Origin of the sequence: Robertmurraya beringensis (genome assembly GCF_042433785.1) — a bacterium.
Lineage (GTDB): Bacteria > Bacillota > Bacilli > Bacillales > Cytobacillaceae > Robertmurraya_A > Robertmurraya_A beringensis.
The window spans coordinates 1-52,401 of record NZ_JBHLUU010000111.1; the positions used below are offsets into that span (position 1 = coordinate 1).

General features: G+C 33.9%; 50 protein-coding genes and 1 pseudogene. 29 read left to right on the forward strand and 22 right to left on the reverse strand.

Features of this window, described 5'->3' with window-relative positions; all coding sequences use genetic code 11:
* Positions 1 to 90: 90 nt before the first annotated feature.
* The 6 genes and pseudogenes from ACFFHF_RS16205 to ACFFHF_RS16230 all read left to right on the forward strand — a co-directional run bounded on the left by ACFFHF_RS16205 (position 91) and on the right by ACFFHF_RS16230 (position 7,503).
* On the forward strand, positions 91 to 1,059 hold the full coding sequence (locus tag ACFFHF_RS16205; protein WP_160549274.1) for a hypothetical protein: 969 nt from the start codon (positions 91 to 93) through the stop codon (positions 1,057 to 1,059).
* A complete protein-coding gene (locus ACFFHF_RS16210; RefSeq protein WP_377058600.1) occupies positions 1,059 to 1,496 on the forward strand; it encodes a ubiquitin-activating E1 family protein in 438 nt (145 codons plus the stop codon). The genes ACFFHF_RS16205 and ACFFHF_RS16210 overlap by 1 nt, the downstream gene beginning before the upstream one ends.
* A 708-nt stretch (positions 1,497 to 2,204) precedes the next feature.
* A complete protein-coding gene (ltrA, locus tag ACFFHF_RS16215) occupies positions 2,205 to 4,148 on the forward strand; it encodes a group II intron reverse transcriptase/maturase (protein ID WP_377058601.1) in 1,944 nt (647 codons plus the stop codon).
* Between the two features lie 124 nt (positions 4,149 to 4,272).
* Complete coding sequence (locus tag ACFFHF_RS16220; protein WP_377058602.1) at positions 4,273 to 4,725, forward strand: hypothetical protein; 453 nt, start codon at positions 4,273 to 4,275, stop codon at positions 4,723 to 4,725.
* Between the two features lie 784 nt (positions 4,726 to 5,509).
* Positions 5,510 to 6,931: an IS110 family transposase gene (locus ACFFHF_RS16225; protein WP_377058616.1), complete on the forward strand. Its 1,422-nt coding sequence runs from the start codon at positions 5,510 to 5,512 to the stop codon at positions 6,929 to 6,931.
* A gap of 85 nt (positions 6,932 to 7,016) precedes the next feature.
* Positions 7,017 to 7,503, forward strand: a pseudogene (locus ACFFHF_RS16230) (GNAT family N-acetyltransferase).
* A 240-nt stretch (positions 7,504 to 7,743) separates the two neighbouring features.
* Here the strand turns inward: ACFFHF_RS16230 and ACFFHF_RS16235 are convergent.
* The 3 genes from ACFFHF_RS16235 to ACFFHF_RS16245 all read right to left on the reverse strand — a co-directional run bounded on the left by ACFFHF_RS16235 (position 7,744) and on the right by ACFFHF_RS16245 (position 10,316).
* The gene (locus ACFFHF_RS16235) at positions 7,744 to 8,748 is read right to left on the reverse strand and encodes an aldo/keto reductase (protein ID WP_160549272.1); all 1,005 of its coding nucleotides are present in this window, start codon (positions 8,746 to 8,748) and stop codon (positions 7,744 to 7,746) included.
* Between the two features lie 266 nt (positions 8,749 to 9,014).
* A complete protein-coding gene (locus ACFFHF_RS16240) occupies positions 9,015 to 9,374 on the reverse strand; it encodes a nuclear transport factor 2 family protein (RefSeq protein ID WP_160549270.1) in 360 nt (119 codons plus the stop codon).
* Between the two features lie 90 nt (positions 9,375 to 9,464).
* Positions 9,465 to 10,316, reverse strand: coding sequence for an aldo/keto reductase (locus ACFFHF_RS16245; protein ID WP_377058603.1), 852 nt, complete (start codon positions 10,314 to 10,316; stop codon positions 9,465 to 9,467).
* A 207-nt stretch (positions 10,317 to 10,523) separates the two neighbouring features.
* Here ACFFHF_RS16245 and ACFFHF_RS16250 point away from each other — a divergent pair, with 207 nt between their 5' ends.
* A complete protein-coding gene (locus tag ACFFHF_RS16250; protein ID WP_160549267.1) occupies positions 10,524 to 11,441 on the forward strand; it encodes an AraC family transcriptional regulator in 918 nt (305 codons plus the stop codon).
* A gap of 177 nt (positions 11,442 to 11,618) precedes the next feature.
* Here the strand turns inward: ACFFHF_RS16250 and ACFFHF_RS16255 are convergent, their stop codons facing one another.
* The 7 genes from ACFFHF_RS16255 to ACFFHF_RS16285 form a co-directional block, all read right to left on the reverse strand.
* Positions 11,619 to 12,212, reverse strand: coding sequence for a histidine phosphatase family protein (locus ACFFHF_RS16255; protein ID WP_160549265.1), 594 nt, complete (start codon positions 12,210 to 12,212; stop codon positions 11,619 to 11,621).
* A 434-nt stretch (positions 12,213 to 12,646) separates the two neighbouring features.
* Positions 12,647 to 13,090 (reverse strand): hypothetical protein, encoded by a 444-nt coding sequence (locus ACFFHF_RS16260; protein ID WP_377058604.1) that lies wholly within the window; start codon positions 13,088 to 13,090, stop codon positions 12,647 to 12,649.
* Between the two features lie 534 nt (positions 13,091 to 13,624).
* Positions 13,625 to 14,920 carry an IS110 family RNA-guided transposase gene (locus tag ACFFHF_RS16265; RefSeq protein WP_377058605.1) on the reverse strand — a complete coding sequence of 432 codons (1,296 nt, stop codon included), beginning with the start codon at positions 14,918 to 14,920 and terminating at the stop codon, positions 13,625 to 13,627.
* A gap of 165 nt (positions 14,921 to 15,085) precedes the next feature.
* Positions 15,086 to 15,475, reverse strand: coding sequence for a hypothetical protein (locus tag ACFFHF_RS16270; RefSeq protein WP_160549261.1), 390 nt, complete (start codon positions 15,473 to 15,475; stop codon positions 15,086 to 15,088).
* A 125-nt stretch (positions 15,476 to 15,600) separates the two neighbouring features.
* On the reverse strand, positions 15,601 to 16,440 hold the full coding sequence (locus tag ACFFHF_RS16275; RefSeq protein WP_160549259.1) for a tyrosine-type recombinase/integrase: 840 nt from the start codon (positions 16,438 to 16,440) through the stop codon (positions 15,601 to 15,603).
* A 220-nt stretch (positions 16,441 to 16,660) separates the two neighbouring features.
* Positions 16,661 to 17,344 carry an HAD family hydrolase gene (locus ACFFHF_RS16280; RefSeq protein ID WP_160549284.1) on the reverse strand — a complete coding sequence of 228 codons (684 nt, stop codon included), beginning with the start codon at positions 17,342 to 17,344 and terminating at the stop codon, positions 16,661 to 16,663.
* Between the two features lie 143 nt (positions 17,345 to 17,487).
* A complete protein-coding gene (locus ACFFHF_RS16285; protein WP_377058606.1) occupies positions 17,488 to 17,889 on the reverse strand; it encodes a hypothetical protein in 402 nt (133 codons plus the stop codon).
* A 384-nt stretch (positions 17,890 to 18,273) separates the two neighbouring features.
* Here ACFFHF_RS16285 and ACFFHF_RS16290 point away from each other — a divergent pair, with 384 nt between their 5' ends.
* Positions 18,274 to 18,474, forward strand: a complete 201-nt coding sequence (locus ACFFHF_RS16290; protein ID WP_160549955.1) for a hypothetical protein — start codon at positions 18,274 to 18,276, stop codon at positions 18,472 to 18,474.
* Positions 18,475 to 18,791: 317 nt separating this feature from the next.
* Here ACFFHF_RS16290 and ACFFHF_RS16295 read toward each other — a convergent pair whose 3' ends face one another.
* The 8 genes from ACFFHF_RS16295 to ACFFHF_RS16330 all read right to left on the reverse strand — a co-directional run bounded on the left by ACFFHF_RS16295 (position 18,792) and on the right by ACFFHF_RS16330 (position 26,448).
* On the reverse strand, positions 18,792 to 19,340 hold the full coding sequence (locus ACFFHF_RS16295) for a hypothetical protein (RefSeq protein WP_377058607.1): 549 nt from the start codon (positions 19,338 to 19,340) through the stop codon (positions 18,792 to 18,794).
* Between the two features lie 173 nt (positions 19,341 to 19,513).
* The gene (locus ACFFHF_RS16300; RefSeq protein WP_160549886.1) at positions 19,514 to 20,362 is read right to left on the reverse strand and encodes a hypothetical protein; all 849 of its coding nucleotides are present in this window, start codon (positions 20,360 to 20,362) and stop codon (positions 19,514 to 19,516) included.
* A 1-nt stretch (position 20,363) separates the two neighbouring features.
* A complete protein-coding gene (locus ACFFHF_RS16305) occupies positions 20,364 to 21,059 on the reverse strand; it encodes a hypothetical protein (protein ID WP_377058608.1) in 696 nt (231 codons plus the stop codon).
* Positions 21,056 to 21,637, reverse strand: coding sequence for a hypothetical protein (locus ACFFHF_RS16310; RefSeq protein WP_377058609.1), 582 nt, complete (start codon positions 21,635 to 21,637; stop codon positions 21,056 to 21,058). Before ACFFHF_RS16310 ends, ACFFHF_RS16305 begins: the two co-directional genes overlap by 4 nt.
* 146 nt (positions 21,638 to 21,783) lie before the next feature.
* A complete protein-coding gene (locus ACFFHF_RS16315) occupies positions 21,784 to 22,638 on the reverse strand; it encodes a tyrosine-type recombinase/integrase (protein WP_160549884.1) in 855 nt (284 codons plus the stop codon).
* A 130-nt stretch (positions 22,639 to 22,768) separates the two neighbouring features.
* Positions 22,769 to 23,299, reverse strand: coding sequence for a hypothetical protein (locus tag ACFFHF_RS16320; protein WP_160549883.1), 531 nt, complete (start codon positions 23,297 to 23,299; stop codon positions 22,769 to 22,771).
* Between the two features lie 568 nt (positions 23,300 to 23,867).
* Positions 23,868 to 24,797 (reverse strand): hypothetical protein, encoded by a 930-nt coding sequence (locus ACFFHF_RS16325; RefSeq protein ID WP_160549696.1) that lies wholly within the window; start codon positions 24,795 to 24,797, stop codon positions 23,868 to 23,870.
* 856 nt (positions 24,798 to 25,653) lie between these two features.
* A complete protein-coding gene (locus tag ACFFHF_RS16330; RefSeq protein ID WP_160549695.1) occupies positions 25,654 to 26,448 on the reverse strand; it encodes a hypothetical protein in 795 nt (264 codons plus the stop codon).
* Between the two features lie 199 nt (positions 26,449 to 26,647).
* Here ACFFHF_RS16330 and ACFFHF_RS16335 point away from each other — a divergent pair, with 199 nt between their 5' ends.
* Positions 26,648 to 27,523 carry a hypothetical protein gene (locus ACFFHF_RS16335; RefSeq protein WP_160549694.1) on the forward strand — a complete coding sequence of 292 codons (876 nt, stop codon included), beginning with the start codon at positions 26,648 to 26,650 and terminating at the stop codon, positions 27,521 to 27,523.
* 80 nt (positions 27,524 to 27,603) lie between these two features.
* On the opposite strand, the gene ACFFHF_RS16340 is transcribed toward ACFFHF_RS16335, so the two are convergent.
* Together ACFFHF_RS16340 and ACFFHF_RS16345 are read right to left on the reverse strand one after the other, a co-directional pair.
* Complete coding sequence (locus ACFFHF_RS16340) at positions 27,604 to 28,965, reverse strand: FtsZ/tubulin family protein (protein WP_160549693.1); 1,362 nt, start codon at positions 28,963 to 28,965, stop codon at positions 27,604 to 27,606.
* Entirely contained in the window at positions 28,962 to 29,303 is a 342-nt protein-coding gene (locus ACFFHF_RS16345; protein WP_377058611.1) for a hypothetical protein, read from the reverse strand. Before ACFFHF_RS16345 ends, ACFFHF_RS16340 begins: the two co-directional genes overlap by 4 nt.
* Positions 29,304 to 30,299: 996 nt before the next feature.
* On the opposite strand from ACFFHF_RS16345, the gene ACFFHF_RS16350 reads away from it, so the two are divergent.
* The 5 genes from ACFFHF_RS16350 to ACFFHF_RS16370 all read left to right on the forward strand — a co-directional run bounded on the left by ACFFHF_RS16350 (position 30,300) and on the right by ACFFHF_RS16370 (position 35,727).
* Positions 30,300 to 31,634 carry a replication-relaxation family protein gene (locus ACFFHF_RS16350; protein ID WP_160549692.1) on the forward strand — a complete coding sequence of 445 codons (1,335 nt, stop codon included), beginning with the start codon at positions 30,300 to 30,302 and terminating at the stop codon, positions 31,632 to 31,634.
* Entirely contained in the window at positions 31,624 to 34,347 is a 2,724-nt protein-coding gene (locus ACFFHF_RS16355; protein ID WP_160549691.1) for a type IV secretory system conjugative DNA transfer family protein, read from the forward strand. The genes ACFFHF_RS16350 and ACFFHF_RS16355 overlap by 11 nt, the downstream gene beginning before the upstream one ends.
* 16 nt (positions 34,348 to 34,363) lie before the next feature.
* Positions 34,364 to 34,567: a hypothetical protein gene (locus tag ACFFHF_RS16360; RefSeq protein WP_160549690.1), complete on the forward strand. Its 204-nt coding sequence runs from the start codon at positions 34,364 to 34,366 to the stop codon at positions 34,565 to 34,567.
* 111 nt (positions 34,568 to 34,678) lie between these two features.
* A complete protein-coding gene (locus ACFFHF_RS16365) occupies positions 34,679 to 35,326 on the forward strand; it encodes a hypothetical protein (protein ID WP_160549689.1) in 648 nt (215 codons plus the stop codon).
* A 29-nt stretch (positions 35,327 to 35,355) separates the two neighbouring features.
* Positions 35,356 to 35,727, forward strand: coding sequence for a hypothetical protein (locus tag ACFFHF_RS16370; RefSeq protein ID WP_160549688.1), 372 nt, complete (start codon positions 35,356 to 35,358; stop codon positions 35,725 to 35,727).
* Between the two features lie 62 nt (positions 35,728 to 35,789).
* Here the strand turns inward: ACFFHF_RS16370 and ACFFHF_RS16375 are convergent, their stop codons facing one another.
* A complete protein-coding gene (locus ACFFHF_RS16375; protein ID WP_160549687.1) occupies positions 35,790 to 35,993 on the reverse strand; it encodes an alpha/beta-type small acid-soluble spore protein in 204 nt (67 codons plus the stop codon).
* Positions 35,994 to 36,259: 266 nt separating this feature from the next.
* Between ACFFHF_RS16375 and ACFFHF_RS16380 the strand changes: the two genes are divergently transcribed.
* The 5 genes from ACFFHF_RS16380 (at position 36,260) to ACFFHF_RS16400 (ending at position 39,808) form a co-directional block, all read left to right on the forward strand.
* A complete protein-coding gene (locus ACFFHF_RS16380) occupies positions 36,260 to 36,694 on the forward strand; it encodes a restriction endonuclease (protein ID WP_160549898.1) in 435 nt (144 codons plus the stop codon).
* Positions 36,695 to 36,699: 5 nt separating this feature from the next.
* Positions 36,700 to 37,359 (forward strand): helix-turn-helix domain-containing protein, encoded by a 660-nt coding sequence (locus ACFFHF_RS16385; protein ID WP_160549897.1) that lies wholly within the window; start codon positions 36,700 to 36,702, stop codon positions 37,357 to 37,359.
* A gap of 344 nt (positions 37,360 to 37,703) precedes the next feature.
* Positions 37,704 to 38,567 carry a S1 RNA-binding domain-containing protein gene (locus ACFFHF_RS16390; protein ID WP_160549896.1) on the forward strand — a complete coding sequence of 288 codons (864 nt, stop codon included), beginning with the start codon at positions 37,704 to 37,706 and terminating at the stop codon, positions 38,565 to 38,567.
* On the forward strand, positions 38,567 to 39,523 hold the full coding sequence (locus tag ACFFHF_RS16395) for a replication-relaxation family protein (RefSeq protein ID WP_160549895.1): 957 nt from the start codon (positions 38,567 to 38,569) through the stop codon (positions 39,521 to 39,523). The genes ACFFHF_RS16390 and ACFFHF_RS16395 overlap by 1 nt, the downstream gene beginning before the upstream one ends.
* A gap of 12 nt (positions 39,524 to 39,535) precedes the next feature.
* On the forward strand, positions 39,536 to 39,808 hold the full coding sequence (locus ACFFHF_RS16400; RefSeq protein WP_160549894.1) for an HD domain-containing protein: 273 nt from the start codon (positions 39,536 to 39,538) through the stop codon (positions 39,806 to 39,808).
* Positions 39,809 to 40,647: 839 nt separating this feature from the next.
* Here ACFFHF_RS16400 and ACFFHF_RS16405 read toward each other — a convergent pair.
* Positions 40,648 to 41,658: a S66 family peptidase gene (locus tag ACFFHF_RS16405; protein WP_160549707.1), complete on the reverse strand. Its 1,011-nt coding sequence runs from the start codon at positions 41,656 to 41,658 to the stop codon at positions 40,648 to 40,650.
* A 127-nt stretch (positions 41,659 to 41,785) separates the two neighbouring features.
* On the opposite strand from ACFFHF_RS16405, the gene ACFFHF_RS16410 reads away from it, so the two are divergent.
* The 10 genes from ACFFHF_RS16410 (at position 41,786) to ACFFHF_RS16455 (ending at position 52,381) form a co-directional block, all read left to right on the forward strand.
* Entirely contained in the window at positions 41,786 to 42,814 is a 1,029-nt protein-coding gene (locus ACFFHF_RS16410; RefSeq protein ID WP_377058612.1) for an asparagine synthetase A, read from the forward strand.
* Between the two features lie 11 nt (positions 42,815 to 42,825).
* Positions 42,826 to 44,034, forward strand: coding sequence for an ATP-grasp domain-containing protein (locus tag ACFFHF_RS16415; RefSeq protein ID WP_160549709.1), 1,209 nt, complete (start codon positions 42,826 to 42,828; stop codon positions 44,032 to 44,034).
* Positions 44,024 to 44,908 (forward strand): class I SAM-dependent methyltransferase, encoded by an 885-nt coding sequence (locus ACFFHF_RS16420; protein ID WP_160549710.1) that lies wholly within the window; start codon positions 44,024 to 44,026, stop codon positions 44,906 to 44,908. Before ACFFHF_RS16415 ends, ACFFHF_RS16420 begins: the two co-directional genes overlap by 11 nt.
* Positions 44,898 to 45,932: a phosphotransferase gene (locus tag ACFFHF_RS16425; RefSeq protein WP_377058613.1), complete on the forward strand. Its 1,035-nt coding sequence runs from the start codon at positions 44,898 to 44,900 to the stop codon at positions 45,930 to 45,932. Before ACFFHF_RS16420 ends, ACFFHF_RS16425 begins: the two co-directional genes overlap by 11 nt.
* Complete coding sequence (locus tag ACFFHF_RS16430) at positions 45,929 to 46,651, forward strand: P-loop NTPase (protein WP_160549712.1); 723 nt, start codon at positions 45,929 to 45,931, stop codon at positions 46,649 to 46,651. Before ACFFHF_RS16425 ends, ACFFHF_RS16430 begins: the two co-directional genes overlap by 4 nt.
* An 18-nt stretch (positions 46,652 to 46,669) precedes the next feature.
* Positions 46,670 to 47,974 carry a hypothetical protein gene (locus ACFFHF_RS16435; protein ID WP_377058614.1) on the forward strand — a complete coding sequence of 435 codons (1,305 nt, stop codon included), beginning with the start codon at positions 46,670 to 46,672 and terminating at the stop codon, positions 47,972 to 47,974.
* A 17-nt stretch (positions 47,975 to 47,991) separates the two neighbouring features.
* Positions 47,992 to 48,408, forward strand: coding sequence for an NUDIX hydrolase (locus ACFFHF_RS16440; protein ID WP_160549714.1), 417 nt, complete (start codon positions 47,992 to 47,994; stop codon positions 48,406 to 48,408).
* Between the two features lies 1 nt (position 48,409).
* Positions 48,410 to 49,654, forward strand: a complete 1,245-nt coding sequence (locus tag ACFFHF_RS16445; RefSeq protein WP_160549715.1) for an ATP-grasp domain-containing protein — start codon at positions 48,410 to 48,412, stop codon at positions 49,652 to 49,654.
* Between the two features lie 96 nt (positions 49,655 to 49,750).
* Positions 49,751 to 50,983, forward strand: coding sequence for an MFS transporter (locus tag ACFFHF_RS16450; RefSeq protein ID WP_160549716.1), 1,233 nt, complete (start codon positions 49,751 to 49,753; stop codon positions 50,981 to 50,983).
* A 522-nt stretch (positions 50,984 to 51,505) separates the two neighbouring features.
* Positions 51,506 to 52,381 (forward strand): hypothetical protein, encoded by an 876-nt coding sequence (locus ACFFHF_RS16455; RefSeq protein ID WP_377058615.1) that lies wholly within the window; start codon positions 51,506 to 51,508, stop codon positions 52,379 to 52,381.
* The last annotated feature ends 20 nt before the right edge of the window (positions 52,382 to 52,401 follow it).

Below are 52,401 nucleotides of genomic sequence, written 5' to 3' on the forward strand. Positions count from 1 at the left end.
AGAAGCGATATAAGGTTAATGGTTAACTGAAATTAGATGGGACGCCGTATGCGGTGAAAGTCGCACGTACGGTGTTAACCGGGGGAAAAGTTGGAGATAACATCAAATACTTACCTATCGGAACTGTTTGATATTGTTGACGAGGTAGCAGAACAGCAAAAACGTGAAAGAGAAGAGCGCGAAAGAAAAGCGGAAGAACTCAGAAAGAAGGTAGAATTAGCGAAACAAGCTAAAACTGAAAACTCTTCTGATACTACTGCTTCTAAACCTGAGCCAGAAAAATTCGATGTAAATGAAAATACGGTTATTCGTCATTATGGTGAATCAATCGAAATTACATCGTACTTTACAACAGAGGAACTCGCTGAAGGTCTCTTAGTGAAGAAACAAAATGGTGAAGAAGAGCGCAAACCACTTGATGGAGAATTGCTACGTAAGCGTATGGAGAAAGATTTTCCGGAAATGGTGAAAGAGCATACGGAAGTCGTTTTCTTAAAATCTAAGAATCTCGTAATTATTACGCAGAAAGCAAAGAAAAAAGGATCATATTGTATGGAGGAATCGTTGTCTTATGGCAGCGGTTCTTCTTTTTCTTCTTTTCCCTTCCCTAGAATTCCTTTTACTGTATTAAGAGATTTCATTGCAGTAGCGAGATTTTACGGAGAGCAAGAGTTAGAGGTCCATGCGGATGTGTATTTACAAAATGGTGAGTATTTCTTAGACTTCCCCCAACAATATGTAAATAAATATTGGGTGCAAGTAATTGAAAGCTCATTCGATATCGTCTCTAGAGTTGAGGATGCAGTAAAGGTGCTTGAAATTCATTCACATCATAAAATGCAACCAACTCCCTCTTCACAGGATGATCAGTCCGAGAGAGTACCAGGACGATTTTATGCCATTATTGGAAATACGCATAGGTTCCTTCCTGATATCACGACAAGAAAGTTTATTTCGGATGAATATGGTTATAGAAACCTATCCCCTGAAGTAATCTTTGAGAATCCGTTTCATAATATTCCAGCATTTAATGATAATGCGATTGAGGTGTGTGTATAATGACTATAAATATATTACAAGCAGCTAAGCAAAATTGGTATGATTATAAGGAATTATTCCCATTTATCGTGCAAATTGGCACAGGTGGGACAGGAGGTTATCTAGTACAGCATATCGCGCAACTGTTAGGTACGTCCAAGCAGAGAGCGGGTTATGTCATTGCAGATCCGGACGTACTTGAAGCTAAGAACTTAGGTAATCAATTGTTTTTAGAAAATGAAGTAGGTCTAAAAAAAGCGGATGTGCTAGCAAGTCGTTATTCGGCTGCATATGGTCTTGATATTGGTTCATATAGTGATTCCTTTATAGAGGATGCCAAAATGCTCAGAAAATTGTTTTCTACAGAGTATATGGACACGAATATCAATCATAGTACCACGCTAATATTGCCTATTGTCATCGGATGTGTCGATAATAATTGTGTGACTCGTTCTTAACTGAAAAGGTTAAGCACATATCTCTTAAGGTATGGAGAACTGTAATATCAAGAAGTGGAATGAAGGAGTAACGCCCTGAAACGCTTCCTCTAATACTCCGACGTGCGATCTATTAGTCACAATAGAATGGTGCGAAGCTCGGTGAAGTCGGCAGAGAGTAACCCTAAGAACTCAATTGAGGAAACAGGAAAGTTGTTTGGAGGCAAACAATGTTACCTATATGCCGGGAGTCCATAAAATACCCATGGTGAGAATGTCTACTTCCAAAAGAAGTAAACTGACGAAACCCCGAATGTACGTGTCTAAATATCGATATGGCAGAAATGTCATACCTACCTAAGTTGTAGGGCTTGTGAGGTAAAGTAAGATTAGTTGTTATGAAATACCTTATTTCGTTAAAGGCGAAATCCAGCAAGCAGGCACAAAGGGAAACCTAAAGGTATATGCAAGGATAGATATTATGGAACGAGGAAAGCTGGATGCGTGGAGATGTGACTATCGTTGAAACGTACATAATGGAAAAGTGACTTCACTATAACATTATGGTATCTAGTGAGAGCGGTGGCACCAACCGAAGATGTTCTTACCCAAAAAGAGAAGAACTAGGGATAGCCACTAGTCAAACCTACTGTTAGCTAACGAGAATACATTAGTCTATGGAGTTTTATCGAGGTTCGAGTAAGACTAAAAGAGGTGAAAATACGCATTATGAGTAACCGACTTGATAACAAACCAGAGACAAAAACCAAGTCTAATGTAATTAAGAAAAAGCAAAAGCTGAGAAACAATGAGTATTATGGTACTCAGGAATTGTTCGATGAATTATTTAGTCTGAGTAGTAAAGGTAGGAACTTCAAAAACCTTTATAATTTAATAGTTTCAGAGGAAAACATCAAACTTGCCTACCGTAACATCAAGAAAAACAAAGGCAGTAAAACCAGAGGAACCAATGATACGACAATTAAGGAATTAGCTGAAACAAGAACTGATGAATTTGTTAGTTTTATTCAAAGGTCGCTTGAGAATTATCAGCCACAGCCTGTTAGGCGAGTAATGATTCCTAAACCCAATGGCAAAGAAAGACCTCTTGGGATTCCAACACTGGAAGATAGAATAATTCAACAGTGTTTTAAACAAGTTCTAGAACCTATATGCGAAGCAAAGTTTCATCCCTTCAATTATGGCTTCAGACCCAACAGGAGCGCCAAGCATGCCATTGTTAGGGCAATGTCTATCATGAATCTACAAAAATTGCATTATGTTGTAGATATCGATATAAAAGGCTTCTTTGATAACGTGGACCATGCCAAACTATTAAAACAACTGTGGACTATTGGCATAAGAGATAAAAAGGTTATTTCAATCATCTCTAAAATTCTTAAGAGTGAAGTTCAAGGTGAAGGAGTTCAAACAAAAGGTACACCACAAGGCGGAATCCTCTCCCCTCTTCTCTCTAATGTTGTACTAAATGAGCTTGACCACTGGATCAACTCTCAATGGTTAGACTTCCCTACAAGGAAGGACTATACGAAGATTGACCCACGAAATGGTAAAATCATAAATTCTCATAAGTACCGAGCGTTAAGAGATAGCAGTAACCTAAAGGAATTAGCATATGTGAGATATGCTGACGATTTCAAGATATTCTGCAAAGATTATGAATCGGCAGTTAAAATTTACATTGCTACTAAGAAATGGCTCAAAGCAAGGTCAAACCTGGACATAAGCAACGAGAAATCAAAGATAACCAATGTAAGAAAGAACTATACTGAGTTTCTAGGTTTCAAATTCAAAATGACTAGGAAAAATGCTAGGAAAACAAACTTAGTAGTCAAATCTCACATATCTGATAAAGCAAAGACTAAGATTCTTGCGATCTATAAAGCGGGTATTATAAGAATTACTAAGAACCCTAATGCTGATGAAGTTAGACGGCTTAATGCTCAAATACTGGGATATCATAATTACTATGACATAGCTACTTTGGTTAATGAAGATTTTGCTGATATTCACTTTAAAACTAGGACCTTCCTATACAATCGTTTACACAGGTTATCTAGTAAAAATGCTAGAATAAACCAAATAAAAAACGATATAGAAAGACCAAAAGATTATCTTCAAAGATATAAACATTATAGTTTTAAAGAGTTTTCTATTATGGGTAAACCAATCTATCCGATTGCAGGAATTAAACACCAATCATATAAGGCATTTAATTCTGATGTATGCAATTATACGGAAAAAGGTAGGCAAATAATCCATATGAATCAGCAATTAGTTAGCCCAGATATAGTCATATACTTAATGAACCACCCAATAATTAACGCTTCAGTCGAATTAAATGATAATCGAATCTCCTTGTATATTGCACAAAAAGGCATGTGTGGAATAACCAAACAAACCCTTAGCATACTTGATATGGAAGTGCACCATATACTACCCAAAGAACAAGGTGGAGCTGACAACTACAGTAATTTAATACTTGTAACCAGGGCAGCTCATAAACTTATTCACGCAACACAAAAGGATACAATTAATCATTATATCAGCATTATCGGCAAACTCAGCAAAGCTCAAATTAACAAGCTAAATAAGCTTAGGAATATTGCAGGAAATGAACCAATCAGTTTCGAGTGTAGTGAATACTTATAAAACTTAACTAATGGTAAATGTATTCTGCTAACAGTGACGTTTGATTGCACGCCGTATGAGGGGAAACTCTCACGTACGGTGTAGACCAGGGGAAAAGCCAGAGAAAACATCAAAGGCTTACCTATTGGTATACACTCGTAAGATCATGTATGAATTCTTTAAATCTACTAGATGTATATATATCGATAGTGGCAATGAAAGTGTAACAGTTCCTTCCGATTGGAGAACACGTCCAAAAACGAAATGGACTGAGGATGAACTAAACGCATATAAAGAAAGTGGATGGAGTGGCCAAGTCGTTACAGGAGTAAACTTGAATCTTTTCAAGCAAGAATGTGTAGCAGAGGCATTTCCAGACGTTTTAGAGGATGATGATGAGGTAAGACCAAGTGAGTTATCGTGTACCGAGCTATCAGCTTCTGACCCTCAAAGATTAATAGTTAATAAGTTTGCTGCGTTAGCAATTACAAATATATTAACGCAAATCGTTGAGGAACGAACAATTAGTAGCCATATCACGTTTTATCATGCAAAGCGCGGGTACATGCGATCCACTGATGTACTAAAAGCAGAATAGTTATATAGAATATACTTTGAAGCTGAGGAAAAAAAGTGCTTTACCATAGAACAAAAAGGATAGATGACCAGGATTAAAACCTGTATTCATCTATCCTTTTTTTATAACCAATAACCTGATTTAGTAAACCAAAATATGGATTGTTGTTAAACTAAAGCCCTCGTTAGTTTCCGTAATCTTTTTATTAAAAACATAAATAATTTAATAAACTACATGCTAACGCGTAAGGCTTTTAAATTTGTAATCTGAAAGATATAATAATTATTATCAATGTACCCTTGACTTAAATGTGAGATCTCTTTAGAGAGAAACTTTGCCGTTAGTTTGGGGACATTGTTTTTTTATGCGTAAATATCATGTAAAATATACATGTGCAGTGACCTTTTATGGTGATACCGACCTTAACTGGCTTGGGGCTAGTTTCCTAGACCTCTTATATAGATGTGAGGCACTCCATGCAAATAATATGGCACTGCACATTTTCAGTTATAACTAACCTTCCTGTCATTCGACAGGATTTTTTCTTTTTTCAGGAGGAAATTATAACTAATTGTCGTATCTTTATATTTAATAGACTATATAGAGATGACTTAAAATATAAATATAAGATATTAAAGCAGTTGAAACTCTACCCGTATTTGGAGCTAGTTAAAAATAGACTCTTTTGTTAAATATGAGATTTTATATCTGGCGATATAATCCTGACATGCTACATTGGGCATTAAGCTCTAACGGAAACTTGGATAGTCAGATATACCATACTGCTTTTTTAGGAGGAGAAATGATGAAAGAAACCATTACTCCATTTAGTTATGGAAATGAAGATAAAATCCATGAAGAAACTAATCCACGTAAGTTTTACCAGTTCTATGTTGGCATTGATATTGGTGCTAGTTTTCATGTTGCCTCTTGTATTAAGTTTGATGCCTTTCTAGATCCTAAAGGCACTGCTTGGAAACGTACGAAAACCTTAAAATTCAACTCAGACAGTTCAGGTATAGGTGAGTTTTTGGCTGCCCTTAAACAGATAGAGTTGCAGTTTGAACTTGCCCAAAAGGACTTTTTAATCCTCCTAGAACCTACTGGTGGACATTATTCTTATCTAGTTCAACAGGTGTTATTAAACGAAGGATATGATTTATATCAAGTGGAAAATAAGGCTGTGGGAGAATTCCGTAAGAATAATCTCGGCATTACTGAAAAGACAGACTCAATGGATGCAAAAGTAATGTCTTATATGGGGTGGCATAAACAATTACACCCTCATATGCAAGGAGTTACGCTATTGAGGCCACAAACTGTTTTACAGTCCCTTTTTAGAACGGTCATGAGAGACCGTTGGTATCTAAATGTCCAACTTACCCGAAGAAAAAACCAAGTACAACAACTATTAAAAGTTACCCATCCAGATTTAGGTAAAGCCTTCAAGAGCCTGGGTTCTACTTCAGTAATGAAGTTGGTTCTAGACTATCCAACTGGTTTACATATGAAAGAGTCTTCTGAGGAAGAATTATATAAGGCCATCTCAAAATCTGGAGCTAAAAAGGTGGCGAAACAAGCTGCTAAAACCCTTGCTGAAATAATGCCTAACACTGTAGCTGTACCAGTTGAACACCTTGTTGGTAGGCAGACATGGGTTATTGAGGAAGCCTTACGGCTTGAAGAAAGTATCAAACTAATAGATAAGGAGATCCATAATCTTTTATGGGGAGTACCTGAAAAAGGTGTTTTACCCCATCCTTATACGGAGATTCTTTTATCTCTCCCCTTTGTTAGTGAGAATATCGCTTGTACATTAATTGGTGTAATAGGTGATATTGAGAGATTTAATACATACAAAGAATTCAAGAAATACTTAGGTGCTTCAGCTGAAAATAAGCAATCTGGCACGTCAGTTAGTGGAACTAGACAAACATACAGTGGAGTCCGAGATGCACGTCGAGTCCTCTATCAAATAGCCTTTATTGTGATTGCAAGTGGTAAGCATAACCCTACTGTATTTAAGGCCTATTATGACCGCAAGGTTGAGGAAGGAATGAGTAAAAAGAAAGCACTTGGTCACCTATGTGGAAAGCTTGCTAACTTAATTTACTCCCTTCTAAAAAATAACCAGAAATATGATCCTGTAATTCATGCAGCTGCAATAGGTGTAAAGTTGGAGGACCTTAATGCAAAAGTTAATGAAGAACCCCTACTATTAAACTAAAGAGACAGTTAAGTGGAAGAACATTTGTAGAAGTAGTCATGGTATAATATCCAAAAAAAAGTAAATTATACAAGGAGAGGATATTATGGAGTTTTCTGTACGAAAGATGCAAGAGAAGGATATAAAGCAAGTGCAAGATGTGGCAAAAACAACATGGAATTCTACTTATGAAGGGATAATCCCTTTAGATATTCAAATGAAATTTTTGAGTGCTGCTTACAATGACGAAAGAATGCAACAACGTATGGAACGCTCACTTCTTTTAGTAGGTGAAATCGCTGAAAGAATTGTTGGTTTTGCTAATTTTTCTACAGTTAATAAAGATGGAAAAGTTGGTTTAGGTGCTATCTTATATATATCCTAAATATCAAGGTAAAGGAATAGGTTCAGCGTTGTTAGAACATGGTATACAAGAATTAGACGGAGTGAAAGAAATTTTCGTGGATGTTGAAAAAGATAATAAACTAGGAAGAAGTTTCTATAAAGCAAAAGGGTTTGAAGTTGTAAGAGAGTTTGATGATGATTTCGATGGACATATACTTAAAACAGTAGAAATGGTGTTACATGTGTAGGAATTATTAAAGTGGGGATTTTCTAGAATATGTAATACCTTTTCCTAAGCCTTTTAAAAAACATAAAATCCCCTACTTTTTGTTTTAAAGATGGGGATTTTTCTTTGAGTGACGGATCTTTGAATTCCTCTAAGCACTACACTACATTTAAGTACAGCCCATCACAAAGTTAAACCCTAATCTCCTGCTTATTTAGGAAATTAGGGTTTTGCCTTTGAAAGCTATTGCTTTGAAACTCTATTACTTAGAATCCAAAGCACCAACAACACGATGAGGAACGTAAGGCTCTTCCAAATATCCAACTTCTTCAGAGGTTAACATAACCGATAGAGCGCCTACTGAATCTTCTAGATGAGAAATTTTTGTAGCACCTATAATAGGAGCTGTGACTGGCTCTTTCTGTAGCAGCCAAGCAAGTGCAACTTGGGATCTTGGCACGCCATGTTTTTCAGCTAATTCTGCCACCCTTTCCACAACAAAACGGTCGTTATGTTCTGTTAATCCGTACTTAGATTTTTGAGTTGCATCTGTTTCAGAACGGAGTGTGTCCTCTGACCAATTACGGGTTAATCTCCCCGATGCTAGAGGACTGTAAGGAATAACGCCAATTTTTTCTTCCTTACATAATGGCAGCATCTCCCGTTCCTCCTCACGGTATATGAGGTTAAGGTGATTTTGCATCGAAACGAAACGAGTCCACCCATTCTTCTCGGCTACATGGTTCGCCTTCAAAAACTGCCATGCATACATGGCTGATGCACCTATATATCTTACCTTACCTGCCTTCACTAGATCATGGAGTGCTTCCATCGTCTCTTCAATTGGTGTGTTGTAATCCCATCGATGAATTTGGTACAAATCAACATAATCGGTTCCAAGGCGTTTAAGACTCTTATCTATTTCACTCATAATATGTTTTCGGGATAATCCTTTGCTGTTTGGACCCTTGCTGTTTAAATCTTTGCCTAATGGGAAATAAACCTTTGTTGCAATGACCACTTCATCCCGATTGGAAAAATCTTTAAGGGCACGTCCAAGAAATTCTTCACTCGTTCCATCAGAGTATACGTTCGCTGTATCAAAAAAATTGATTCCTAACTCAAGTGCGTTTTTAATAACTGTACGACTACTATCTTCATCAATTACCCAAGGATGCATCCATCGTTCCTTTACTCCAAATCCCATACAACCAAGGCAAAGTCTTGATACATCTAACCCCGTGTTACCAAGTTTTGTATATTTCATTTGCGATTCCTCACTTTTCCAAATGTTTTTAACATATCATTTTAGTATAAAAATATACCTGATTCTTACAATTGTTAAATGAGACTCTGTGTAGTAATGTACATAACTATTCAAATTGACAGTTTTAACATAAACTTATTACCCCTTTTATGAAGGTTATAAATTATCTAAAGGTAATACCCATAGTGTTTAACTGATTCCGCATGTCCTTTGTGTAATTCTATCTTATAAATCTACTACTAAAAAACGTCCCAAGCATCTGTTATTTAATAATTTATTCTTGTATAAGACAATGAAGCTAATTTAAATGTATCTCCATTTTTAGTATATACCTCCGTAACCACAAAAGGATTGGTTACTTCATTCCCATAAACTAGAGCTGTCATTTTCAATTTATTTAATAAAACCACTGTTGATTCCATTTCATGAATAGTACTTTCTTGAAAATCAATTTCTTTATAAACAATTCCTCCTTTTTTTATAATATCTATTTCACCATCACGTGAAAGCGTAACTCCCATATGAACAAACCTGGCATCTTGATGAATTAAATCAACTAATACATCTTCCTTTACATTTTGAATGGCATCCCAAATTTTATTGGATACTTCTAATATTTTTTCCATTATTCTCTTCTCCAGTTATCAATAGTAGTTTTTAAATAACACCTGAATTACTTTCTGTTAATTGATACTACGGTACTTCGAATAAGTGAATTAAATATCAAGTTTACGGGTACCGATCCATTGCACCATGGCGGGATCCCTATGTGAAAAGAATAAGCTTTCTTTCGTATCTAATGTAGCGATTTGGTCCATATCCTCTTGGCTTAATTCAAAATCAAAGATATTAAAATTTTCGACGATTCTCTCCTTACGAACGGACTTTGGAATCGAAACAACTCCTCTTTGGGTCAACCAACGTAAAGCTACCTGGGCCACAGACTTATTGTACTTTTCAGCAATAGATACCAAGATTTCGTTCTGGAACAAGTTATTTTTTCCTTCAGCAAATGGTCCCCAAGACTGAATCTGAACGTTGTTTTCTTTCATAAAGTTATGACTTTCAATTTGTTGATTGAAAACATGTGTTTCGACCTGATTTACGGCAGGAACAACTTCATTATGAATGATTAAATCAATCAGACGGTCTGAATGGAAGTTACTTACTCCAATAGCTTTGACCTTACCTTCCCGATACAATTCTTCCATAGCTCGCCAAGAACCGTGCACATCACCGAAAGGTTGATGAATTAAATACAAGTCTAAATAATCCAACTGTAGTCTTTCTAATGATCTTGAGAATGCTTCCTTTGTGCTCTCATAACCAGCATCCTGAACCCATAACTTTGTTGTAATGAACAATTCTTCTCTTGGTACACCACTACGCTTGATTGCTCTACCGACTGCTTCTTCATTAAGGTAGGAAGCAGCAGTATCAATTAGACGATAACCTGCCATAATAGCGTCATAAACAGCTTGTTCACATTCATTTTGATCTTGAATTTGAAAAACACCAAATCCAAGTATTGGCATCTCAACACCGTTGTTTAATATTACTTTTTGCATGTGAAATCCTCCAATTTTTAAAATTTCAAGGGCTAAACCCTAGAATATTTAGAAGTAGTAAAACTAATATTCATTATAAGTAAATTTTCAAAAAACCTATTACCTATTCGTGTTCAATGTTTGCCTAATCCTCTTTAGGTGCATTTACAGAACCATATTTTTCAAATTATAATGTACATACGAATCACAGGGAGAAGGGGAGAATTTATGCAAGAGAAAACATTAGCTCAGCAAGCAGAACTAGCCAGAGCCATCGAGCGCCATACAGGTACCAACGGTGTTCACCAAACTGCTATTCCTTCGTTGTCTTTTGTTCGACGTTCTATTGATAAAGATCGCAACTATGGGGTTTATAAGCGATCTCTTTGTATTACGGCTCAAGGTGTGAAAGAAGTATCGGTAGGAATGGAGGAATTTAGATACGGTCCTGGAGATTATCTTGTTGCATCTGTCGACTTGCCAGCAACAAGCCAAATCATTGAAACATCACCTGAAAGTCCTTATCTAGGTTTCATACTAGAACTTACTACAAATGAAATCTTGGAAGTTTTAGGTGATGCAAACTTTTCATCTGTTTTAGAAGAGGGCTCAGGGCGAGGCATGTTTGTCAGCAGACTAAATCTTTCTTTGTTCGATGCTGTAGTGAGATTAGTTCGACTACTAGATACCCCCGAAGATATTCCGACACTTGCTCCTTTGTTCACAAAAGAAGTTATTTATAAAGTTCTTAAAGGGGAGCATGGAGATACACTAAGGAAACTTGTAGTAAAAGGTAACAGTGCCTATCAAATTAAAAATGCCATTGAACTAATTAAGACCAACTATGATAAGCCGATTAAGGTTGAAGTGCTTGCAGAAACTGCAAATATGAGTGTTTCTTCGTTCCATAGATATTTTAAAGAAGTAACTGCAATGAGCCCTATTCAATTTCAAAAACAATTAAAACTGCAGGAAGCTCGTCGTCTGTTATTTTCGGAGTCCACGGATGCGACTACTGTGGCATACCGTGTAGGCTATGAAAGTCCATCGCAATTCAGTCGTGAATATTCACGTATGTTTGGTTTTCCACCTATTGAAGATATGAAGCGTCTTAGAGAGAAACATGAACAGAGGCTAAATGCTTAAAACACAGGCCTCGATTTAAAGCTAATAACTATAAAGAAATGTCGATTTTGCATTTATGGAGGTCGGCTTTTTTCTTGTGAGGGATTGTTACTTACTGCTCCCATTTGTTAAATAAACAAAAAAGCATCCCTTCAAAAAGGAACGCCTCGTTTTTTAGTTCTTTGCTTTAGAAAACTATTAAACTGGAATTACTTCGCTTAAATTGCTAAAATCATGATTTATAATTTCTACTAATTTAAATTCTTCATTCTCGTATTCAAATTTCAGAATGCAACAGTTTCCTATTCGCGCTTGTTGTGTAATGGAACTATTATGCTCCCAAACCCTCATGAAGTTTCTACAAGCCGCCCCATGTGATACGGCCAGAACTACTTCATTGTCCTCTTCCATGATTTTTTGACACGTTGCAGCTATTCTTTCTTGCAACTCTTTTTGATCTTCACCACCATATTTTACAAAGAAATCACCATAAGGCAGTGGCGGGTTTAAATCTTCACTTTCCCCTTCAAACGTTCCAAAATTCCATTCCTTTAATCCTTTTAATCTTGTATAAGGCAGATCCGTCACTATTTCTAATGTGTCACTTGCTCTTTCTGATGTCGAACAATAGGCATGGTCAAAGACAATATGATTCTCTTTAAAATACTTTGCAGCTGTCTCTGCTTGTTTGATTCCTAGTTCTGTAAGTGGTGAATCACACCAACCTTGAACTTTTCTTCTTTTATTAAATAATGTTTGTCCATGTCTCATGAGATATAACGTCTTTTTCATTTGTATCCCCCTCATTGACTCTTAATAAAGTATTTAAAAAATAAGATTACTGGTATCAAGGTGTTTCTCATAAATAATCACTAGAAGATTCCCCTTAAAGTTATATATCAATTTGATAGTTAATGCTTTTCGTTGAATATGAAAACTTAGGGTATCTTTATCATAATACAAATGGGTAAGCTTCCGTTATCACAATCATCTCATATCCTTGCCTAATCCTATAAATCAAATAATACAGATTACTCTTCGAGTATCTTCGTTTTGATAAATAAGTTACCAATGTATTGTTGTTTTGCATAAATGAATCTCTTTATCACCTAACTATTTTCTATGGACCTGTGAAAGTATGCACTTAAATAAACCTGCCCCTTTAGCTCAATAAGGAGGTTAAACAATATTGCATTATTAATCTATTTAGGAAAAACGAACATTTTTTATTGACCGTATTTTTTATTCCATTCACCGATCCAATCTTCTAGATTATTGTCTTGTACTTCTTCGGCTGTTTTACCATCAAGTGAATAACCCCAACCACCCATCCCATCATCTGCTGGATAGGAAGTACCTCCAATTACATCACCATTAAAAATGAATACCCTAGCCTCCACCTTAGTGCCATAAATCTTGTTTAAAGGATGATTTTTTACAATAAAAATTTCCTGGATGATATCTTTCCCAATATATTGATCTGGTTGAACTGTTTGGATAGCCCATATAGAGATATGTGGCATATCAACAAGTTCTTCTCTTGTAAATGAATAAACATGGCTTCCTTTGTAAGATTTTATTGAATAACCCTTTTTAAGAAGATATTGCTTTGCTAATTCATCATTTGAGCCCTTTTCAAGGTTTGGTTCGCAACCAGCGAGTAGTAGCAACAGAATAAGACAGATTATTTTTTTAATACCTATCCCTCCGTATTATATTTACACTTTATTCCAATAAGAAAAGTATTCTGCATTTTCACTTTAATTCCTTCTTCAACTAAACTCCCTCAATAAACAAAGTGAAAACTCACGTTTTCTCCAGTATTCTCAGTATTTTATAGAATGTTATTTTAGAGTTTTTGCTCGCTACTATGGTTGGATTTATCTCGTAAGGATAATTTTGGGCTGTTGAAGCAAAAAAGACTGATGGCTCATTAGCCACACACTTACAAAAAATGGTGGATGAGTCAAAATATGATCGCACTGGTGGATGTCCACATTTCTCATGGAGGTCAACCCTCCCATGCCTCACAGAGTCTTCGCTCTCAAATTCCTTCGTCCAACCTTTCCACGAGGTGGATGTCAGTCATGCTGCCCCACAGGGTCCTTGCCCGAAGTTTAGTTGCTTTGCTGACTAATCCGTGCTTCAAATGTACGAGACTTATAACTCCTAAAACTCTTTTCTACTCTACTGTTCCTATTGAATTAAGCGGCTTTTTCAACTTCTATGTTTGCTCTCATATGAGGGATATCCTGTAACATTCGCTCTTCACTAAACTCAAATTGTTTCTTACCAATGGCAAAAAATATGCGTATTAACTTATTGCATAGGGCTATCAGAGACTGCATTTTCTTTAGTGGATTATCGGGGCGCTGCGTGTAATAGGAGTGCAGCGCTTTAAAGGCCGAATTTTTCGCGACCATAATCATACAAACCCTGAAGAGGAGAGCCCTCAGCTTCTTCCTACCTCGTTTTGTGATTTTTGTTTGCCCTTTATGCTTGCCAGAGGTGTTCTCCTTCAAGCTCAATCCAGCTAACTTTATGATTTGTCTGGGGTGATTATAGTCTTGAAGATTTCCAACTTCCGCAAAGAAGCCGGCAACCGTATCTCTCCCTACTCCCTTAATAGCTAACATTTGTTGAACGCCAGGGATTTGTTCAATTAGGTTATCAATCTTATTATCAAGTTCTACGAACTTCTCTTGTATCAATTCATATTTATCAAGCAGAGTCGCTAGTTCTAATTTGGCCATATTAGAACCTTGGCACAGTCCGATGGACTCTCTAGCTGCTTGTTTTAACTCTAGTATTTTGTTTAGTCCTACACTTCGACTAACTGCTTTTCGTAAATGATCCAATAAGTACTGATCCGTGAAATGAATTAGTTCATGCGGTAAGGCTCCTAGCCTTAAAAATTGCAAGGCTGCTTTCCCTTCCCAACTCTTAAAGACGGTTAAAAACTCAGGAAAATAGCGATCTAGCCAGTTATGAATCTGACCTTGTACTGTTTGAAGGTCGTCAGTTAAGAGATCACGTATTTTTTTCGCCACACGGAGTTCTGCATAAACACCTTGTGGAATCGTTGGTTCAGCATATCTCCCGTCCTTGACCAGCTGTGCGATTACTTTAGCGTCTTTCACATCATTCTTAGTCGGTGAGTTGTCGTCGAGTTCCTTACTTCTCTTCACATGTAAAGGGTTCACTGCGACAAATTTTATATAATTTTCTTTCAGTATATGAGCTAGGTTTAGCCAATAGTGTCCGGTAGGTTCCATACCTACTATCACTTTTTCCATGTGTTGTTCTAGCTTTAATTGATTGATCCAATTGAGAAACAGTTGAAATCCTTGCTTGGTATTATCAAAATAACAAGGGGAACCAAACTCCATTCCTCTAAAGTCCTGTGCACGTGCGACATGCTTGAACTTGGCAATATCAACACCTATAATAAGAGTCTGAGATGTTATTTGAGCAATTTTTTCATTTTGGTTATAATTCATTTTAAGACCTCCTGGTTAATTGAGTTCGTCCTTTTTGCTAGCCGGCTTTGGACTCTCTCATTCTACCAAGAGGTTATTTTTTTGTTCAAACCTCATTTTCATTCATTACAGGAATGCTGCCCCTTTAGTCGAAAAAGGAAAAGCAATCGTTTGATGAATTGCTTCTTAGTCTAGTTTCAACTTAATTTCCTCAGTATGATTATTCCATTCTACAATTACGTCTATATCCGATTCTTTAATCACTTTAGCATTGCTTGGATTCGCTTCCTGTGAATTTTCAAGAATCCCGTTCTTATCTAAGGATGCACCGGTCCCACCAAAGCCACCTGCGTTTGTATCAACCTTATAGGTTATTTCACCAACAGATTTTACATCCTTCCCCTTGTATTGAAGGGTAAATTCCTGCTCTTCAAAATCGTTTGCTTGAGTAACCTTTAATTTTGCCGACCAATTTTCTGATTCACCAGTAAAAGTGAAAATCTTTGAAGTGCTACAAGCTGATAATATAAATAAAACCAGTACCGATACTATAGAAAAAGTGCGAATACGAGCCATAGAGGTAACTCCCTTCGTAAAACGTTTCTCTTACAAATAATACGCTCTTAAAGGTCTAAAGTTTCACTCTTATTGAATAAACCTGCCCCTTTAGCACAATAAAAAGTGCTGTATCTAATCAGCACTTAAAAGAATTTCTTATATAGCTCACGTCTCAAATGCCCACTTAGATAAGCATATACTCTTGTAGTCTCGCTCTTTTCGTGTCCCATTAAATTCTGTATAACCTCTAATGGTGCTCCATTATTTATAAGTGTTGTGGCATAACTATGTCGTAATTGATGTGGATGAATACTCTTTTTAATTCCTGCTCTTTTAGAGATCTGTTTTATGACATATCTCATTTGAGCAATACTCATTCGATGTGGTGCTCGGATCGTGACAAATAACGCCTGTTGTTCATCTGTTCGTTGTTCTAAGTACCTCTTTAACCAAATACTACACCGAGTATTAAAATACACTTCTCTTTCTTTTTTCCCTTTTCCGAATACAATGACAGACTGCTCAGAAAAGTTGATTGAATTTCTATCTAAGTTTACAACTTCCCCTATTCGACAACCAGTTGAATACATAAACTCAAATAATGCTTTCTCTAAAGTAGAATCACTAGCTTCACGCAATAACTCGATTTCTTCCTCTGTTAAAAACTTAGGAATTCTACTTTCAGGCTTTGGTTCTTTAATTGTAGACACTGGATTTGTAGAGACATACTTCTCCTCTTGAGCCCATTTAAACAATGATTTTATAAATCTAATTCGATGGCAAAGACTAGATGCCTTCAAATCAGCAGCTACTTCTCCAAGATATAGTTTAATAGATTCAGTCGTAATATCATTGATCTGCATATCGCCAAGATATCTAATCAATAAAGATAACTGAACACTATACACCTTCAATGTTTGAGTAGAATAACCCTGAATTTGTTTATCTGCTTTATATAGATTCCAGGCTTCGGATACAAGCATTTTGAACAACTCCCCGATCGTTCTTTTACTACAGTATTCACCTCAAAACTATTAAATATACTAGATTTATAGTTTTTATTAAGTTATTTCCCCCTTTAGCTTAAGTGTATTTATTCACATATTTTTTGGTTTTCAATTTCATCTATTAGAGTAATGCTGTTCCTTTTTTGTAGAGAAGAAAGAGCGTCCTCTATTCGAAAGAATCGCCCTGTTAATTTATTTAATAATATTCAACTTTGTTTTTGTTTAATTTCTCTACCACTAACGGTAGCTCTGCTAAATCATTAACAATAAAATCTGCTTCAACATTGTCCCATTGATAATCTTCTTTCCATATCCCTTTCATCCCAACAAGTTGTGAAGCCTTTACATCATTTTCAGGATGATCTCCAACAAAGATGCTTTGATTAGGAGTTACATTAAGTTTATCTATTGCCCGTTTAAATATTACTGGGTCAGGTTTTTTTATTCCTTCCCATTCGGAAACTAATATAACATCAAAATACTTCTCAATTCCTAACGCTTTAATATTATCCATTTGAAACTGTCCATACCCATTTGTAATCATACCTAAAAGAAGGTGGCTACTCTTTAATTGTTCCAGTGTTTGAGTTAAATTAGCAAAGGGAACACAGCAATACTTAAACTCATTAATGTAATCTTTCAATAACCATTCCCAATCTATATCTGAAATCATAAATTCTTTAGTCAGCTGTTGATATACTTTATCTTTCCAAACATACCCATGCTTATCGAGTTCAATAAATCTTGTTATGTACTCCTCTTTTGGAATATGCTTTAGCCACTTATTTAGTCGCTCATACTGATTGTCAATGAACTTATTCACTGACTCATCTCGATTGAGCAATGTTCCATCTAAATCAAATAAAACAGCTTTAATCATTTCCCTAACTCCCTTCAAGTAGTTTATATATCCTATTTCTCTATCATCAATGTGAATCACTTCTTCCACAAAACTGCCCCGTTAGTTAGTTTGGTTATATATTAAAAAAGTGCATTAGTCCGTTTGGAATAATACACTAGTCGTTAAGATAATTGTTTTTTTGTATTCTTTATTACAAAGAGTATAGTTAAGATAGGTATTAATATTACTAAAACTATTACAGAACTAAACAAGTACTTATCCGTTTGCTCAGAATCTTCTTCGGTCATATCTCCAAAGGTATACTTTTCTTCCCTATCTGCCTTTATATAAATCCCATTCACATCTTGAATAGCAATAGCTTCCTTTGTGTTAATACCTTCTATAGAATAATATCTTGTGCCTTTCTTAAAAACATTTGAAAAGTTTCCTGGATACTGTTCCATATCTGAATACTTTGTTACCTCTCCAATTTCATTACCAACTTCAGTTACATACTGCTCGCTTACTACATATACATAGCCATTCCAAACAACAAATGGGTGTACCCACTTAGTTGCCACCACTTTTTTGAAAACAAATTAATAAAAAGCATAATAGTTAATATAAATATGGATATTTTCTTTATGATTATTCCCCCTTACTACAATAGACGGATTTTCCTCTAAATGGTTACTTTTTTATTCAACTAACCTGCCCGTTTGTTCAATAAGGATGTTTACGAAGGTCGATTAGTGTTAATAGAAGTTTTGCGAAGATATTAATAAAAACAGAAAACGTCTCAACCCAGTGTTACCAACGGTTTGAGACGTTTTATATTCCATCGACAATTAGCGTTAAAAGGTTACATGCGATCCACTGATGTACAAAAAGCAGAATAGTTATATACAATATAATTTGAAGCTGAGGAAAAAAATGGTTTACCATAGAATAAAAAGGATGGGACATTAATGTTAGATAAGATTAAATCATTACCTGTTAAATTAGCATTTTCGATAGGTTTAACTTTAATACTAGCTAGTGGATTATTGTTATTCTTGTTTTCATCTTTGTTCTCTATTGACACTTGGATAATTATGATTGTTCAAGGTGTTATTTTTGCTGTAGCTATGCTATTTATTTTAAGTGCTGCTGACAAAAGACATTCGTGATCAATAAGAAAGCATTCCTAAGCTAAAAAGGGTAGCATCCATAAAGGTAAATAAGCTTCAAGCTTGTGAAGAATTACAATATTGTGGCTTACTAAAAAAAGCAGAATAGGATTTTAATATGTTTTGGAGGTTAAGTTGATGATTGAAGCGATAAGTAATTTCTTCAGTGCAATCGCAACTGCTTTATTCGGAAAAATAACCAATTAATAATAAAACAAAACCGTTCCTTTATTATAATAAAAAGGAGCGGTTTTTTTGTATTTAGACCAATATAAAAAGAATGAACTAATATTTTCTCCAGTTCCTACTTCTAAGTATTAATCGCTCTCCTTAACTCCACCAGAAAGTAAATTATACTTGATTTTTTTCTTGAAAATTAACTCCTTCCCCACATATACTTTACAATTTAAGTTAATGAGACCACCCAACTTAACCTTCACTACCTGAGTTTGATTGTGTACCCCAATCGTACCTGTTAACGTTTGAGAGAGGGAGAAATAACTGGACAAACCATTTCTTTTTTTCTCTGAAACTAAGTCGCCATTTATGAACAATTGTTCATGATTATAGCGGTTTACTATTTGTATCTCATTATTTTGATAAGTTAAATTCCAAGTTTTCTCGAAGTCTTTCTTTGCACTTTCTATAAATTCTTCCCATGTTTCATAATCCTGCTGTTTAGGTTTCTTATCATCCTTGTTCTTACTTTTCTTAAGTCCACTAACAATCCATTCAATTAAGAAAATAAAGGTAAATAAACTAATTAACATAACATAAAAATTATCAAATATAGTACCTTTTGTAACCTTACCGTAAGAAAAACCGATTATAAAAAATACAATTAAATATAAAATAAATTTATACAATAAATTCACTCTCCCAGCTTAAAACTAAACCATTTAGGTTAATTATACCATTGAATAAATTCCTATTATTACATATTTTTTACAGATATAAATCATATAAAAACCGCTCCGATGTAAAGAAGCGGTAAATACAAGGGTTCCTTTAACTTGCAGTTGATACCTTAATAAAGCTCTTAATTAAATTGATAATAATCCTGGACACTTGAAGCGGTAATTATAATGTTTTCTCTTTCAGTTTCGTTAATAACCATTAATCTAACAGCTAAACTATTAATTAACGACTCTTGACTCACCGATGAAATACTGTTCTTAATACTAATATTTAAGTAAAAACTTGTGTGCCCTTCTTCATTGCTCATTCGAAGTACGGTTACTTCCCCTAGCTTATCTAAGGCTCGGTAATCGGAATTAATGATTTCCCATACTTCACTGTTATCATTGATAGCAACCAATGACAAGTAACTTTGAGGATCAATGAATGCTACATCATCTATGTTAGCTAGAATACCTTTATATTGAGGGACGTAAGGTTCAATCCCCCTCTTATTAGCCTCGTCTTTAAATGCCCATTTCAGGCCCGTACAAGCCGTATTTACGGATATATCCATGAGTAGAGGGTAAACCCCTTCATACTCTAAAACCATCCATCTAGTAAGCTCCTTTAACGAATCACTACTAACCACTTCTTCAATACTGTTGCTTGTAACTGTTCTTAACATATCAGGTAATTGTTGAGCGATCATCCCTTCTGCTTGACGGAAAAAATCATCATCAAAATTCGAATCCCCGTTTAAAACTTCCAGCCCCATAAAATAACCGTTAGTAATTTGAGATTTAACACTAGCAAAGAGCATTTCTTCTACTCTTCCATGGTCGGAATCCTTCACGAATGGCAACAACTTAGATTTATAATATTCAAATACCGTTGCAACCTCTTGATTAAATTCCTGATTGTTTTGATAGTGTGCTTTTAGCTTTTGTTGCATGTATTCGTACAAATTGTTTTCTGCAGTGGTAGACATATCATTGCACCTCTTCTTGTTCAGTAATAGTTTCTTGATTTTCTTGTGTCAGGTCAGAACCTAAAATATAAGGTGGAGCTGGACCATCATCTTCAAATTTCCAAACCCCATTTTCTTTTTTAATAATTGTCATGAAATATTCTTCGCCATTGGTAGTTATAACTTTTCGATAAAAATTCCCTTCTCGTTTCATACGATCAAACGCTACATTGGTTAAAGTATAGGAATCACCAGTTAAGTTCTGTTGCTTAAAGGAATCTTGAATACTTGTAAAGATCGCTATAGCATCTTTCTCACTAGGTAACTCTTCTTTTACCCTTTCACTTCCGTGTTGTACAAGGAAGTTATAGTATGTTTTTAGATCAATTTGTGAAATATAAAAGTTATATAGAATTTGAGAAGTATATTTAGAAAACTCTACAGGGTCCTCATATGTATCCTTTGTTTCTACTTCAACGGAAGACACTTCTTCAAGTACGTCTAAATCATTTTCTTGTATTACTTCATCTAAAGGCTTTTCCATATCTTTGTAGATTTCGTATTTTTCTTCTTCACTTAATTTTTCAGCAGCTTCTTTCTTAGCTTTTTCCGCTTTTACTTGTTCCACCCTTTTGGCTTCTTCATCAAAGCTAGGATTACTACAGGCTACAAGTATCATTGATGCGGATAGCAATGCCGGAATGATAGGGAATTTCATGCTTTCACTCCTTCCATGATTTTTTTCTTTTCCTTTTCTGTTAAAAAATTAATCAATTCCGCGCTATGAATAGCAGGTAGGTCATTAATACATTCAATTATAAAGGTTGGAATATTGGTGATTTTAATCTGGTTAGCTCCTGGAATGACAGGAACATTTAAATGCTTCTCTATGCAATAAGCGAGGGTTTTATTGTGTTCCTTTTCAACGTTTGTAGGAATTGAAATGGTTTCAAGTTTTCGTTCACCAAAAAGGTTGATGCACATAATGATGGATTTTAGTGTAAGAAGATTAGGATCTAATATGAAACTAAAAACTTTTTTATCATCTTTATACCATTGGTATTTAATTGCTTCTAATACCATATGGGTGTGCAGTGTGATTTGTCCCCTCTTTGAGTTAATATCAATAAAATCACTTAAACGCTCATTCTTGATTACTTCTAACAGATACATAGACTTCTTTCTGTCAAAAGGAACTGATAGATTACTATTCGAACCAAAATCAAACTCCCCTTCTCCAATCAGCAAGGCTATTGCCAAGTCGTAAAGGTTTTTTGTCGTCTTCTTTTCTTCCACTTCCACGTCTCCTTTTATACAAAAAAAGAAGTACCAAAGAATACCTACGCACCTCAATTGGTGATAGGTAAATCTTGGGTACTTCCCATTAGTTTATGTTGTTGTGACAATTATACAATAATCGTAAATTTCTATACAAGCATTTTTTACATAGCTTTTCCTTCTAACAGGTGTTTTAAACTATTAGAAACCGTGCTTTCCTCTATCCCTAGTTCCTTAGCAATCATCTGAACGGAGTGACCATTGGTATAAAGGTGGTATGCTAATGATCTCCTAATAGCAACCAGCGTTAATAGTGGCGTACCTTCTGGTAGATAATCGCGAGATATGATTCTGAGATGGTTAAGAATGGACATCACCTGTATAGGTATTCCGATTTCTTCCCCTCGTGGTTTTGTTACGAATACATACTCACTCCCATTAAATAAAGCTTCGTTAAAGTACTCCTGAAAGTAAGATGAGGTTTCTGAATCTAGGGTGATCTCACGATTCTTAATAGCAATTCGTATATTATCACAATTGCCTGACTCAAAAACATCACTCTTCTTAAAGCGGAAGTCCGAGGTTTTAAGTCCCTTAAGGGCAAGTATGTATATTGCCTTTCTAACAACTGGATAACTTGGATCAGAAAGTACATTTTTAAGTAAACCCGTCAATTGCTCATATGTAACATCTAATACCGGATGTTCTTTCGTTACGAAGCGTTTAATCTTCACTGTTGGGTCTATTGGTAAAGGAACCTGTTCACTTTCCCAAAAGTAATTGAACATAGTTTTTAATATAGCTAGTTCTTTATTTACAGTAGAAATGGTTTTATCCTTTTCTAATTGCTCTTCTAAGTAATTTTGTATATCAGAAGCGGAGATTTGAAAAGGCTCTTTACCCATTGGGTATGTCTTCTTAATATAAGAAAAAAACTGTGCTACTACCCGATCATAACTTTTTACTGTTTCCTCACTATATCCTTTATTTTCTATAAATGTGATAAAACCATAAGGCATCTCAAATCCCCTCCCCACTACCATTATACCTAATTATTCGATTGTATGTTCGTAACTGTCAACTATACTAATAACAGGTTGGCATGATGACTGGGAATTATATTAGCAGCCGCTGATTAATAATTTACTTTCATTTCTTAGGAATAATAAAATATCCGTCCCCTGATGTAAGTTCAGCAAGATATGACTCCCCAATATCATAAACTTCAACAGTGGAATTTACATATGAATTGATCATATCCCAAGACCTTTCCAAACTATTTGCCTCAGGTACAAACTTTGTCCTTAGAGTCTTGGTGATTATTCCGAAATTCTTCTCGCGATTTTTAAAAGAATAGTTCCATTTATAACTCCTTTGTGGGAATGGTTCATCATGAAAGACAATATCGAAAATGAACTGTCTTTCCGTTGGTAATACGATGTTAGCATAAAAAACGGAACTTTCTCCGTTACCAACAATTTCACCAGTGATTTCCGATTTCTGGTATCCCACTAAATCAGTATAACCTTTAACTACCTTTCGATAAAAGATTACACCTTTTTTATTTGTATTGAATTTGATGCCTTCTTCTAATTTTCTCCCGCCTGCTTTTAGTTTTTCTATGTACAAGTGATTTCTTTTATATTTGCTTTTTTCACTACTGAAAATTCCCATTACCATTGGATTGCCTCCGAGTAATATTTATTATGTAAAAAATATTCTATCATTAATTACAAAAGTATATAAGAGTTAATAAGACAACCATAACTACCAATAAAGAAAACTTAAATAAATGAATTTTTTCAAGTTCTTTTCTTGATTATTTATTATTCTATTTTTAAAATCACCTTAACTACCTTACTATTTAATCATTAATATATTTAGAGTACAGATATACCCTAAAAATTATTGACTATAAAAGCAATTAAAAACGGTTTGTAAGATGGATTTAGACCTAGAGACTAGGATATCTCCCTTTTAAATATAACTAATTCTAACTAAATTCAACTAAAAAAGCCCCATCCATTGGACAGAGCTTTGTGTTTAATTAAATATTAGTTAAGTATGGTGATAACGATCGCTAGTAGTAGAGCAGCACCAGAAGCTACAACTACAGCATTATCTATTCTTTTCATAGTCTTTTCTTTGAAATAAAGGAACATTTGCTCCACCCCGATCACTCTTTATTTTAATCTAGTATAAAACAAGTGTTCGGAATAATCAATCTTTTTCAACTGTCGCTAAGAATTTATTGTTTGGTACCTAGTATCTCTTCTATTCGTCTTGTAACAAATTCACTTCTGTTGCCTGTGATTCTTTTCATAAGTCCTTGTTTTTCCCATTCAGCCTCAGCTTGTTGACGAGCTCGTAAATTCTCAGCTAAATGATTTATCTGTTTCTCACTCTCTAGAATACGAGAAAGCTCAGTTTCATCTTGTTCCACTTTTTCGCTGAATTTTTGTGCTGCCTCTTCTGTTTTATCAATTCTTTCCTTTAATTTTTCGTTTTCTTTCGTTAAATTCTCGATTAGTAATTGTTGCTCTTCCAGTTGGCTTGCAAGAGAGCTTTCCCCTTCTAATAATCGGTTTTCAGAATTCAACAAAGATTGTAGGGCCTTTTTTAACTGAGGTCGATCATCTTCCCCCTTTTCAACTAGTAAGTTAAGGAGCATTTCATTCATAACCTCTAATTTTTGTAATCGTTCTTCTAAATCGTTATCAAAATCAGTAGATGGCAAATTAGAATCATTACTTGTTTGATTAACGACATTTTTAGGGTTTCCTGTAATCCCTACTTCTGCTTTCAACCCATTAAGACGAAATTCATCTTTTAATAGTAGAACCATTTTTAGTTTTAATAGCGATAAGTAATTAAGACGCACATATTTATTTGATGGTGCATCACCAGGGATAATATATTCCTTTAGATTCTCAATGTAATAATTTAAAGAACTTGGTGGTATTTTCTTATCTCCCCCAATAACTTTCCCAGCTTCCGAAACTGAATACCATCTATGTAGATCCTTGCCCAATTCATTTAGGAAATCTTCTCTCATTAATTCCCTTCGTAACGGTTCTCTCTCAACAATCAGCTGGTATAAACTATCGAACTCTAATTCACTTTGAACCTTAAGGATAAAATCCGATTCATTAGCAATTATCTTCATTTCATTACTCATAATTCCACCCTCCAATCTGTACGAAGTTGCACGAAACGAATCCAAATGAATTTTTTCGTTAAATTCTATAAACCGTTCACAACTTTCGTAAAAAATAATAGCAAAAATTGCGGATATTTGCACTAACTAACTAAAACCAACTAAAATATTTATAGAACGAAGTTTCACGAAATGTAACTTAGTTAAAAATAAAGTTTATTCAAGATTATCGAAAACGAACGAAAATGTATTTAGTTACACTTAGTTTATCATTCCAAAATAAACGAATTTTTTCGTAACCTCTGAATAACCTTGCGAAATTCAACGAATTTTTTCGTTTCATCCAAAAAGCTTGCTAATTCCAACGAATTTATTGGTTATACAAAAAACACACCATTGAAAATCAACCAAATAATTAGTAGATTTATTATCGCTCTTTAGAATCATTAGGACAGAATAAATTTCAAAATGTGAATTGAAAAATAGATAACTTTAATCCTGGGAATTGTGTGAAGACGTCAACTTTGTCTCAATATTATGAACCTTAATTGTGGTCCTTAATTATGTACCATAAAGGAAAGGGAGAATAAAAGCCTTGATGTATCAACGTTTTTATGTGTACCGCAATTGAGGTACACATTTTTTCGGACCACATTAGAGTTGTAGTTAAGTACTTTGTTAATTTGGACTAACAATGTGTAGGAGGATATGCCGTGCGTGGAAAGATAAGAGAAGGGATGCTACGTAGCAAACAGATAAGTTATTAACCAAGAAATACTAATATTAACGAAAATAAACTAACTTAAACTAAAAAGAGTTAGCCAAATTTGGTTAACTCTAGTTTTATTAATGGTGGTATCTGTTACTTTTTCACAAATTACAACGACTTAAACTCTGCAGCGATTATAAATACACTTCTTTTAAATCCACCGAATTCCGTATCAGCAGTAATATATTGGCCGTTTTTTAACGGAATCTTTAAACTGTTATTAATACCAAAATCTTCGTTAATGGAAACTTCAAATTTTAATGATTCTATCCCAGAATGTAATCTAGAGTCTGCAATTTGTTTCCATTGTTGATCATGATCATACCAAGTTAAATCATCAGGTATAAAAGGTTCACGAGTAGGGGAGTAGGTACTATTCCAACTTTTTCTTGAACTATTGTTCGTATTCCTACTAGTATTTCCTTCGGCCATATTATTGTATGACACATTGGCGCGCTGTTTATATTCTTCATCTGTAACATTGGTTACCTCAATCTTTGTTGCACCTAATGAGCGGAGAAAGTACTCAGCTTCGTATATCTTATGGTTGATCATTTCTTCATGAAAATGATTTATATCGTAATATCTTCTAGTATCTATTGGATTACAAACATACACCTTGCCGATTTGTGGAAATCCATCACCAGGGAAGAGTGCTGAGTGTGTTTGCCTAATTTCAATTTCCAACGCTATATCTTTAATGTTTTTCTTATCGAATAGACTTTTTACCTTTAAAGCGGTATTCATAAGCTTATATGCTGTATTATTTTCTAGTGTGCGCCTTGCTGCTAAGATACTAGCTTCTAATTCTTTACTTATTCTTTCATGATCTGGTATGTTTTTAATGATTTTAATAATCTTACGCTTCTCGAAGTTATAATCTAGTAAATCTTTTAATTCCATGTTCTCCTCCAAATTATTTAATTAAGAACAGTATATAATAAATTTTTACTATTTTTACTTAGTATCGTTAAATTTATAGTCAGCTTTTATTACAATACTGCTTTAACTAATTTCATCTATGGATTCTATTCATTTATAATAAAAAGTAAAATAAATGGTTGTCATTTTGGAAAACAATATGACACATGAGGTGCTCCTTGTGGTATTTGTTAAAAAACACGGTTTAAGTAAAACTAAAGAATATAAAGTTTGGAAAACGATGAGGCTTAAATGTTATGGTAGCAATCTAGAAAACCGGTATAAAGGTCTAAATTTATGGATTTGTGATGAATGGAGAGAAGACCCTGAAGCTTTTGTGAGTTGGGCCAAGCAAAATGGATACCAGAAGGGATTAGAATTAGTTAGAAAAGATAAGAATGATGGGTTTTATCCCGAAAATTGTGTTTTTCTCGAAAAGAAAGAAACATGTAAAACACATGGTATGAGATGGTCCAGACTATATAACATATGGACCCAGATGCATCAAAGATGTACCAATCCAAACCTTGAACACTTTGATAGATATGGTGGGAGAGGAATCACTGTTTGTGATGAATGGAGTAAGTTTGAAGCCTTTAAAGAATGGTCAATGAGTAATGGATATAAGGATGATTTATCGATAGATAGAATAGATGTTAATGGTAATTACGAGCCGATAAATTGCAGATGGAGTACGGAAACTGAACAACAAAGAAACAAAAGAACAAATCGTTTTATAAAAATCAATGGCGAATCGAAGACCGTTGCAGAATGGGCTGAGATTAGTGGTATGCCCTATAAAAGGCTACAAAGGCGAATTGATACCGGTTGTGAAGAAGAAAACTTGTTATCGCCAATTGGATACCAACACCAGGAAAATCTTCTTGAAATAGAAGGGGTTAGAAAGACTATAAATGCGTGGGCTAAAGAAGCTGGATTACCTTTCTCAACCATTAAAAGAAGATATGATAAAGGTATAAGAGGGATGGATTTACTAAAGAAAGGAAGAGTACAAAAAATAGACGAGTATCAACTAACTTTAGATTTTCTTGATTAAAAATCGGTTTATAAACAATATAGTCTTAAAATAAGAGAGGTACACCACAACAAAATGTGATGTACCTCTGTTTTTAGATATTAAAAATCTAAGTCTAAATCATTTAAGTCTGCTGGTTTCACTTTTTTCTTTTCATTAGTATCAGAATCCCCGAAATCTAGATCATCTAAAGTTACTTTCTTTCTAGCTTTTAGGCTTGAACCTGAACTAAAGAAATCGTCAAACTCGTCTAAACCTAGGCTTGAAGCAGCTTGCTTCTTAGCTTCTTCCTGTTCTTTTTCAATTTGTTCCCATTGAGCTAATTCTTCTCTTAATTGTTGAATTCTCGTTGACGGAGTAGGATATACAGCAAGTCCATATAGAGTTAAGTTTTCTAACTTAGAGTTCTTTGCGATTGCATGGTTAACCTTTGTTGTAAGTAAATCCGACGTATAACGATACACATCATCAGCAATTTTAGGAGAAATATTTTTTGTAGATGGATATAATACCGCCACAGCTCCTGCTAATGCGTGTTTAGCATTGTATGAAGCTAATACTTCATTGTTCTTGAACAACTCATTTATAACCGATTCAATGTTATCATCACTGTTTAAATCTTTGTTTTTAGAGATAGACAACCAACCAGCAGTAGAAAGAGTTGTAAGTAATTCTGTTTTATCATAAACAGAGCGACCTTCTAATAATGGGAGAGAAGAAACTTCTGCTAAGGCACTTGCGATTACCATGTTGCTGTACGATTTCGCATCAATTTCAGTACCACCATAAGTTTTTAAAGGATTGTTAGCGTAGTAATCCTTCATCTTTTCGTTATCGATTACGATAGCCGTACCCATTTTGTTATCGTTCATGAATTGTTGGATGACGCTAATACCTGCTAGAGCATTCTTTCTAAATGCTGAACCTTTTTCATCTGAAGATGGAAGTGAGCAAATAACACCTAATGGTATCTTTCCACCTGGGAGGGCTCTATGGCTTCTTACTTGTGAAAGTAAACTTAACGCTACTTTTAGTGCTCCGTTACCCGTACCACCACCTAAACTAACTGTTACCCATACGAATTCCGCATCTTGAACAGCATCATCTAGGGCAACCTTCTTGTAAAGATCAACATTTTCCTTAGCAATTTCAAATCCTAATTGAGCATTCTTATCTGTTCCTTCCAATTCTGGGAAGTCTTTGCTTGATGTAACAATACGTCGTTCTTCTGGAATTAAGTTCTTATGTTCTTCCATGTCAGACTTTGAAGAGTTTAATAGAAAGGTTGGAAAACCAAAGCGTGATAATTCAGCAGCAATTCTACCGCCACCTTGTCCAAGACCAACGATTGCTTGAGATGGGAAACGACTAATTTCTGATTTTACTTCCTCAGATAATAAGTGAGGTGAAAGTAAAGCTTTAATTGCACCTAGTTTTTCGTTTTCTGTAAATGCTTTGATCATTTTATTGACTCCTTTTTATCTTGTTTTAGGATTTCAAGTAATTGTAAACCGCGTACAGTTACGTAGTATGGAGTTGCTGTACCATCTTCTCTTTTTTCTATAAAACCTTGAACTTCTAAAGTAAGAAAAGCTGCATCATAACGCTTCCTCATATTATGAAAGTTTTCCATTCTAGTTTTCACTAATCCACGGTGTTCTTTATTATGATTTAATACTTCTCGGAATACGTTTAATGTAAAGTTGTCTAATTTCTTTCTTAGAAACCTAATAACGTCCTCGTCATATAGGAGTTGATCTAAGTCTTTGTATTTGACGTTTTCCAATACTTCCTTGTCCAAATTAGCACCACCTTATGTACCCTAAAGATTCACTATTGTGTTCCTTAAAGGTAATTATAGCAATAAATGGCTATAAATCAACTAATTCATGAAAATATTACTAATTTAATTTATATCATTCTATTCTTGTGTTATATTGTGTTCCTCAATTGAGGTACACAATGAATTTACTATAAAACTATCTTATTTTCCCTAAAGTTCACCTTTTGAATGTCTCATAAGGGTAAAAATCTAACAAAACGAATTGGTGCCCCATGCAACTGAATCAGATCATAATTATCTAAAATATACTTAATCGAGTTTCGTTGGATATACTTAGTTCAATTTGAAAAGGCTTAGTAATGTTACCTCTCACCAACCAAAACTCAACATGATTAAGTGGAAAAGTGGAAAAGTGACCGGAATCTAGGAGCATTTTTTAGTGTGGTGGGGGAGGTGAGAAGGGGGAAAGTATTAAATAATTACCTGAAATTTTAAATCAGTCAGCCTTTGTTTTATACAAAAAATCATGCATATTTTTGTCGTGAAAAAGACTAAATAAAAACCATATTTATTTGTTCATTTTAGGAGCCCCATTTGTGTAGTTCCATTTGTGTGAAAATCGCACAAATGAGAGCTCACAAATGACTTGTGTAGTTTAAACCTTTGCTATCAAGGGGTTAACTAGATTTTAGAACGCTGAGTTTCACTCGTGTAACGATGTCCAATTTTACTGTTTTGGAGGGTGAAAATGTTCCATTTCTGGACATTGTTTTTCGTACCCTAAATTAATTCCCCTTACCATTTCCCTCACCTATATTTTCTTGAAATGTACACTAATAAATCGCTCATATATCGTATATTTATTCATAATGTTTTGGTTGAATGAACACTCCTGAAATGATATACTCTGAAAGAAAATGATACTTAAAGGGAGGCCCCCTGTGATGATGAAGCTACTTCTTATTGTGGCTTTGTTTGAGCAGGGGGCTTTTTGTGTTTAAAGGAGGGTAATGTTTGGAAGATAAAAAAAGAATCTATCTCTTTAATGGACAAAGAGTATGGATTACTAATAAGGACCTCAACCTTCTATTGTTAATTTGGAAGCATAGGGTTTTGAGTTTAGGTCAAGTCCAGTTTTACCTTCGTAGTAGATATCAAGATAGTCAAAATTCTATTTATCAGAAATTGATTAAATGGAATCACATGAAAATAGTTACTACTGAAGGTTATACCGAGGGCAAGAATCTTCCGTACAAGTGTGTTCGAATTGCTAAAAATGGAATGGAGATTTTGAAAAAGGAAGGAGTCAAACTCGATAGCGATTATAATTATAAAACCTTGAAGATTCCTAAACATGCTACAGCTGACCATTTCTTTGGTACACGGGAAGTAATCGTCAGGTTTAATTTACTTGCTGCCGAACATGATTTTCATAAGTTTGTATCCGTTCATCCAATTGAATTACCGTATAACGATATAAACGAAGTGAAGACATTTGAGCAACATGTAACACCTGGGGCAAAGTTAACTCCAATGGTTACACCTGATTGGATACTCATTAGTGACCATGCAATTCTGAATATCGAGTCTGATACGGGTTCCGAGTATTCGGATGTGATCGTGGAGAAAGTTAAAAAATACGTGGATTATGTAACACAAGGATTACATAGTAAAGACCATCATGTTCTGATTGTTCCACCAGATTCATATGACGATGACATTCTTACTTATGTAAAGCCTCCACCAAAAGATCGAAGCAAACGATTAGGTACGCTTAAAGATTACATTATTAGAGCAAGTGCTCACATCATTCCTAATCTACATTTCCATGTTGTTTCCTCTAGTCGTTCGGGAATAGTCGCTTATAACATTCTGTCAGGACAGTACCGTAATAGAACGGAAGAACTCTCTAAAGTATTAGGTGGTTTCCGTGACAATCCGAATCTATGTGAAGCAGTAGAAGAAATAAACCCTAGTACCATCTATGGCCCAAGCGTAGAGGAAGCTCTATATGCGGATCAGCATTTATTAATCACAGGGAAAGATGGAATCTCTATACTGGTACTCGTCAAGTTAATGGAAGAGGGAAGTGTTAAGTCATTAGATGAATTAGAGTTGTTAAACTATCTAGTGAAAAATGATCGCCTTGAAAAGAAGGTAGATAAAATCCTAGCAGTCTATCTGACAGATAATGAACTTCAACATGATGCGTTAGGTGAAAGATGGGATTTACAACATGTTTTATTTACGTCCATTCAACAACTAAATAAAAACGGAAAGAGCGGAGCAATTTTCTATCGTTCTGTTAAACCGTTAAAGAAAAGTAGGTGTACTCTCTATGAAGGATAAGCTTCTTCCAAAGTTACCGCTTATAACGGTAACAGTTTTAGGAACACTGTCCGTATTTTTAACCATTCGGGCGATGTTCAACTATCTCTTTTTAATGGTAGGACAATTCCTTGGCTCCATTCCTATGTTCATTCTTTTTGGGGACCCAACAGAACCAGGGAGGATTGGGTATTGGTTGTCAGCTGCTATTTTAATTGTCGGCTGGTTAGTAAGTACAAAGTTTAAGAAGTTCAAGACTCCAAAGTGGAGAATCGCATGGTTCCTTAACATGGCATTGGGAATGTTGTTTTATTTTCTATGGATGGTCTCCGCTCCTGTATATAACTCACTATTACCGTATCTAGGGAATAGAATTACCAATATGGACGTGAGTAACATTTGGTTAGCGGTAGCAGTAGGAGATACACAAACCTTGCTACTAACTGTCATGTTTATACCTACAGTTGTTACACTCGTAAGTATGATGTGGTTAGCAGGTCAGTACTCACAGTACTCAAAGGATTTAAACGAAGCCTTTTGGGATTTTGAATTTAAGAATGCTCATTTACAGAAGTTATTTAAACTTGAGAAAAAAGAGCATTGGCCGGATGTGGTTCTAGGACCATCTTCTGATACAAAAGAATTAATTGTACAACCTGGTCGCGACCGAACACTAAATAATATAATCATAGGTTCGATTGGAACAGGTAAAACCGCAGCGCTTGTATTACCTATCATTAATCAAGATTTACATTGGATGACCCGCTTTATCAATGACTATCCAAATCTATATAAACGAGAAGATTATGATAGTGAAGAAGTGAAGGGGATGTACCTTAACGGAATTAGTGTTATCGAGCCCTCTAATGATCTATGTCAAAAAGCGTTTCAATTGGTAAAGGCTCATGGTATCCCAGAAGAGTCAGTATTCTATATTGATCCGACCAATCCAAATACACCTAGTATTAATCCTATGCAGGGTCCTGTTGACAAAGTGGCAGAAGCCTTTGCGATGGTGGTTGAAGGGTTAGCGGAAGATAGTGGTGGTGGTTCGGACTTCTTTAAACAAAGTGAACGAAATCATTTAAAGCATTATATCTATCTATTAAAGCTTCATGATCCAGAGCAAGAAGTAACGTTTGATATGTTATTGAAGATGTATGATAACTCCAACTTAGTAAGAAACATGCACGTGAAATTAAAGAAACGTATCCCTAAACAAATAGATGAAATTCAAGATAGGGATGAACGCAACCATTGGGCCATTGTAAAACAGATTGATGAATGGTTTGACAACAACCTTCTCCCTCGAACAGAAAGGGGAGGAAGCGGTAGTATACCTAAACTGATTGCCGAAGGGGAATATAGAGGTCAGCAAGAATTTTATGATGCAAAAGCGGAATACGTTCAAGGTCTCCGAAACATCTTGAATGACATTGGGGCCAACCCATTGATTCGTAGAGTTCTATTCGGAAAGTCTGATTTTGATTTTGATCGCCACCTTTCTTCCGGAGGAGTGCTCTTAGTCAACACTGCTAAGGGGGAGATGGCAGGTCTATCTAACATTCTAGGAAAGTTAGTATTACTTAGCTTGCAGAATGCTGTTTTCAGAAGGAAGCCAAACACCTCAACGTTTCACCATATAATCTGTGACGAATTTCCCGACTACATTTACGCCCCATTCCGGGAATTCCCAGCACAATCTCGTAAATATAAAACGGTTATTACGGTGGTTGCCCAAACCATTGCCCAGCTGGCTGATAAATATGGAGAAACCTATATGCATACTTTACTAGGAACGCTTCGTCATAAAATGGTATATGGCGATATTCCTGACTTTGATGCTCAATTATTCTCTAAAATCTTTGGGGAAGAGGAGAAGTTTGAAGAGGGGATCCAAGAGCAAGCGGTTAGTCCGCTCCAAGAAAAGCCTATGTTACGTATGGGGAATACTTACTCTAAGAAGAAGGAAGCGATCTTGTCTCCTGACGGTATTATCTTCCAAAAGCCATTCCAATGTGCGGTTAAGATTGTATCTGAGAACAAACCTATGAAAGTAGTACAAATTGATGCTAACTTTGTACCGAAAGATGAATTTCAGGATGCTGTTGTTTCCGTTAATGAAGAGGCCGCTTTGGTTTGGTTAGAGAATCGTAAAGGTATTGTTGTTCAAGAGGAAAGTGAATTGCTAGAGGAATTCCAGGTACTAGATGAGGAAGAAGAAATTGAAAAAGGTGAAGAAAAAGAACCGTTACTGGTCTTCCCAGTCAAAGAGCAACCTGTTGATTTCCATTCTATGTATGAGAGCAAAGAATCTCATATAGTAGTAGAAGACGAAAAACCATCTAGTCGAGTGATTGTTCCAGAAACTGCAACAATTAATGATACTTCTACCCCTTCTGTAGAGAGTAAACCTGTTACCATAGAGGAAGAAACCATAAAGGTAACGGAGGAAGATAAGCCTTCTGAAGTTAAAATAGAAGGTAAAAAACCAAAGATCTCTAATTTAGAAAGAAGAAGAGCGGAGGTATCTGCCCTCGGTAAGCAACAAAAACAACTAGAAGACGAACTATTAAACTCATTAAAGGATATTCAACCGATTGAAGAGGAAGAGGTTGAGACAGAAAAAGAGGAAAAAGAGATCATTCAAGAAGTTAAGAAAGAAGTTGCTGCTTCGGTGGAGCCTGTTAAAGATGAAAAGGGCGGTCCTATCAGATTTACATTTAAAGACTAGAAAGGGTGAACTACTGGTGAAAATCCAACCACGAAAAGGGGTAAATACGAAAAAAATTAAAGTAAAACTTTATCTAGCTGGCAACCAATTTGCCGCAACAGCAAAAGATGATTACTTCTTTGTAGATAAATGCTACGCTGATACACCTGAGTTGGCTAAAGAAATAGCATTAGAAAAATTATTTAATTTATATAATATGGAGATTCGTAGTATTATTTAAGGCTCGTCTATAAGACGGGCTTTTTTATTCTCAATACTTTCCAATTTAGTAGTACAATAGAGGTATCAGAAATAGAAAGCATAATAAATAAAAGGGGAAATAGGTGTAAGGATGATATTTCAAAACGCATTCACTGAATTGGACAGTTATTTGAAACAAAACTTAAATACAGTTACTTGTGATGAATTATTTAAACTGAAGAAGGATTTCTATGGAATGTTTGATTCTTTAAGTAATAATACCGCTAATCTTACAGGGTTTACTGAATTAATTATATTTAGGTATTTGTATCATGCGTTTAATATGACAGGAGAGGTAATTAATAGAACTGTGCATAACGGGGATACGAGTATCTCTATAGGGAAAAGATTTAATGGGAAAAACGGTAAGTATCAAGAACCAGATATTGTTGTAGAGCAGGATGGGAGAATTGAGTATTTATTTTCAATAAAAAATATACTAAGTACCGTAGCGCCAACGGAAAACGAAAAGCGAAGCAAATTGGTTCAGCAATTAATAAAAACAAACGGAGTGTGTACAGTTGCTATTCAGGATATTTTTAGAATAGATAATATCCGTCACGATAAGCATGAAGACTTTAAATCTATTACAGTGGTTTTTTCTGAGATTGCACCAAGACATCAACGAGCGGTAGAACTCATTCGTGGACAATTTGAATGGCATCGTTTTCTGGTATTAGAGAATAACCACAAACCTTTTGTTAAAGAGTTAGAAGATATTTTGAATCTGAAAATTTAAAGATAGAAGGGACGAAAGAAGGTGATAGTGTGGAATGGAAAACATTACGTGAAGAAGACCTCAACAAAACTGAAAAAGAACTATTCCAAATGATTTACTCTCAAGAAGATTTTGACCTAATATTTAAACGAAGAAAAAGAAGAAAAAATAAAAATTCTATCGTTCATGATTTGAAGCTATATATAGAGGAACTAAAAATGTTGTATAAACAAAAAGCGGGATGTGATTACACTAAAGACCATTTTAAGAAGTACTTTGTTGACCATGATACAACAAAAAAAGCTAGTTACAAATCCTCTCCAACTAAGGGGGCTATGTTAATCGAACGGGGAAGAGGTCGAAATGCTGACCTCTCAGAAAATCGAACTATTAATAATTCAGATAGACGAAACAAGATTTAACATAACATAACTATCAAAGGTTAAAATACCCGCTAGAATCCTTCTAGCGGGATGTTTTGTATTTAACGGTAAGAACCAGACATGTGATCTTGTGCCATTCTAATTAACCTTTTAGTAATCTCTCCACCAACTGAGCCATTTGCTCGGCTAGTTGTATCTCCACCCAATTGCACACCAAATTCATTTGCTATTTCGTACTTCATCTGTTCTAGAACTTGTTCGGCCCCAGGTACTAGTAAATTATTGTTATTATTGCTTCTTGCCATGATGTAACATCTCCTATTATGTGATGGTAGCACACTAATAGTATGGAAATTAAAGATTAAATTATTCGTATCGTTTACATGGTAAGTTATGGGATAATTAGTTGAAAACCAATTACAATCAATCAGAATTACATAGAGGAAGTAGGAGGAATAGATTGTTTATAACAGGAAATTCAACATTAGATCTCTTAATATTTATATTAATTATTTATTGTTTAATGATATTAGGATGGGTCACTTATAGCTCACATAAGAGAGAACAACATATGAAGCAATTAGAAGAAAAAATGACTAAGGCAGGAATTCGTGAGATTGACGTAATGACTGGTGAAGAATTTGAAGACTATTTAGCAGTACTATTTAAACGCTATGGTTATCAAGTAGAAATGACCCCTGGATCAAATGATTTTGGAGCTGACCTTATTTTAGAGGGAAGTGAACGGATTGTTGTCCAAGCCAAGAGATATAGAAGGACTGTAGGGATTAAAGCTGTTCAAGAGATTCATTCAGCCAAGTTATATTATCATGCGCAGGAAGCATGGGTGATAACCAACAATTATTTCTCCGCTAATGCAATAGAATTAGCAGTGTCTACTGGTATTAGGTTAATAGACCGTGAAGAATTACTTGATATGATTCTAACTTTATCAAAATCTGAATCTGCTGAAACCAGAACATCCAGATACGCTAGGAAAGGGTGATTATCTTGCATCGGTCCATTGAAAATAGAGCGAAATCTATATTAAATACCCTCTATAATTACTTAGAGTATGATTTTACTTCAGGGATCTATCCAGATGATGAACGAGAAGATGAAGCAATCATAGTGATTTCTCCAGAAAATGTATTTACATATAATACAGAGGATGTATATATATTTGTTTCTAAAGAGTACTTACGTTTCTATGTACAGGGATTTATTTCCTTTGGAGATGAAATTGATTACGAGTTTCTAAATCAACTGAATATATGTTCAGACCACATTAAGCTGCTAGTTAATGAAGATGGTAATGTAAGTGCAGATAAATATATCTATACAGGAGAGTTTTTAATTGAAATGGCCCCCATGCTCCTTATTATAAACTTTAAAAACTTTGTAAAAGAAATAGATAACCATCTTGAGCAGTTTTCAGACGCAAAAAAAGTTTTGGGGTTAGAGGAGCATTATCAAAATGAACTAGATAAATATACGGTACCCATTTCAACAGCAGCTGAACTACTAGGAGTAAGTAAAACGACCGCTACCAATTGGGTAAACAGGGGTTTTATCGAGGCAAGAAAGATAAGAGGCAGATGGATGATCCATCCTGTATCATTGGAGAAATTTAAGAATCAATGGGATAAAGAACATGATAAAACAGAATAAATCGATACAAATAAAGATTAGATTGAACGTTTCTCAGTAAAAGTGGATCTTACCAATAGGACTTGCCTGAAATAAGTTCTTTGCTGAAGGTAGAGATGTAAATATGAGAATGCTAGAGCTATAAATTATAAAAGCAAATATTTTACCTATAAAAATACATATTGAATTATTTGTAAGGGTGTTATACACTCTAGGTAAGAATTAATGTACGAATAAATGAATACCTAATGGGAAGACCCCAAAAAACGGAGTAGTCACTTTTTTGACTCCTCTGGTTTTTGGGGTCTTTTTGCGTTGTTATTCATTTGTTCAATCAGTTTATTGAATAACAGGAGGAAATACAAATGGCTGAATTTACAATAAAATCGTGGTCAAACGACGCACAACTAGATGACCTAGCAAGATTTAAGAGAGATAGGGAGATTGTTCGTGGAGTCGTGACATCAATCTCTATCATTAAAGATAAGGAAATTGCGTTTTTACTACTTGAAAATGGAGTAACTGCATACTGTCCAGCAGAAGAGTTCTCCGCTCACGAATTCCGTTCATTAAATGGATTCGCAGGTACCATGCAAGAGTTTATTGTTACGAACTTAGACCTGGACCAAGAGGTCGCTATCGTAAGCATTAAGCAAGCGGATGAAATGAAGAAGGCAAAATTTTTAAGCCAACTAGAAGTCTTAGAACAATCAGAACTCCTTCACACATTTGAGTTTGACGGTGTAGTAACAGGTATGAACCTAGCAAATAGAAACATCTTTGTTCGTATCAATGGGGTAGACGCTGTTATGTATGCAAATGATTACAGTTGGGATCGTAGCCGCCGAGTCGAAGAACAAGTTCAACGCGGTGAAAAAATCAAAGTAAAAGTAATCCGCTTTAACAAAGAAAATAATCTGATTCGTGTATCTCGTAGACACACACTAGAAGATCCATTCGTAAAATTAGAAGCTCTACAAAATCATAGTGCTGTAGCTGGTCGAGTAACAGGTGTTGACCCTGTACATGGTATATTCATTCAACTAGATGTTGGCCTTGAGGTAAAAGGAGTAAAGCCTAACCAATTAGAAGAGCCAATTGTAGGGGATATCGTTTCTTGTCGTGTACGAAGCATTGATAAAGAGAAGCGTCAAGCAAAGGTAGTTATTACTGGTTATCCAAGGGGCAAGAAGAAGCGCAAAGATGTTGGAGCATTCTTGTTTGAATAATGGATACAGTAGCACAAGACCTGGTTCCATTTGACGAGACACTAGAAACCTATATGTACACCTCTAAAAAAGGTGACATACCACTTTGGGACCACCCCTTCCTAAAAGGTAGCAAGGTCCTACCGAAGAATTATCATCCCATTACCAATCTGGAACGTGCGGTTGAGCATTTTTCCAGAGGGTTGATAGATGAGAAAGACTTTATCATATTAAAAGTACTAGGTGACGCGATTTGCGCAAATGAAAATCAACTAAGACGGTACCTAGAACCTAAAATGAGTCCTTCTCAAACTTCTTTACGGTTAGACCGATTGAGACGAAATGGTTTCGTGGAACGTTGGAAGGTTCGAATTAGAGAGCAAGAAGACACCGTGAAGCCTCCCGCTCCTTATACATTAGGAATGGCTGGCTTCAAACTTATGAAACACTATTATAATTCCGAATTCTTTATGGATGCGAACCGTTGGGATTCTCTTGGTATAGGGGGAATTAAACGTTATGTGTCAGTAAATGAGTTGCGGTGTACGATGGTAGAGATGAAAATCTTAAAGCAGTGGAAATGGAATCCGTTCATAGGAAATCATAATAAAAATCACCGTCCATTAGGAGTCGCTAACGTCGATACCCCTTATGGATCAGTGAACTTTTTGATTGACCGAGTACAATCTTCACAAAACTTTATTGGTTATTTTAGAGAACGTCTCTACAATTGGAGAAAGTTATACGAGCGCTATGGGGAGCTGCCAATTTCCGAGTTTCCTAATCATCCGAGTTATGTCATTATTTTTGCTTCGACGCTTTCTGTAGCCAACCAACTCCAAAAAGAACTGATGCTTGATACTTACCCGTTTAATATATGGGTTTGTGTAGAGGAGGACTTATTGGAGACTGGCTTCAACACTTCCTTCTATTTCCCTACAAGTGAAAAACTGAAGCAAATGCAGTTAGAATTTTAAGGGAGTGACAGAATGGCGAAGATGGTCAAGACTGATACTCAGCAATTAGTAGGAGATTTATTCTTACACGATTTAACTACCTATCAACATTCCCTAAGAGTAGGCGATGAATTATTTCGCTTTGCATCATATTTACATCTTGAGGACGTAGAAACTATTTACGTCCTTGGGATATTACATGATATCGGGAAATTAGGAATTCCTCATGCACTACTCTGTGGTTTTTATTATAAAATGTCATTGTTTAAAAATAATTTGTCACTTGATTTTTTATATATGTCATAGATACAGAAGTGTGGTTCCTGGTACTAAAGGGATTTCTGTATTCTTATTAAACAATTATTATAATAACTTTTATTTATTCCCAATAGTTAATAAATCTGAGGATGGAAAATAAGTTTATTATATTTTGTAATAAAATTAGAGTTTATGAAAAACTTAACTTAAGTAAATGTGATGACCTTGGTAGGGTAATTACTGCATTTTTATAATGTCTAGCTTTCAGAAATTTTAATTGTACAGTAGAAAATACTATAATAACGAATTAGATTTATGTTATACGCTTTTGATAGCAATAAATAAGTTGAAACCCCTAAACTTATTATCCCTCCTAGTGAGGATGAGGAATTATGTATATTAATTATTTTATTACTTTTGATAAAGCTTTTAGATGGTCAAGAATTTGACCTGAGAGTTCCTGTTATAGATAAATTTTCTTATGGCCAATAAAGATAATATATCTGCACAAGGATGGAGAGCTGACCTTTTATTGTCAGCTTAAAAAGGTCTTTTTCAAATGGAACTAGAACTAGAAAAATACCACTCATAAAATTATTTTTAATAATGAAGGTTAATATATATACCATGATTTATAGTTAAAGAATGGGAAAAATACACTTTGGTTGGTCAACCAAAGAATGCATAAAGTTACAGAAGCCAGTCGTTCCATATATCATTAGTAAAATAAGTAGTAAACTTGAGTGAAATAGTAATATTTATCTGTTACTTTATATTAGTTCTGCAGCGGTATCAAAAGGTATTGATACCCACATGAACTGTAACCAACCTATTATAATGAAGGCATAACAAATTTTTATACCTTACTTGTATAGACGAATGTATTTTTATATAAACTTTTGTGTAAGTGTCCCTTTGTTCTTTACTACTTTTACTTCTGCCCAAGCACCGTTTATTAAGGTCATCTGAGGAGGTAAGTGTCCGCAATCAATATCGTAAATGATAGGTAAGCCCAACTCTTCATATATTTCAGCATATACATCCTTTATAGTGTAATCATTTTTTGCTATATCAACGGATGTTCTACCAAACAATATTCCGCTACAATTTTTGAACCACCCAGCTAGTTTCATTTGTACTATACTTCTCTTCAATTCTACAGGACTTAAACTACAATTTTCGAAATACCATAAAATAGGCTCAGAATTTATAAATTCCCTTTGAAATTTATCGATATTACCATATTCTGTACCAATTAAATGTCTAATTACATCTATACAACCCCCTAGTAATCTCCCTGATACCTCGGTGTTCCTTCCAAGAATTTTCCAACTTGTTTTCTCAGAAAAATTAAAAACATATAAAGTAGGATTGTTGAAGTCCCATTCGCTTTGAAACTCCTCTGAAGAATATTGTGTCACTTCATCGTACATTGCTGTCGATAAAACTTTTGTCCACATCTCCGTGGTAACATCCATTTTACTTCCTCTCATATCAATAAAGTTAGTTCCGTGGGCTGTTGCAATACCTGTTTTTAAAGTTATAGCTAATAACAATAAGCTAATATCAGAGTAACCCATAATCCACTTTGTTTTTAAGCTTTCATAATTAATGTATTCTAAGATTTCAATAGCTAAATCACCACCCCATGGAGGAATTACTATAGAGATATCATCGTTATTAAATAAATTCATAAATTCTTCTGCGCGTTTAATTGGAGAATCAGACCTTACTTTATTTTGCTTCCAAATATTCGGTGTTTCAATAACTCTATGCCCTCTATGATTCATAGCTTTTATAGCATCTCTTAATATGCTGTGTAAGTAATGTTTAACACCTGATGAAGGAGATGTAACTCCCACTGTCATAGGAAAATCTAGTAAAGGATATTTAATCAATTTTCTCTCTCCCTGAGTTTAAATTCAAAAAACGATAAAAATTTTGACAATTCGACAATATTACAATATAATCCATATTAGCATTAAAATTACAAATAATGCAATAAAAGTAAAGGTTGGTGTAAAAATGGAGAAAACAATTTTGAAAACTGGGTTAGAGGATTTGAATTTTAATCTTGAAACACATTATTTAGATGCTATTGAAAGTAAATGGTATCAAATGTTGTGTTTGTTACAGGATGAAATTAATCATGCTACTTATTCATTTTTTAGAGGTAAAGGAATTAAGAGTGTATCGTTACCAATAACAACTGGATCAGTAACAAGTCCTATGGGATTAGGAAGCGATTCCTTGCCGGTAAAAATAAATTTAGAAGGTGAAGAAACATATTTATCGGATTCAATGCAATTCCACTTAGAATATGCAATACGATTGTTGAAAAATGGAACCCATTATGTTATGCCATCCTTTAGAGGTGAAAAAGCTGATAAAAGGCATTTATGTCAGTTTTATCATAGTGAAGCTGAAATTCCCGGTAAATTAGATGATGTAATTAGTTTAGTAAATCAGTACATTTTATTTCTATGTAATCATATTATTCAAAATATAAAAGAGGATTTAAGTGATTTTACAGGGGATATCTCACATATTGATAAGTTTATAGAATTAGGTGGAAATATACCGAGAATTACCTTTAATGAGGCTTGCAAATTGTTAGATTATGATAAAAGGTATGTAAGTATTCATCCAGAGGGTTTTAGGACTATTAATTCTGAAGGGGAAAAGAAGTTAATTGAGCATTTTGGAGGGTTTGTATGGTTGACACACCACGACTATAAATCAGTACCATTTTATCAAGATCATGATGAAACTGGTTCACAAGCCTTAAATGCAGATTTGTTATTTGGAATAGGAGAAGTTGTAGGTGCTGGACAAAGACATGTGGATGATCAAGGATTGCTCAATGCAATGAATATGCTTAATGTTAATCCAGAAGAATACCAATGGTATCTGGAGATGAAAAAGAGATATCCAATGATAACCTCTGGTTTTGGCATGGGGATAGAAAGGTTTATTTTGTGGGTTTTAAAACATGATGACATCAGAGATTGCCAATTAATTCCCAGGTTTAATGGTATTACAATAAACCCATAAGGAGTATCAGTATGGAAGTATGGATATTTAATAGAATAGAAAGAAAAATGACTGATTATAAAAATTGGTTAAAAGATAAAGAGATTGTACTAATCAATAGAGAAAAGCATCGTAAAGATTACAGTGACTTTGATAAACAAATCACATTCAAAGATTTTACTTTTCCCTCCTTTCATTTCCTTCAGGAAAGGATAAAGGAGAAACAAATGTGTGGAGAAGATATATATTTAGTATCGACTTCTGAAAGAGATTTATTGCCCTTAAGTGAGCTGAGAACTGAATATAATTTATACGGACAAAAGTTTAAAGAGGCAGAACTTTTCAGAAATAAAGTCGAAATGAAGAAAAAATTAAAATCTATAGTAAAGATACCAGAATTCAAAGAAATAGAAAGTTTTCTGGATATACAAAAGTTTATAGATAAGTATGATTACCCTGTGGTTATAAAACCAATATCTGGTGCGGGCTCTTTAAATACACATATTATCGATTCTAAAGAAAAGTTATATGAAGTGCTAGGGAACGGTCTAGATAAGGACATGATGATAGAAAAATTTATCAATGGTGACATGTACCATGTTGATGGAATCTACCAAAATGGAGAGTTGTTAATAAGTAGACCATCCGTTTATATCAATGGTTGCCTGGCATACCAAGAAAATAAATTTTTGGGATCAGTTATGTTGGATTATGCTCATCCTCTTTTTGACCGTTTAAATGATGAGGCATTAAAAATCTTAGATAAACTTTCTTCTAGTGAACAAGCAATCGTCTATCATTTAGAACTTTTTCATACAAATGAAGACGAAATAGTTTTTTGTGAAATTGCTTCACGAGTTGGTGGAGGAAGAATAAACGATTGTTTTGAAAAAGTAACAGGGGTAAATTTAATTGGAGAATGGGTAAAGAGCCAGTGTAATTTACCTGTAAGAGTTAAAGATGAGAATAATAAACTAGCCGGTTGGATATTAATACCTCCTCCCAAAGCAGGAAGAATAAAAAAGTTAGAAGATATAGGTTATCCTGAAGGGATGTTTTTTAAAGACTATTATTTACATGAAGGTGATTACACAAATAATCCGAAAATTAGTATTGAGTGTGTAGTAGCAATGGCGGTTGAGGGAAATTCAACCAATGAAATAGTTGCAAAACTTGATAAGTGTAATGAGTTGTTTTTATCATCTATTGTTATTGAAGAGGAGATTACAAATGAAGACTAAAAAATACAGTTATGTAGACTTAATTTCTGTTATAGAAGAAGTTAATAGATGCCCAGGAGGAAAAAGAACTATTAATTACATTGTTCAAAATAGTTTTTTAGAACGTGGATCTAGAGTTTTAGAGATAGGATCAAATACAGGATTTACATCAATTGAAATTGCAAAGCTAAAGGATGTAGAGGTTATTGGGATTGATGTAAATGAAAACGCTGTTAAAAAATCAAATGATATTTTATCGAGAGAACCAAAGTTTATACAGGATAGAGTTTCCTTTCAAGTGGCTTCAGCTTTAGAATTACCATTTCCAGATAATTCATTTGATCTAATTATTACAGGTGGTGCTAACTCTTTTATAGATGCTTCTCAAAGGGAGAAGGCATTGAAAGAATATAAAAGAGTATTAAAGCCGTATGGGATGTTATCTATTACTAACTTGTATTATGATTCTGCCCCTACTAAAAAAGTATTAGATGATTTATATAATGTTTTAGGATTTGAAATTAAGCCGTATAAAAAAGGTTATTGGCAGAATTTATTTTTAAACAATTCATTTGAATTATTCGCCTATAAAGAAACAAAACTAATATCCCGTTCTAAAGAGATAATACAGGACTATGTTGATAATATTACTAAAGATAACATCACCCTAAATGAAATGGATCAAAACGAAGCAAATAATATAAAAAGCGAATTCTTAGAAGCAATACAAGTATTTAATGAAAATCATAAATATTTGTCATTTATGTCAATAATATTAAGAAATAATTTTGTTGAAGAGCAACAAGAGCTATTTCTAGAAGAAGGAACTTTAGATTGCTGGAATATTAATGATGAAAATGAAGAGTGGGAAGTAATAGATCATAATGAAATTTAAAGAAAAGATAATTAATATTGATTTTTATGACTTTGATGATTCACTAATTAAAATTGTGGAGCAATATTACAATATTGGAGAATTCATAGCAGTTCAACCAATTATATTGGATGGAGAGTATGCAAGTTTACTAGAAGTTAGGTCTGAAACATCTAAAAAGATGATATTCACGACAACATTTGGAAAGTATTTCTTAAAGCAAATTCCATGGTACTGTGATAGTGATGATGATTTGCAATTTTCTATTAATAACCAATTAAATTTATACAATAAAAATATTCCAATGGCTAAGATAATTCAAAACAATGAAGGAAACTATTATATAAATGTGAATAATAAAAAATTCGTTGTTTTTGAGTACATAAATGGAAGACGATTTACTGGGAAAATAGAAGAAATTAAGAGTGCTGCATTATCATTAGCTAAAATCAACTCGGAGCTTCCTATAGGGAATGATAGAACAGATTATTTTAAGATAATTGAGGACCAAATAGAAATAATAGATTTTGGTGAATATTCAGATTTTAAAACATATTTACTAAAATTTATTAATAATATTAATAATAATTTTTCTATTAATGGGTTTTATAATTTGGAACCTATAACCCTCCATGGTGATTTCAATAAGTGGAATTTAGTATTTGACCCATCCAACAGTGAAGTATTGGGAGTATTGGATTTTGATAATATTGATTGTGGGCCTAGAATTCGTGATTTATCAGAAGCAATTCTTTCATTTGGAGTAATCTGTTATAAAAAAGATAGTACTAACTTCACAGAAAAAGTTTATAGCAAGGAAAACTTCGTATATGCTAAAGAATTTTATAAAGCATATAATTTTCATGCTGATTTATCAGATTTAGAAAGATTCCTTTTGCCTGATTTAATTAAAGTTGTATTTTTAGAATTAGTTACTTTAGGACTAATTAGAAAAGATTTTAGTTTAAATCAGTTGTTGATTAATAATATTAAATTGTTTATTCAGGATGAAATTAATGTTTTAGTTAAGGAGCTCTATAATTGAGTAAAATAAATAAAATTAAAAAAATATATGTTGTAAATAGTGGAAAAGGCGGAGTTGGAAAATCTACAATTGCTTCCAGATTAGCTTTCTTATTAAATAAACAAAAATATAAAGTTGGATTATTAGATCTAGATATCCACGGACCAAGTATTACAAATATTTTTAATATAAGTAATCCCCCTCTTGTAAAAGAGGGGAAGATGTTACCTTATCAAAATAATGGACTGAAAATTGTGTCTATGGGGATGTTTGTGGAAAAAGATAAGGCTTTTATATGGAAGGGGGTTATATTGAAGGGTATTATAAAACAATTATTAAATGATGTAGAGTGGAAGGAACTTGATTTTTTAATAATTGATACACCTCCTGGAACAGGGGATATATTAATAAATTTAATACAAGAAATTAAAATTGATGGGGTTATTATGGTGACAACTCCTCAAGCAATGTCAAAAGCAGATGTAAGAAGAAGTTTAAATATGATTAAACAACTTAACATTCCAATTACATCATTGGTAGAGAATATGTCTAGTTTTACTTGTCCTCACTGTAATGAAAAAATCAGTATTTTTAAACATGATGATAGTAATATCTTATCTGAGTATTCTATAGATAAACACATAGTTTTACCTTTTGAATTAAATTACAATGATAGCATCTTTGAGGACATAGAATGGAATATAGAAAAGGAATTAACCGAAGTAGTGAAAATACTATAACGAAACGTTGGGGGTTTTATGAATTTTAATAAGAAGCAAATTCTCAATATACATGAGAGTCTTGAATACTTGAAGTATGATGATGAAAATGAAATTACCTTTTTTGGTTCAAAATCCCACGATTTATTAGGGCATAATAATTCTATGTCAATGATATATTTTGACGAAAGAATAAAGGATAATTATTACTCAATTTATAACGCGTTTAATAAATATTTTAAAAATTTGAGTATCCATTTTGCTCTAAAATGCAATTATATACCTGCATGTATAGAAACACTTTTAAGTGTTGGGTCTAGTATTGAAGTTATGAGTAGTATTGAATTACAGATAGCACTACAAAGTGGATTTAAGAAAGACAAAATTGTTTGTAATGGATTAGGGAAATCAAAAGAAGAATTATTAATAGAATTAGAGAACAGTAAGCTAATCTTTATAGATAATATAAATGATCTAGAAAGAATTAATTCCCTATCTGTAGAATTAGGTAAAGAAATTCCGATTGGGCTAAGAGTCTTACCTGATATAGAGAGTTTTAGCCACGAAGAAGTAATGATCAAACCTAGTTCTAAGTTGGGAATGGATGTTAATACTGTAACGGGGATTTTAAAGCAGTGTAAAGAAAAAAATGTTAGTTTCAATGTAATTGGGATACAATTCCATTTAATGAGTCATTTAAAAGACTGTAGCTTATATAAAGATTATTTATCTAGCATAGAGTCTTTCTTGAAAAATGTTTATCACGAACTCGACTACTCTTTCAAGTATATTAATCTTGGAGGTGGTTTTGAAACTAGATTTATTATGGAAGATAATAAAACTAATATAAATGATTTAGCTGCAATTGCGAATGAGAAATTAAAATATCTACCATATGATTTTGAACTCATTTTAGAGCCAGGTAGATATATTATGGCGGATGCTGCAGTAATATTAGCTACTATAATAAGTGAAAAAAAGAGTACTGGTTTGAATTGGAAAATCACGGATATTGGCTCTAATATTCTAATACCAGTTCCTAACATTGAATATTATACAATCCCATATAAACTAAGTGATATTAATCAACCTTGGGAACGTTATAATGTAGGTGATGCTACATGCGCTCCTTCACATTTATGTACAAATGTTGAATTACCAAGCCAACTAATTGAAAATAAAATAATTGTTTTAAACTGTGGTGCATATACCTCGGTTTATAGTGAACTTTGGGCATTTAAATTACCAGAAATTTATTATTTGAAAGATAATAATATTCAATGTATATTTTCTTCTAATCAATTTCGTCAATTATTTAAATTAGCTTATGGATACGATATCTAGAGAAAAGAGGTTTCTGTATGTTTGCTATTAATGTAGAAGGACTTATTATAAAAGAAAATAAAGTATTGATAGGTAGAAGAAGTTTAAATGAGGAACACGCCGGAGGTATGCTTTCTTTAATTGGTGGTACGGTAGAACAAGAAGGAAATACTAATGATATTTTAGAGAATACTTTGAAGCGAGAAATTATGGAAGAGACAGGGTTGGAAGTAAGTAATTTTAAATATGTTAATAATACATCTTTTGTCACGAAATCAGGTATAAATGTAATTAATATTGTTTTCTCTTGTGAGTGGAAATCAGGGGAAGCTGTAGTAAAAGATCAAGATGAGGTCTCGGAATTAATTTGGATGACTTTTGATGAAATTATAAACAATGAGAGCAGTCCTTTTTATTTAGTTGATAGTGTTAAAATAGCAAAGCAGGATAGATAAAATGAACAAAAAGAACATATTAGTCTTGGGTAATATTTATAAAGTAAAGGATTATCTGGATTATGAAAATTTTAATTACCATTTAATCACTTCCCATTTTGACATTTCGCTGCTTTCAAATGAGTTGAAAAATTCTCTGAATTATTTTGGAATAAGTACAAATGATACCTTTGATGTTTCCTGTTTTGAGAATAAATTCGAAATGATTTTAAACATTACAAATGAAATAAAAGAACATTTTGGAGATATAGAAGCTATTGTATCAACAAATGAGGCAACAGTTGTTGTTGCTTCCAAATTAAGAGATATTCTTAATATAAATAGAGGGTTGGTTAGCCCTAATGCTATTTTTCTCAGAGACAAAATAAAAATGAAGCAACCATTAAAGGAAATAGTACCTCTTGCAGATTTTTCAGAAATTACGGAAGAGAATTATGAAACTATAGTTGAACAATTTATAAAGAAATATAAAAAAATAGTTATTAAACCTTCAAACCAAGCTGGAGGCTGTGGAATAAAAATTGTTTCTGACTATCAAGAGGCAATAAGTCACATAGACGAACTTTTTAATCAAAGTGATAAAATTAGTGTTGAACAATATATAAATGGCACAATCATGCATTTTGATGGGATAATAAAAAATGGTGACTTAGTAAATTTTATGGTTTGTAAAAAGATAGGGTCAGCATATGAATATATAAACAATTCTAATCTTTTAACTACTATAGTAGTTTCCGATAACGAGCTAATACGTAGAGCTAAAGAATTTACTATCAAGTGCTTTGGAAAATTTGACATTCAAAATACAGTTTTTCATATGGAAGTAATATATAGTGAAAATAAATTCCTTTTTTTGGAGGTAGCTGGTAGAGCCCCTGGCGGCAATATTGTAAATCTATATAAATATGCTTATGGATTTGATTTTCATAAACATTCGTATCTTCTAGATTTAAATGAGAACATACCAAATATCAATCTTCAAAATAATTTCGCATTATCTTTAATCCCAGTTCCTAATCTGAAAGAATACACAATTAAAAATGTAAAAGGGATGGATAATTTACCTAACAATATAGTTAATATTACATTCAAAGGGATAGGTTCAAAAAATCAGTTTCGACCATTTGATCCTTTCGATAGTATCTGTCAAATCTATTTTACTTGGAAAAGTGAAAAGGAATTGGTTGACACGGTTACTTACATAGAAGAAAACATCAAGTTTGAATGTTTAGAACATTTGCAGTGACAGAAGAAAAGCGCACATAATAAAAGTGCGCTTTTTATACTTCACTAATAGCTTTTGAATTCAAACAAATTTTATTGATAATATAGGGTGGTTATTTTGATTTTCGCAAAATTAAATCATAATTTAAAGATACGACTTTTAACAAGCTTCTTACAAAATTCTATTATGTTTAGTATTATTCCTTTTATGTCTTTATATTTGTCTGCATATGTAGGAGTTATAGCCGCGGGTATTTACTTAATTATTGCGGTAGTAGTAAACTTTTTAGCATCCTTAATAGGGGGCCATATTAGTGATGTTTATTCAAAAAAGAGAATTATTTTAACCAATTCCTTTTTTAATGTCATTGTATTTCTATTTATGACTATTTGTATCTATAATGAACAAAAATTAGTTATTTTTTTTACTATTTTGTTTATATTTAGCCAACTAATTTACGGTATAGTGAAGCCTGCTCAAGACGCTATTACTATAGAATCTATTACTGAGGACACAAGGAAGGAATTTTCTGTAATCCAATACTGGATTAACAATCTGTCCATGGCCTTAGGAGTAACTATAGGCGGTGCTTTATATAATAATTACAAGTTGGAATTATTTTTAACAGCGACAGTATTATTATTTGTAAATAGTATTATCATTAAGTTCTTTTTACTAGACATTCAAACAAATAATTCTCAAACGAACAATGAATCATTTTTAAAAAATACACTTGATAGTTATAAAGTTGTTTTTAAGGATAAACCCTATTTATATTTAGTTTTAGGGTTGGCATTTGTCATGATGGCGGAGCTATCCATGTCTGCTTATATTGTTGTTAGATTAAAAGAGGATTTTGTACCAGTTGAAGTTTACGGTTTTAAGATAGATGGTGTAAAGTTATTCTCTTATCTAATGGTATTGAACACTTTGATCGTTATTAGTTTGACGTTTGTATTTTCAAGAATTTCGAAAAGAATGAGTTCAAACCACTCAATAAATATTGGTATTTTATTATATATTTCAGGATATTCAATAATGGTTGTATCAAGTAATATATATATATTGATTTCTTCAATGGTAATTGCAACAATAGGCGAATTGTTATATGCCCCCGCTTACAATTCAGAAAGGATAAGAATTATTCCTGTAGACAGAAGAGGTTCCTATTCAGCAGTAGCTGGATTTTCTAATAAAATTGGTAATATGCTAGCAAAATTAACCTTGATCATTAGTGCAGTGCTAGTCCCTAACTATATTGCATTTTATATTTTTGTTACAGGCCTTATTGGCTTGTTCTTGATTTCTAATAGTTTATTTAAAAATAAAAGTATAAATTATTTAAAATGAAGGATCTGTTTGTTAATATTTAGTATGGTTGGTTGAACTTGATAAAGTAGACTCCTTAAAATGCCTACTTTATCAATCATCTAGTATATAGTTTAGTTCAATTTCCCAATATGAAACATCAGACCGCAACTAGCCCTATTCTAAATCTACTCGAATATAATATAAAATTTTGCCGGTTACCCCTAAGTCTATCTTTCCTGAGATTGTTGCAGATTTTCTTGGTTTTCTAAGGCTAAGATATTCCTTCCAAATGCGATATGGGACTTGAATAATCTATAAGTCAATGGTACTATAAGACTAACAACATATGGCTTTGCATTATGCCCTTAATGCAGCAGCCTTTCTTAAAGTTTTTTAGCAGTATCCTCTATTTAATAGAGGATATTAACTTAGAAATTAAACGACAATCTTATATAACGGGAAATACCCGAGACAACTTACAAAAGCATTGTATGTACCTAGTGTAGATCGTGCTTATCGTGAGTCTGTTTCGGGTATTTTTTTGTTCCAGGAGTGAAATGTATGTCTAAAAAAGTGCTTATAGCCGTAGGAGACAAATCCTATTCAAATATCCTCATAGAAACCTTTTCCCAACATACTGAGCACTTTACTTTATCTTCTCAGGAAGTCCTTCATCGAAGATTCTTGGAAGAAATCGTAGAGTTAGAGCAACCAGATATTTTGGTCATTCATGACTACTATTTGGAAAGCGACTTTACCCGTATTGAAATGAAGGAACAAGAATTATCGACCTTCTTTAGAAAGCTAAGAGTAGAATTTGATGATTCAATCCGTATTGTCTTCTTATGTGAAAGGCCAAAAGGAGATCTATTCCTTTCTTCCTTAGTAAGTATGGGGATTCATGATATCTTTAACAGCAACTCGTTTGATTTAGGAGAGTTTATTGAGCAACTAAAAGATAGACCCCGCTTTTCAAGAGTTGAAAAATTCCTAGTCGCTGCATCTCCTCAACCTATTCCACAAAATGAACAACCTTTCGTGGAGGAAGAGGAAAATGAGCCGAACGATGAAGATAAAGCGAAAAAGGAACGTAAGGAGAAAGCCGAGAAACCAGTCGTTCAAAAAGTGATTGAAAAGAAAGTTGTCCAAAAAGTAGTTAATAAGAATGTTATAAAGCGTGACTATACCGTTCAGGTTCACAACCATACGGAAAAAATTGTTGGTATTCCCATTAAGAAGAAACTAGTCATGATTGGAAGCCCAATTGAACGAAGTGGTAGTACTTTTGTTTCTCACTTGTTAGCTCGACAGCTTACTCAAATGGGTATCCTGTTAATGACGTTCTCCAATGTCCAGAACTTGACGGTGTTGATTGTCCTAAAACTGACGGATTCACTGTCCAAAAATGAAAGGGAAGCAGTTCACATGCTTCCCTAATGATTTACAAATCAACTTGA

Bases quoted from the DNA above. Each gene is read 5' to 3' on its own strand.
- ACFFHF_RS16210 (WP_377058600.1), top strand. From the start codon at position 1,059: ATGACTATAAATATATTACAAGCAGCTAAGCAAAATTGGTATGATTAT.
- ltrA (WP_377058601.1), top strand. From the start codon at position 2,205: ATGAGTAACCGACTTGATAACAAACCAGAGACAAAAACCAAGTCTAAT.
- ACFFHF_RS16225 (WP_377058616.1), top strand. From the start codon at position 5,510: ATGAAAGAAACCATTACTCCATTTAGTTATGGAAATGAAGATAAAATC.
- ACFFHF_RS16235 (WP_160549272.1), bottom strand. From the start codon at position 8,748: ATGAAATATACAAAACTTGGTAACACGGGGTTAGATGTATCAAGACTT.
- ACFFHF_RS16240 (WP_160549270.1), bottom strand. From the start codon at position 9,374: ATGGAAAAAATATTAGAAGTATCCAATAAAATTTGGGATGCCATTCAA.
- ACFFHF_RS16245 (WP_377058603.1), bottom strand. From the start codon at position 10,316: ATGCAAAAAGTAATATTAAACAACGGTGTTGAGATGCCAATACTTGGA.
- ACFFHF_RS16250 (WP_160549267.1), top strand. From the start codon at position 10,524: ATGCAAGAGAAAACATTAGCTCAGCAAGCAGAACTAGCCAGAGCCATC.
- ACFFHF_RS16255 (WP_160549265.1), bottom strand. From the start codon at position 12,212: ATGAAAAAGACGTTATATCTCATGAGACATGGACAAACATTATTTAAT.
- ACFFHF_RS16265 (WP_377058605.1), bottom strand. From the start codon at position 14,920: ATGAATTATAACCAAAATGAAAAAATTGCTCAAATAACATCTCAGACT.
- ACFFHF_RS16270 (WP_160549261.1), bottom strand. From the start codon at position 15,475: ATGGCTCGTATTCGCACTTTTTCTATAGTATCGGTACTGGTTTTATTT.
- ACFFHF_RS16275 (WP_160549259.1), bottom strand. From the start codon at position 16,440: ATGCTTGTATCCGAAGCCTGGAATCTATATAAAGCAGATAAACAAATT.
- ACFFHF_RS16280 (WP_160549284.1), bottom strand. From the start codon at position 17,344: ATGATTAAAGCTGTTTTATTTGATTTAGATGGAACATTGCTCAATCGA.
- ACFFHF_RS16290 (WP_160549955.1), top strand. From the start codon at position 18,274: ATGTTAGATAAGATTAAATCATTACCTGTTAAATTAGCATTTTCGATA.
- ACFFHF_RS16300 (WP_160549886.1), bottom strand. From the start codon at position 20,362: ATGTCTACCACTGCAGAAAACAATTTGTACGAATACATGCAACAAAAG.
- ACFFHF_RS16305 (WP_377058608.1), bottom strand. From the start codon at position 21,059: ATGAAATTCCCTATCATTCCGGCATTGCTATCCGCATCAATGATACTT.
- ACFFHF_RS16315 (WP_160549884.1), bottom strand. From the start codon at position 22,638: ATGCCTTATGGTTTTATCACATTTATAGAAAATAAAGGATATAGTGAG.
- ACFFHF_RS16320 (WP_160549883.1), bottom strand. From the start codon at position 23,299: ATGGTAATGGGAATTTTCAGTAGTGAAAAAAGCAAATATAAAAGAAAT.
- ACFFHF_RS16325 (WP_160549696.1), bottom strand. From the start codon at position 24,797: ATGAGTAATGAAATGAAGATAATTGCTAATGAATCGGATTTTATCCTT.
- ACFFHF_RS16330 (WP_160549695.1), bottom strand. From the start codon at position 26,448: ATGGAATTAAAAGATTTACTAGATTATAACTTCGAGAAGCGTAAGATT.
- ACFFHF_RS16340 (WP_160549693.1), bottom strand. From the start codon at position 28,965: ATGATCAAAGCATTTACAGAAAACGAAAAACTAGGTGCAATTAAAGCT.
- ACFFHF_RS16355 (WP_160549691.1), top strand. From the start codon at position 31,624: ATGAAGGATAAGCTTCTTCCAAAGTTACCGCTTATAACGGTAACAGTT.
- ACFFHF_RS16365 (WP_160549689.1), top strand. From the start codon at position 34,679: ATGATATTTCAAAACGCATTCACTGAATTGGACAGTTATTTGAAACAA.
- ACFFHF_RS16375 (WP_160549687.1), bottom strand. From the start codon at position 35,993: ATGGCAAGAAGCAATAATAACAATAATTTACTAGTACCTGGGGCCGAA.
- ACFFHF_RS16380 (WP_160549898.1), top strand. From the start codon at position 36,260: ATGAAGCAATTAGAAGAAAAAATGACTAAGGCAGGAATTCGTGAGATT.
- ACFFHF_RS16390 (WP_160549896.1), top strand. From the start codon at position 37,704: ATGGCTGAATTTACAATAAAATCGTGGTCAAACGACGCACAACTAGAT.
- ACFFHF_RS16395 (WP_160549895.1), top strand. From the start codon at position 38,567: ATGGATACAGTAGCACAAGACCTGGTTCCATTTGACGAGACACTAGAA.
- ACFFHF_RS16400 (WP_160549894.1), top strand. From the start codon at position 39,536: ATGGCGAAGATGGTCAAGACTGATACTCAGCAATTAGTAGGAGATTTA.
- ACFFHF_RS16410 (WP_377058612.1), top strand. From the start codon at position 41,786: ATGGAGAAAACAATTTTGAAAACTGGGTTAGAGGATTTGAATTTTAAT.
- ACFFHF_RS16415 (WP_160549709.1), top strand. From the start codon at position 42,826: ATGGAAGTATGGATATTTAATAGAATAGAAAGAAAAATGACTGATTAT.
- ACFFHF_RS16420 (WP_160549710.1), top strand. From the start codon at position 44,024: ATGAAGACTAAAAAATACAGTTATGTAGACTTAATTTCTGTTATAGAA.
- ACFFHF_RS16425 (WP_377058613.1), top strand. From the start codon at position 44,898: ATGAAATTTAAAGAAAAGATAATTAATATTGATTTTTATGACTTTGAT.
- ACFFHF_RS16435 (WP_377058614.1), top strand. From the start codon at position 46,670: ATGAATTTTAATAAGAAGCAAATTCTCAATATACATGAGAGTCTTGAA.
- ACFFHF_RS16440 (WP_160549714.1), top strand. From the start codon at position 47,992: ATGTTTGCTATTAATGTAGAAGGACTTATTATAAAAGAAAATAAAGTA.
- ACFFHF_RS16445 (WP_160549715.1), top strand. From the start codon at position 48,410: ATGAACAAAAAGAACATATTAGTCTTGGGTAATATTTATAAAGTAAAG.
- ACFFHF_RS16455 (WP_377058615.1), top strand. From the start codon at position 51,506: ATGTCTAAAAAAGTGCTTATAGCCGTAGGAGACAAATCCTATTCAAAT.